The sequence below is a fragment of the Campylobacter geochelonis genome (genome assembly GCF_013201685.1).
Classification (GTDB): Bacteria; Campylobacterota; Campylobacteria; order Campylobacterales; family Campylobacteraceae; genus Campylobacter_B; species Campylobacter_B geochelonis.
Genome location: NZ_CP053844.1, coordinates 1 through 57,671, shown reverse-complemented (window position 1 = coordinate 57,671; position 57,671 = coordinate 1). Strand labels below are relative to the sequence as shown.

Sequence of the window (57,671 nt, the reverse complement as noted above, 5' to 3'; positions counted from 1 at the left end):
TGGAACTTTTATATACTGCTTAAAACTAAGTAAAGCAAAAGAGGATTGCATAATTTTAATATAGCGGTCAAGTTTTACAAATTCATATTCTTCTTTTTTATCTTCTATATATCTTGCTTGGATAATTGTTATTTTATATTTTAGTTCTGGCTTAAGCTTGTTTAAAAGCATATTTAATGCCGCGATGAATGCATTATCCCTTGATGAGTGAGTAATATCAATGATAACTTCATAATCGTTTTGATATGATTTATTATCAAGCTCGTTATGATTTATGGCTTTTGCAATATCATTAAAAAGTTTTTCATAAGCATTTTGGGTGTAGGTGATTTTAGTAAATTTTGGAGGATTTTCTACAAGCTTGGATATGTTGTTAAAATCCTTTTCTTTGCCTATTAAGATAAATTCAGCATCTATTCTTTTTTTTGAATTTACTAAAGCATCTGTTGATGTGTAAAACTTCTCTTTAGTGATAAATTCTTCACATTCACCAATATGATATTGTGATTTCTTATTCTTTGAGTTAGTTTGTAAAAACGATATTATTTTTCTCATTTTAGTCCTTTTTTTATAGTTCGCTTGGGCGTGGTAGGATTTTTGTTTTATGTTTAAAGCTATCAAGTTCCATATATGATCTGTTTTTTAGCTTGTCTTTGTTCGTAAAATCAAGCATAACTTTTAACTCTTTAAGCCTGTCTTCATCCCAAAGCGAAGTGTTTTTAGAGTCTATTTTTTCAAGGATAAATTTCTCAAATTCTTTTTTCAAACAACTCATATCTATGCCACTTTTAACCGGTTGATAAAATCCACCTTTTGTATCAAAAACATTTGCATATCTTTCTTTGATATCAACCAACTTTAAAGTCGTTTTTATATCAATACTGCCAAACCCAAGAGGTTTGCCCATGCCGATTTTATGCTGGCAGTTTTTTGGTAAATTTAACACAAAAAGCAACGCTCCAAGCTCGATATCGCTTAAGTTTTCAAAGCGAATTTTACCTTTAAATTTTGCTCCTTTTGATAGTGGTTTGACTGTTTTTGTAATGCTGCTTTGTGGCGTATTTTCGTATCGATGGTTTTTATGATGATAAAATTTATAACCACGAATTTTGCTTTCGGGGCTATCGTAATGTTTGATTTGAGAAATATTGTTTAAATTTGTATTTTCAAGATATAGATTATACGAAGTTGGTTTTGGGCTTGATAAGATAAGATTTTCCTCTTTTTCAAATTTAGCCTCACTTTTTAGCTTCGCATCTTCAAAAAACACTCTACTTGCTATTATCGTCTCTTTTCCAAAGATAGCTTCACTTAGGTCAAATTTGGTTTTATTTCTAAGTTCTAGCGGGATAGAAGAGGAGATTTTTCTAGAATAAGGGATACGAAAATACGGCGTATGTCCAAAAATCTCTACCTCGTTTTTAATCTCATTTTTTATGTAAAAGCAAGGAACTCCATGTGGGTATTTTTTTGTATATTTTTCTAATTCATCTAATAAATTTATAAAACCACTTCTTTTTCTTTGCGGTTGTTGTTTAAGATTATCTTCTTTGTATAATTTAATAGTTTCATATGGAACAGTAAAAGCTTGTATATTTTTATCTGGTAAATTAAATTCATAATAATGCTTTTTACTTGTATCAATTTTTTTTCCTGACTTTTTGTCTTTTTTAAAACTTTTCATATACCCAGAATAAACTTCATATCCTTTATTTGTATATTCAATTTTCATTTTTGGATATTTGTATGAATCAGTGCCAAATTTATCAATATATAGTCGTTTTTCCATTTTAACTGGGACTATTTGATAATGTCTTGAATCTATCTTTTGTAAAAAACCAGCTTCTGACTTTGGTTCTGTTTTTTTTGTATTGGTTTCTTCTGATATAACTAGTCTAACTAATTTATCTGAATAAATAGATTTAAGACTATTGCCTGATTTTCCAGCCACATCACGAAAGTAAAACCTACTATCATTAAAAGTCATAAATTTAGAGTAGCTAGCAACTTCTACAAGAGTTTTTATGATACCGCGAAGCGAACTTGCCGGAATTTGGTAGTTGTTGTTAATGTTGTAAAACATTGTGCTATTTTTGTTACTATCTCCAACAAAAATCGCAGTTAAAGCCTCTATCTCAAGCTCGATAAATCCACTGTTTGCGCCATCATGAAACTTGCTTAAACCATAAATTTCGCTATCTTCTTTTGACTCTAAATTTTCATCTTTATCAAGCTTTAAATCCAAAATTTTATCAAATTCTACAACCTTATCATTTAATGGAACAAAGTTATATGGTGCATGAGCGTCATAAGTAACTGCTTTTGGTGTTTTATTATTTTGATTTACCATCTTATTCTCCTTTTATCTCTACAAGTCTAAAATCCCCATAAGAAACTTGAGAATTTTCGCTTATAACTAGATAGTTTCTGCGGACGATTTGTACAGTTTTGTACTCTTTATCAAGTGGAAGTATGAAGCTTGAGCCACTCTCTGCTTCTAGCTTATAAAAGCCATCTTTTAGTGGCGTTGGATTTGAGCCAAGCAAGTTGATAGTTTCTTCAAGAAAATCATCTTCTTTCTCTTTATTTTCATCATCCATAAGCCAAGCCTCTAGCTCGCCAAAACGCCTAAAAAGATAAATTTCTTTATCTTTGTTAAAAATTCTAGCTTCTAAAATCTCATCTTCATTTAGCTTAAAATTATCATAAAATTCAGCTCTTTTATGGGCAATCTTAGCAAATTTTATCTCATCTTTTAACCAAAAAATTCCCCAACCATCTTCTATCTCATTTACTAAGCTGTTTTTTAAATTTTCAAAGAAAATCTTGTCTAAATTTACTCTTATTTTATCATTCATTTCGCACCTCCGTTGCTAAACTCGCTTGCAAAAGCGTTTAAGCGCTCATAATCTTTGCTTAAATCTTCGCCATTATGAAGGACTTTTTCTATCTCGCCACTAAATACGCCTCGCCCGATATTTTTATTGCCTCCAACTGCTAAAAAGCCCGTGCAAAGGTCTTTTAACGTAAGCAAGATAAGTCCTAACTCTTGCTTTGAAGCATTAGTGATTTCTAAATTTACAAGCATATCATCACTACCAAAAATAGCTTCACTATCAAACAGTGCGCCATCGATTGTCGCTGCGCTAAAACGATCGATTTTGATACGTTGGTGAAGCTTTCTAACAGCTTTATTTATCTGTGTTTCGCTAACTTTTATGCGCGATTTTTTAGCTTTTTGTTCTTTATCTTCGCTTATATAACCAAAAAGCTCATCAACCAAATCGCCCTTAGCAAAGGTGTTTGCGATTTTTAAAGCTTGATTTCGCAACGCTCCTTTTAGGCTTGTGCCACTTAGTAAAAACTCGCCATTTTCGTTAAGACTCACTACATCTGCGTCGCTTTTTTCATCTGGAGTTGAGCCTATGAGAAGTGAATTTATTATATTTAAGCTAAGTGAAATTTCAGTTGTGTTTGAAAGCTTTTCAGGCTTAAATTTTGGCTCATAGTTATTACTAAATTTAGCATTTATATAGTTTTCAAAGGCATTTTTATCATTTGCGAAGTCAAATTTACAAATTTCAAGCTTTTTGCATTTGATTTTTCCAAGTCCATTTTGTGTCTTTGCGCCTATGCTAAAGCCATTTTTGATAAGACAACAAAGCGTATCAAAAATCTCTAAAATCGCCTTTTCATCGTGCATTTGTCGAAGTGTAAGCTCTGCTTGAAAGTCAAACTCACTCCCAGCTACAACGCACTCAAAGTCGTATAATGCGCCATCTTTAGCGATGTTTGTTTTAGGATCTATTTTCACACCATTTCGCAAATTTATCTCGCCGTTTCCATTTAAACTCGAGTCATTTATACAAATCGCACTTGGTTTATCTCCACTTCCGAAAAACTCATCAAAAGCTGTTTTGTTTGGACTAAATTTATTACACTCACTTCGCAAAACTCCTATAAGCGAACTTGCTGGGATATAAGGTTTATCATTTGCATCTTTAACTACAATACTATCTATAAACTCGCCCTCGCCACTTGATATGCTAAATGCTGTTTTGTTTATAAGCGTGGCTTTTAAGACAAATTTTTTTGTTATTCTTGGATTTTGGCTCATTTTACATCCTTTTTTACGTTTCTGTGGTATCTAATAAGGCTGATTAGAAATCTTTTTTGAAGCTCATATCCACGACTATCTACGAATTCGTTGTATAAATTTTCACTGATTTTATCTTTTACGCTATCAAATTCGGGAATTTTATCAAACCAGTCATTTATCTGTATAAATTTGTTTTTTATCTTTTGATTAAAGGTTGTTAGTTCGTTGGTGTTGTTCTCTTTTTTAGCTTCTAATTTATCTTTTAAATCTTTTTGCTTTGATGATGAAGATACGATTTTCTCAAGCCTAGAGTACTCGCTAGATGTGATGTTTTCGTCTTTGACTGCGATTTCTTTAAATCCGTTCAAACACATCTTCTCATAAAAATACTCCTCTAAAAGTTTAAACAAAAGCTCTTTTTGATTATCAAAAACTTCTTCGATAATGCTTGATTTTTCTTTGTCGTTTAAATTTATAAATTCAAAGTCTTTAAACTCATCATATACTCTAACCTGCCCATAACCAAACTCTACTAATTCTCCAAGCCCTTTTTCAAGCTTTGAGATATCGCATTCTTTTTTAAAATCGATTAAAAACGTACTTGCACTCTCAAAACCTAAGGTCTCTTTTACCTTGCATTTATAGCTTAGCTTATAAGATTGCTGTCTTGAGAAACGAGCTGATGATTTGACAATCTCACAATCGCACTCTAACAAAGAGTCTATATATAGCTTTAAGTTAGCCAAAGTTGGGCTTTGTACGCCAAATTCATCAAGCAAGATAAGTGGGCTTTCACAAACCAAATAAGCTTTTGATTTTAAATTTTGCTCTTTTGCTTTATTAACCACGTTTATAAATGCTTGCGTTTTTGAGTATTGAGCGTTTTTAGATCTTCCAATTTGCAAGGCAAACTCGCTTCCTAAAGCGGTTTTAACTTTTTCTAAAAGAGTGGATTCGCATAAAATTTCAGCGCAAAAGCTTTGATCTCTACAAAGAGATTCATAGGTAAAAATAGCTCCGTTTTCTTTATCGCTACTTTGAGAAATTCTGCTTCTTTGTATATGAAAAAAGCTCTCTTTTTTAGGTTTTATTAATTCTATCGTTTTGCCATCTGCATAGAAAAAACCACCTAGTTTTGAGCATTTTGCTTCAGGTTCTTTTCCGTTTGTTGTGCTAAATTTATCAAGCGCTTCGTTACTGTTTTCGTATTTATACTTTTCAAGTATATTTGGAGTAGGGCGGTAAATTTTGTTATCTTTAAAAAGATAGCCATTTTTTACTATCGCTTTTTCAAACTCATCTGCTAAATCATCTTTTTTTATACTTCTAAGCTTTGCTAAAATCGCACCTTTTAGCGTGGTTGATGGGAGATAGTCGTATGTTTGGATATTAAAATCATCGCCTTTTTTTAAAGTGATTGCGGTTGGTTGAGTTAAATTTATAACTATGCAGCTGTTTTTAAGGTTAAAATTTAGTGATTTTTTACTATCTTTTATCGGCACAAGCTCACACTCAACCGCGCCTAAACCTCTGTTTCTACTACTGCCAAGGCGTTTTAAGTTTTTTATAGCATGATTTAACAACTCTTTAAATTTATCTTTTAAATCTTCCTCAAGCTCGATTTTAGTGCTAAATTTATTACCACTTTTTATGACTCTCATCCTTCTTAGACTTCCAGACTTTGCTACACCATTTTCATCGATAGAAGTTTGGTTAATAACCATAGATTTAAGTGATTTTACACGTTCTTTACCAAAAATGCTAAGCCGTTTAAGAAATTCGCTCTCATCTATGATAGCGTTTTCTATGCTGATTTTGCCTTTTTCTTTAGAAGTTCCAAAGAGCTTGTTTATCTGATTTTTTATCTCATCATCTAGTTTTCCTTGCATCTCTAAAACTTCGGTCGCGCTCTCTTTTAACACTCCTTTTAAACGTTTTGCTGGGATATAAAATCTTCCAAACTCATCACTAATCGAATCAACATCAACCAGCCCATATCCATCGCCATTGCTTATAAGAGCGTTGCTTTTTAGCGTAATTTCTAGTTGTTTTTGCATGATTGCTCTCCTTTATAAAACTCGCCATCAAAAATCGGATAAAATTTCATCAGCTCTATGGCTTCTACGAGCATTTTAAATTCAAGCTTATTATCTTTAATCAATTTGTTATCACAATAAACTTCAAGATATTTTTTAACGCTTTCTTCGCTTTCAAAAGCTAGATCTCTAAGCTTCATAATTTTGTTTTTTGATATATCTTTTAACTCTTGCATAAGTTTGACAAGCCTTGCAAAATCAGCCTCACTATAACCACCATTATAAAGCTCTTTACTATCTTTTGTAAAATATCTCTTTCTAACATCATCAAATTCGCCCAAAATTCCAGAAGATAGGATAAAAAAATCAATGCTCGTTTTTTCATCTTTATTTGTGCTTTCTTTAAGAAGTTTTTTAGCGCTTGTCGTTAGCTCTTCTGCAAAGGTATAGCCTTTAAAAAACGGAGTTTTTGCCTTGACTATAGCGATTCCTCCGCTTGCAAAAAGTGGTTGTTTGAGTTTTTTATCATCGCTTGAAACAAAATTTAAAGGCAGTTTTTTAAGCTCATTTATAAATGTTCTTGCTATAAAAACTCCAAGTCGCCCCTCGCTGATAAAGGTCAAATCATCTCCACTTAAAACAACAGGTCGAAATGGCAAGATAAATTTATCATCATCTGTTTTAAGCTCTAAATTTGCTCCATCAAAAAACTCTCCATCAAACTTTCCATTTTTAAATTTAGAAGCTAGGATTTTAATCGTCTCTTCCATCGCCTTTTTCATATTTGTATCTACGACTTGTGAAAATTCTTTGGCAACGTTAAAACTTTTAAGCTGTTTAACTCTACTTCCAAGCTCGTTTGCATCGATATGAACGATAGCAGCGTAGGAGTTTTCATCGTGGATTATTTTATCGATTTCTAGTGAAAAGCAAAACTTATCATTAAATTTATTAATCAAAACATCATTAAACAATTCATTAAAATTAGCATTTGCCTTTTCGCTCATATTTCGTTTAGCCATAGTTGATTTGCTGTAAAATTTACTCTTTCCACTCTTGCTATTATCTTTGACAATCGCTGGAAAATCACTGTTTGGACAAAGCGATTCTATACCTAAATTTAGTGGTTGAGTGAGTGGAAAATAGCTGTTTTTAAGCTTTTCTAGTTTTTCGTGAGTTTTGTTGATACTTTCTTGATAGTTGTTTTCATCAAATTTAGCGTCGAGTAAAAAATATGGAGTTAAAGATGGAAAAGCCTCAAGCAAATGTTTTGAGTATATTCTGATAAAATCCTTAGCACTTACTTCATCATCAAAAAACAAAAGAGCGTTTCCGCCACCAAAATTTCCATCTGGCTCTTTAAATTTAGGATATTTTTTAACAAAAGTCTTTTCTAAATCTTTGTTTGTGACTTGTCTGATAATCTCACTAGCTCCGACTATATCTTTAAGTTTATTTGAACTAAAGATGTAGTTTTGCTTAGCAGCGATATCGATATATACCGCACAACTCATATTTACTCCTTTTTATATAATTTATTTTAATATTTATCGCCTTTATGTTGCTAAATTTAAGTGATAATGTATAATGTAAATTTATTATCCTTTCAAATTTATATTATAGTTTTAAATTTATATTTTCATAAGCATAAAACAACTATAAGCCTTGTTTAAAACTTCAAAAATAAACATTATAAACTAAAATATTATATCAAAAGCTGATTAAAATCAACAATAAAAATAAAGGTATTTGTAACAAAATATTAAATATTTATTTATATTATCAAGTCAATTCAAGCAAATATGGCTTTATGAAATATATCCGTATTCCCACAAGCATATAAATTTGTTACCATTAGTAATATTTAAAATAAAAATTGTGATAAAAAGTAATGATTAAGTTATTTATAGAGATAAATTTTATATTATATGCAATTAAACTAATACAAAGGAGAAAATATGAGTCAAGAAGTTGAGTCGCAGCTTACAGCGCACACGCCTTTCCCCAAAAGAGGGCTTATCATCATCGTTGTAGCGGCAATTTTGTCTTTTATACTTTATAACATCTTGCCTTATGAACCAAACGTTAAAAAAGGGCTTGTGATGCTGTTTTTTGTCGCTAGTTTATGGCTAACAGAGGCAGTTCATATCACGATAACGGCACTAATGGTCCCAATTATAGGCATTATCATAGGCATCGGCTCTTTTAGTAAGACTGGTGAATTTACAGCTTTAACTATGAAAAAAGCGCTAACAAGTTTTGCCGATCCTACTATCTACTTGTTTTTTGGAGGTTTTGCACTTGCTACTGCTTTACACATCCAAAAGTTAGATAGAAAGATAGCGATGAAAATCATCTCTCTTTCTGGAAACCACTTAGGTATCGCAACTGTCGCTATTTGTGCGGTTACAGCGCTACTTTCTATGTGGGTTTCAAACACAGCAACCGCTGCTATGATGCTTCCACTTGCTCTTGGTATGATTACAAGTTTAGATCAAGAAAAAGATAGAGGAACTTTTGTATTTATCTTGCTTGGTATTGCATACTCAGCCAGTATAGGCGGTCTTGGAACTATCGTTGGTTCACCACCAAATGCTATCGCTTCAGCAGCTTTAGGGTTTTCATTTATAGATTGGATGAAACTTGGCTTGCCGATGATGTTACTTTTCTTCCCACTTATGCTGATTGTTCTTTATTTTGTTTTAAAACCAAATCTTGGACAAAAGATTCAACTAGAAGTTGAGGAAGTTCCATGGACTACAAGCAGGATAGTCACTGCTGTTTTATTTGTCGTAACTGCGCTATTTTGGATATTTTCTAAACAGTTAAGCGAGCTTTTAGGCGTTAAGTTATCAGACGCTTTTATAGCTATTGCCGCTGCGATTCTTATCGTTGTGCTTGGACTTGCTACATGGAAAGATATCGCTAAAAACACAGAGTGGGGCGTGCTTTTGCTCTTTGGTGGTGGGCTTACTTTAAGTGCGATTTTAAAAGACTCTGGCGCGTCTTTGGTTTTAGGTCAAGAGGTTGCTAGAATTTTTGGTGATGCACCGAAATTTCTTATCATATTTGTAGTTGCGATTTTTATTATCGTTCTTACAGAATTTACTAGCAACACCGCTTCTGCGGCGCTTTTAGTTCCTGTTTTTGCAGCGATAGCTCCTCAAGTTGGTCTTCCAACAGAAACACTTACCATAGTTATAGGAATCGGAGCAAGTTGTGCGTTTATGATGCCTGTTGCAACTCCGCCAAATGCGATTGTTTTTGGCACTGGTTTAATTAAACAAAGCGAGATGGTAAAATCTGGCATTATCTTATGTACAGCTTGTGCTGCGGTGCTTTCAGTTTATACATATCTATTCTACGCATAAATAGTTTAAACCCGCTTTTTGCGGGTTTTGCTTTGTGTAAAGCTTTTAAAACTCTTATTGACTCAAATTTTAACAAAAACTTAAACTAAATTTTATATAAAATACATTTGTAGCTTTTTAAATTTGCAAATACAATCGTGTAAAATCTATAATATTTTATAAAATTTAGCATAAATCAAACCATTTATCGCTTGAAATATCATATTTTTTTATGCTCAAATTGCCAGATAAGCTAAAAAAATTTCTTTGATTTTAAATTCTATTTTGTATAAAAATTCGCGTAGTATTTTAATAAATCATTTTTCTATCATTTTGTGGCGCAATCAAATATATCTTGATTTATAAAACGAATTTTTACTAGCAGAAAAATAGCTAATTTTATAGGTATAAAATTTTAGTCTAAATTTAAAAGATATTTTGCAAAGTTATCGTATCAAAAAAGCATAACCGATGATGAAAAGAGTTTTTGCTGACTTATCTAAGATTTGTCAAGTTTTATAAGCATAAATTTAAAAGATATTTTCAAAATTATCGTATCAAAATGCGTGGTTTTGCTAAAATTTTGTTTTAATTTACGCTAAGCCAAAAATAAGTTCAAAAAGCACAAATCCCCACGAGATAACAGTGATGCAAATAGATATAAAAACTGCCGCACTTCCAGCGTCTTTTGCTGCTTTTGCAAGCGGGTGAATCTGCGTCGTAGTCAAGTCCACACATCGCTCAATCGCGCTATTAAGGCACTCAGTTAGCAAAACTAAAAGCAAACTTACTATCAAAATGATATGAAGCGCCACGCTAAGCTTTAAAAACAAAGAGCATACACTTAAAATAGCTATAATAACAAGCTCGATTTTAAACGAGCTTTCGTTTTTAACTATCTCGCAAAGCCCAGAGATGGCGTAGTTTGTGTTTTTAAAAAAGTTATATTTTGGTTGATTTCGCAAAAATATCCTTTAAATTTAGTTTTTTATATGCCTTTTATGCATTGAAAAAATTATGCTGTTGTTATTATCTTTTCTTATAATTTTTAGTTTGTAAATATCATCTTTTCGCTTACAACTAGTACATTTCTTAGCTTTATTTCATTATCGCCGATCTGTTCTACACATGAAAATTGTGGGAAAAAATCTTGCTTAATATTACAATCAGTTATATTTATATCGGCATATTCTTTTGGCATAAATTTCCTATCAACTGTAATTTCTCTTTACTAGTTAGCTATCCCAGCGACTCTTACAAAACGCCTTAACATAATAAATATACAATAAAAATAAGTGTAAAAATTGTGACCACACTCAAAACAAATTTATAATTAAAAATATATTTAAATGCTAAAATTCTACTAGTAAAGATTAAAAATAATAATATTATATATCCAAAGAAATTTTCTTCTTTAAAATTAATATATGCAAAAAATATAGCTAATATATCAAATAAAACTATAAGTAAAAAAGCTAAAAATTTATCTGATAAATACTTCACATCTTTGCAAGATAAACACCAAATGAAAAAAGATAGTGTGTATAAAATAAGGATTGGTAAAAAAGTGTTTTCAAAACCTAGCGAATTTATTAGTAAAAATTCTTTTGCTAAATAATCAAATAATGGCAATAATATCAGGGTTAATAAAAATAAATTTGGGAAAATAAAAAATAAATTCAGTGCTTTACTATTATGTTTACTTATATTATAGAGCATAAATATTTGAAAAAATATATAAATAAACATCAATATCAAGACAAAAAATCCATAAAGCATTAAATTTATAAATACAAAATTATCATAGCTTATAGCCATATTTAAGTCTGAATTTATCTTAGCATAGTATGGAAATACAAAAAATATCGCAGAAACAACCAACAAAATGGTTAAAAAATAGCCATTTTTTAGTTTATCTATAAATTTTAAGAAGGTAAATTCTAGCGAATTTATACTTCTTGATAGCAAATTTACTTTTGAAATTTTCTCAGCGAAGTTAGAATCAGACTCATAAACATCAAATAAATTTTTCTCAGATTTGATAAAATCCTTGTAAAATTCAGTTTTTTCATCACTATCTTTTGAACATATATAATTTTCTATTATATTTTTTTCTTCTTCTAGTAGCTCAATAATTTTTGATTTATTTATATAAAATCGCTCAGGCTTATCTTTTATCCACTCGACATCAAGCAAGGCTTTTCGGTACTCGCTGTGAGTCAAATTTAACTCATTTTTGATCTCTTCTAAATCAAAATCAAGCGGAATTTCATCATTTTCATCATCAAATTTTAGTTTTGAAATTTCTATAATTTCATCTTTAACTTTTTCCAAATTACGACGCTCTATATATTGCCAAAAAAACAAAATCAACTCCTTAAAATATCCAAATTATACCTACTTTAAACCAAATTTATCAAACTCATTCACACTAAAAACCTTAATCCAAATTTTATCTTTTAAATTTAACTAAATTTCTTGCAACTGCAGATAAAATTTATCAAAAACGGCGTCTAAATTTGCATACGATTTGTCTAAAATTTCTTCTTTGCTAAACCTGCTTAAAGATGTGCCCTCAGCCCTAACTAGACTAAATTCGTTAAATCCCATCATCTCACAAAACATCGCTTTTATATAGCTTGAGGCAAAATCAAGCGCTTCATATCTGCTGCTATCTGTATAAAGCGAACCACTAGAAAGAAGCAACAAAACTTTTCTATCATCATTCATAAGTCCCACTGAACCACCACTTTTGTAAGTGAATGTTTTATGTGCGATTAGGATATTATCCATATAATCTTTAAAGCGACTTGTTACATTAAAATTATGAAGTGGCATAACGATAACAACTCGCTTATGGCTTAAAAACTGCTCCATTATCGCATCCATGCGCTTTGATAGCGCGTTTTCTTTTGGATTTTCAAACAAATCCAACATCTCTTTATCAAGGCACGGTATCGCTTCGCCATATAAATTTAGCTGTGTTAGCAACTTTTTATCAAATTTAAGCTCAAATTTTTCTTTGAATTTAGCTTCTAGCATATGCGAAAAGCTAAATTTATCATCAAATTTAGGATGAGCGTTTATAAGCAGTGTTTTCATTTTTACCTTTTATTTAACTTAATCATCAAAGTTTTATAATGCAAATTTATAAAAACTCATAGTTATATTATAAATTACGCCTCTAAAATCGCCCCGTTACTTGCATTTGTTACAAGCTTTTGGTACTGTCTTAGCCATCTGCTGCTAACTTGCTTGCCAGCGTATTTAAACTCAGCTTTTCGTTTTGCTACTTCAGCCTTATCAAGACGAACATTTATCGAGTAAGTATCAACATCTATATCAATTATATCGCCATCTTTTAAAAGCCCTATCATACCGCCTTCAGCCGCTTCTGGGCTTACATGACCGATGCAAAGTCCTCTAGTTGCGCCACTAAAACGTCCATCTGTGATTAGCGCCACATCAGCACCAAGCCCACGACCGATAATTAAGCTTGTTGGAGTTAGCATCTCTTGCATACCAGGACCTCCTTTTGGACCTTCATATCTTAGCACTACCACATCGCCTTTTGTAACTTTACCACCGCTAATGCCCGCTATAGCTTCATCTTGAGAGTTAAAGCAGACCGCGCGACCACTAAATTTACGCTCACCGATAATTCCAGCTGTTTTTATAACACACCCTTGCTCGGCTAAATTTCCAAACAAAATCGCCAAACCACCGACTTTTGAGTAGGCATTTTCGACTTTATGAATCACGCTTTCATCTAAAATTTTCGCATCTTTTATCCTCTCGCCCAAAGTCTCGCCGCTAACAGTTAGATTATCTAAGCTTAAAAGCCCATTATCACGGCGCGAAATCTCACGCATAACAGCGCTCATGCCACCAGCCTTATGCACATCTTCCATATGCACGCTTGGCAAACTTGGCGCGATTTTAGCGATATGAGCGATATTTTTGCTGATCGTATTTAGCTCTTTTATATCTAGTGGGCAACCAGCTTCGCGAGAAATCGCAAGCATATGAAGTATCGTGTTGCTACTTCCACCCATCGCCATATCGATAACCATCGCGTTTTTAACGGCTTTTTCGTTTAGGATATTTCGTATTTTAAAGCGTTCATCAAGGGCGATTTGGCAAATTCTACGAGCTGCTTTTCTCATTAGCTCTTCGCGTTGGGGCGTTAGCGCTAAAATCGTGCCATTTCCCTCAAGCGCGATTCCCATCGCCTCGCACAAAGTATTCATCGAATTTGCTGTAAACATTCCAGAGCAACTTCCCCCACTTGGGCATGCCGCGCATTCGATTTTATAAAGCTCTTTTTCATCAATTTTCTTTGTTTCATACGCGCCAACTGCTTCAAATGCGGAGTTTAGATCAAGCGCGTTGCCATTTTCATCGATTCCAGCTTTCATCGGACCACCACTTACAAAAAGCGTTGGAACATTCACACGAAGCGCGCCCATTATCATACCAGGGACGATTTTATCGCAGTTTGGTATCGCTATCATCGCATCAAGAGCGTGAGCGTTCATCACAGTTTCTATAGAGTTTGCGATGATTTCGCGGCTTGGAAGAGAGTAAAGCATACCGCTATGTCCCATCGCGATGCCATCATCAACGCCTATTGTGTTAAACTCAAATGGAATACAGCCGTTTTTTCTTATCTCATCTTTTATAATTTCAGAGTATTTATTTAGGTAAAAATGTCCTGGAATTATCTCTATGAAACTGTTTGCAACGCCGATAAATGGCTTGTTAAAATCCTCATCTTTAAGCCCAGTTGCTCTTAAAAGTGAGCGGTGTGGGGTGCGAGTGTAGCCTTTTTTGATGATATCGCTTCGCATAAAATCTCCTTGTGCTAAATTTGAATCATTTATTATATCACTTTTGTTTTAAAATAATAAATTCTAAATTTCACTCCAAATTTAGCAGACAATTTAGCTAAGATATAGACTAAATTTATAAAAGATTTACCATAAAATCACTCATAATCTTTTTAGCATTTATAAATTTATCCATCTCAAACATGGGTGGCAAATACTTCCAGATGACGCAAACTAGCGCGTTTAATAAAGACAATACAAAAGCATATTAGCTTTATAAAAAAGCGTGCGAGTTAAAACGTATTGGTGCTTGCGATGAGATGGCTAAATTTTGGAATTTAATTAAAGGCTCAACAATATCAATATTATTCATAGAAATAGTATCTAAACTAACTATTTTTTTTTAAAATTTAAGATGATAAATTTATATAAACACATCTCATAATCAAGACATTAGCGAAAGTTATTTTATCTTAATAAAGCGCTTAAATATCTGATGATATGCAACTTTTCTTACTAAATTTTTAGTTTTACTAATATAAGTTCAAAAATCTATAATTTTAGTAAATAAATCTTAATAGCTTTGAATAACTGATTAAAATTTCACTCGCTCGACTTTCATTGAAATATCAAAATTTAATAAATTTTTTAACTTAAATCATTTTATATTAACAAATTTAACTTTGAAATTTTTCAGCTACTTTAGCAAATTCTTCTTGCAAAATCATACAAGTATCGATAAGCTCGAACTTTTTGCACTCAAAATCTGCCAAAGCTTGTAAATAAGTTGTCATATTTTCTTCATCTATAATAAATGGCGTAATGCCCGCTCTTAAGCACTCTTTAAACATCAAAAGTCGCCCAAGTCTGCCACTATCTTTAAAATATGGTTTAATGCACTGAAATTTATAATAAAACTCTATAATATCATTTAAATTTATATTTTTCTTCGCGTTATATTCAAAAACAAGCTCGTTAAGCAAATCTTTTGTGCTTTCTTGACAAGAGCAAATTTCATCATCAAAATACCTTAGCTTTTTATAAACTTCTTTTATAAATTTAGTATCTAAAATATCAACATTATCTAAGATAAAATCAAAGGCAAGAAAGTGACTTTTGATATCTAAGATATCATTAACTTTGATAATTTGGGCAGAATTTATACCAAAAGAGTTGTTTTCATAAATTTGAGAAGTTTGGACTTGAGATAGTTTGTTGCCGTTTATTTTATTAGAATTATAACTAAAAATTATTTGTATGTAGTGATAAAGTCCGTTTTGGACGCCGTTTTTTCTTTCGTTTAGTAAATTTTCATAGATACTCATAAATTCTCCTATTACCGAAGTTTTTAGTATATAACCTTTGTGTAAATCCTAAACAAACTTAACTTAAATTTTGGTGCGATTTGGCTAAAAATAGAAATCAGCGTTATTTTAAGCTAGCCTCTTGGTTTCTCATTTGTAGTAAATATATGATAAAATGGCTCAGTCAAATTTGGAGTGAGAGATGATAGATTTTGAGCTGATTTTAAGGGAAAAAATCCCAACTTTTTTTGAAAAATATCCTAAATTTATATCAAATTTAGTAGTCAAAATAGTCAAAAAACTGTTTTATCAAGATGAGATTAACGATTTTTTACAAAATCATTCAGCCCTTAAAAATGTCGAATTTATCGATGCTACATTGAAATATTTTAAATTTACTTATAAAATCGACAATGCTAGTTTAGAAAACATTCCACAAAGCGGTCGTGTTATTTTTATCGCTAACCACCCACTTGGCGCACTTGACGCGCTTTCGTTACTAAATTTAATAGGCAAAATCAGAAGCGATGTAAAAATCATCGCAAATGAGTTTTTAATGGAAATAAAGCCGTTAAATCAGATGTTTATACCAGTTGATAACATTTCAAATCACAGCTCAAAAAGCACCTTAAGCGCCATAGATGCTCATCTGAAAAACGAAGGCGCGATTATCATTTTCCCTGCTGGAGAGGTTTCTCGCGCAAGAGGGTTAGCCATAAAAGATGTAAAGTGGAAAAGCGGGTTTTTAAGATTTGCTAAAAAATCTCAAGCGCCGATTGTTCCTATTTTTATTCGTGGTAGAAACTCGCCACTTTTTTACGCCGTTTCTATGATATATAAACCTTTAGCTGGGCTTTTACTAGGGCATGAGTTGTTTAATAAACAAAACAGAAGCATAAGTATAAAAATCGGCGAAATGATACCATACCAAAATCTCATCATGCCAGAAATCACATCTGAAAATAACACTTTAAAACTTATTCAAAAGCACCTTTATAACATAGGAAAAGGCAAAAAAGCCATCTTTAAAACACAACAATGCCTAATCAAAAAAATCAATCCAAACGATGTAAATGATGAAGTTTTAACCGGTCTAAAACTAGGCAAAACAAGAGATAATAAAGCGATTTTTCTATGCCAAACTAAGCCAAATTCACCACTTCTTTTAGAAATTGGAAGGCTTAGAGAGCTTACATTTAGGCGAGTTGGCGAGGGAACTGGCAAGAGTTGCGATATAGATGAGTTTGATTTATACTACAAACATCTTGTACTGTTTGATGAAGTGGAAAAAGAGATAGTTGGAGCTTACAGACTTGGAGAAAGTAGCGCTATAAAGCCGACTTACGATACGCAAAAGCTTTACACTCAAACACTTTTTGAATTTGATAAAAATGCAAAACCACTTTTTGAAAACTCAATCGAACTTGGCAGAAGCTTCGTCCAACCTAAATTCTGGGGAACGCGCGCACTTGATTACTTGTGGTATGGCATAGGCGCGTATGTTAGAAAATTCCCACAAACTAGATATCTTTTTGGTCCAGTTAGCATAAGCGGCGCTTATCCAAAAACGGCGCACGATATGATGGTATTTTTTTATAAAAAATACTTCAGCGCTCCTCAAATAATGGTAACTTCAAAACATCGATACTTCATAGGTCATAATGAATTTAAAGAGTTAAATGAGCTTTTTGTCGGACAAAATTATGAAGAAGATTTTAAAATTTTAAAAGAGAGTTTAGGGCATTATAATCTTTCTGTCCCAACACTTTATAAGCAATACAGCGAGCTTTGCGACGATAATGGGGTTTTGTTTTTAGACTTTGGCACTGACGTGGACTTTGAAAACTGCACCGATGGTTTTATCCTCGTTGATATCACCAAAATCAAAGAGGTAAAAAGAAAAAGATATATCCAAAGCGAGGATTAAATTTGCATTTTTATGGTAGTTATAAATTATAAGTAAAAATGTAATTTAATTATGACAATATTTATTGATTAGTATAATTTATTATACGATATTAAGTTATTTTATTATATTATTACAAGATATTTAACTAAATTTTTATAAATTTAACTTTTAAATAAAGATAAATTTCGTCAAAAAGGAGCTAAAATGGACAAAATATCATCTAATCGTCCCATGCCAAAAGATGTAGAAATACAGATAAATCCAAATAGATACATAGTCTCTAAAACAGATCCAAAAGGCGTTATAACCTACGCAAATGCATATTTTGCTAGCATTTGCGGATATACTCCAGATGAGCTAGTTGGTAAATGCCATAACATCATCAGACATCCAGATATGCCACGACTTGTGTTTAAAATGCTTTGGGATAGAATCGCACAAGATAAAGACATCACGCTTGTTATAAAAAATTTAGCAAAAGATGGCAGCTACTACTGGGTGAGTACTAAATTTGAGTCTGTAAAAGACCCTATAACAAACAAAGTTCTATCATTCACAGCTTACAGACAAGCCGTTCCAAACGAAGTTAAAAAAATTATGAGTGGCATTTATCAAGAGCTTTCTTACGCAGAACAACTTGGCGGAATGGAGTTAAGTAACGAAATATTTGATAAAATTTTAGCTAGATACAAAAAAAGTGACTATGATGAGCTGATAAATGCTATACTAATAAATAGTAAAAATTTTAAAAGATAAGGTATCAACATGGCTGTAAGCTTTAACAAACCAAAACCTCTAAATTTAGAGATAGAACTTGATTCTAAAAGGTATATAGTTTCTAAAACCGACACAAAGGGAGTTATCACCTTTGCCAACCAATACTTTGTAAAAGTCTCAGGCTACGCAGAGTCCGAACTAGTGGGAAAACCTCACAACATCATCAGACATCCCGATATGCCAAAAATCATCTTTAAAATGATGTGGGATAGAATCCAAAACGGACAAAACATCATGGCTGTTGTAAAAAATTTAGCAAAAGATGGCAGATACTACTGGGTTATAACAAATTTCGAGATAGAAAGAGATGAAAAAACCAACGAAATAACAGGATATATAGCCTATAGAAGAGCTGCTTCAAAAACTACAATCGAAAGCCTTAAACCGATGTATAAAGAGCTAGTAGAAGCTGAGAAAACCGGCGGAATGGAAGCGAGCGAAGAGCTTTTGATGAAGATGTTAAAAGATAGAAAAATGAGCTACAACGACTTTGTTAATAACGAGATGGAAAAAAGCAACTTAAAAGGCGTTTTTGGCGGACTTTTAGGCAAGTTGTTTAACAAATAAATTTGTTTATTTAAGTGCAAATTTGGTTTAAGAAAGCGGCGGTGAAGCTTTTTGCTTAAATTTGTACTTGAATTTTAGCATTTTTAGTTTTGTAAATTTGCTTGTAAATTTAGCTTTTAGTCGCTTTGAAAAACTCATTTGACTATTTATAAGCTAATTTTGTCTAAGAATTTATAGTTGTCAGTTTGTAATATGATAATTTTTTTGCAATATTTTTTAGATTTTTATATAAAATCAGCTTTTTTAACTCTTTTTACATACAACCGCTGTCAAATATATGCATGCAAAAATTAAACCATAAAATTACCGTTAAATAAATTTTGTGCGTTTTTGCGCATGATTTTATTGTATCTTGTAATAAGCCATTTTGCTATAAAGATTATTGCGAAATTTGCTATTTTTAAATTTTATGCATATATTTTAGTTTATAATACTATAATTAACTGTTTTGAAAAATCCAATATAACGCTTACAAATCTCTTTTTAGATTTTATTTTTTAAGCGATTATTTTTACACTCTTTTAGCTTAAGAAATTTATACTTTTACCCGCATGGTTATAAAATAATAGCAAACAAAGCGTAGCAATAGTCAGTAAAATGGACAGATGAGTTTTTAAATTTGGTGTTAAAAAGAGATTTTATAAATTTGCTAAATTTGGCTTTTAGTTTTGAAAAATCGATAAAATTGTGGTTTTGAAAAATTTGTCACTATTTTAGATTATTTTTATAAAAATAACTATTTTAATTTATATATTTTATTTTACTTTTACTAACAAATTTAAGTCTTAAAGTAAATTTTTTCTTTTTTAAACACTCTTTTTTAGCACATATCCAGAGCTATAAATGTTTTCTATATCAAGATCGCCAAGCTGTTTTTTTATCCTAATAATCGCAGTTTGAACCGCTTTTTTACTAAATTCCTCATCATCAAAATAAACCCAGTCTTCTATCAAATCATAACTAACAAGTCGCCCTAAGTTATAACACAAAAGCCAGAAAATTTTGTGGTTTTTATAGCTTAAAAACACAGCTTCATCGCCTAAATATATAGTCTCGCTAGCAAAATCAACGCTAACTTCTTTACTTATCGCTACTTTTTGGCTACTTTTTTTAGCAAGTGCGACAACAAGAGCAGTTTTTATCTCCAAAATTTCAAGCGGTTTTCGCAAAAAATTTAGCGCTCCATGTTCCACGCTACTTAGCAAATTTTCATCGCTATCATATGAAGTCATAGCGATAAAATCTTGCTTTGGCTTGATTTGCTGAATCTGTTTTATCATCTCAAAACCATTTAAATTTGGCATATGGAGATCAGATAAAATGATATCAACTCTATGTTTTTTAAAAATTTCAAGCCCCTCAAGCCCATCTTTTGCTTCAAAAAATGCGCTAAAATGCCCTTTTAGCTCCTGTTTTATCACACTTCTTGCCACATCATCATCTTCAACTACAAGAATGGTGAAATTTTTTAACATCTCAAGGGTGGATTTTTTCATGCTAAGCCTTTAAATTTTTTTGTATATTTAAGCTAAATTTAGTCGGATTTTTTAAACTCACTAGTCTTAAATCCCCATTTAAGCGCCTTGAACTCAACATCTTCGCAAAACACAGCCCAAGCCCAAAACCATGCTTTTTGCTACTTTGTTTTGGCTCAAAAATCAGCTCTTTTTTACTCTTTTCAACTCCACTTCCAAAGTCCAAAACACAAATTTCAACCTCATTATCTTTTTGGCTTACTTCGATTAAAATTTCTCTTTTTTTACTATTTTTTTGGCTTAAAATCGCATCTTTTGAGTTTAAAATCAAAACCAAAAGAATTTGATATATAAAATTTTCTATACTTTTTACAGCAATACTTTCATAACTTTTATCAAATTTAAGCGTGATGTTGTGGTGGTTTAGCTCTGTTTTAGTCACTAAAATCACATCTTTTATACACTTGATTATATCAAATTCGCTTATCGCATCATCAAATTTATAAAAATTTCTATATATGTTTATCGTGTTGTTCATCGCCCAAATTTGGCTCTTACAAAGCGCTAAGTTGCTTTGAAAAAGCTCTTTATCTAGCTCATCTTTTTTAAGCGTTTCGCTCATGCTTGAGATGATTAAACTTAGCGAATTTATGGGTTGTTTTAACTGATGATTTATGCCAGAAACTAGCCCGCCGATTTCGTTTAACCTTGATTGGTGTAAAAGTAGCTGCTCGTATTGCTCTTTTTTCGCACTTAGTTTTTTTATAATAAATTCATATATTAAATTTATAAAATACAGCATTATTAAAAAAGACAAAAACGACACAATCGCGTAAATAATAGTCTTTTTCATATTACTTAAAAGAAACTTATGCGTATCAACTCCCACACCCAAATACCACTCAAACCCGTGCAGTTTGGTTAAACTAACCGCGTCATCTCCTACTTGGAGCGAGATATTTTCTTTACGATTTTTCTCTATACAAGTTTGCTCAATGCTGACTAAAAGCTCTTTGTTTTTAAGCTCAGTTAGGGCATTTCCAAAGTTATCAACGATAAAGTAGTAAAAATTTTGCGGAATTTTTATCTCTTTAATCTTATCAAAAAGTGAATCAGTCTTTAAAATACCACAAAAAACGCCAACAAATTTAGCTCCATCTTTTATAGGAGTACAGATATTTATCGTCTGTTCGTGTAAATAATGGTGCTTTTTCATCTCATTTATCGTTGTTTTCTCGCTCTCTTTGGTCTTTATAAACCACGGCTGACTTATCGCTCTGGTGATATTTTTATCCTCATTATATGCGATATTTTTTTCATAATCAATTATCTTTTTTCCATCCATATAAAAGTATTTTTGCGGTATCAACATCTGAACCGCGTTAAAAAATGGGTTTGAGTTTATGAAATTTTGGTTGAATTTAACGATTTTTTCCTCATCATTATAAATTCCATTATTTCCAGCGTAAATCACCGCGCTTTCTAAGCTTTTAACTCTTTGTTCTAGCCATAAAAGCATAGTAAATTCCAAGCTTTTTATCGTTAGCTCTCTGTTTTGCTCGACTTTTTCTTTCATCTCTTTTGTCATTCCGATGAAAATTCCACCTATGATAAATATAAAAATTAGTATTAAAAAAAGGATAGTTTTATAAATTTTATTATTAGCAACACTGTTTATAAGGCTCATTTTAGCTCCTTGCAACCATTTTATATATTTTATCACATTATTAAAAAATATAAATTGATAAATTTAAACTACTCTTTGGCATATTTAAATTTTAAGCTACTATTTAAATAACGTTTAGATTTTAACTATAAATTTGCAGTTATTTTTTAAATAAGGAAAACAAATGAAAAAACTTCTTCTACTCTCAACCTTTCTAGCCACGCAAATTTTTGCAGCAAGTTCAGTCGTGATGTACAAAAGCCCAAGTTGTGGGTGTTGCGATAGTTGGGCACAGCACTTAAAAGACAACGGTTTTAGCGATATAAAGACAGTTAAAACAAACGAAATGCTTGAGGTAAAAAACAAATTCAAAGTTCCATTAGAGCTATCTAGTTGCCATACTGCCGTTATTGATGATTATATTTTTGAAGGGCATGTTCCAGCTGTTGATGTGAAAGAATTTCTTGAGCTAAAACCAACAAACGCTATCGGTCTTACAGTCGCTGGTATGCCTCTTGGAAGTCCAGGAATGGAGCAAGGTGGCATAGTTGAAGACTACGATGTTTTAATGCTTAAAAAAGATGGAACAAGCGAAATCTTTTCAAGCTATATGGATGGAAAACGCTTCAAATAGTTTTAGATAACCTTCTTAAAGCTTTCGTAAAATCCTAGAATGCAATTATAAATCTAGGATTTTTATTATATTTGATTAATTATAACTACATAATAATTTAAATTTATTATAAAATATTTCAAGCTCTAAACCAGAATCAACTAAAAAGTTGATAGTCTAAAATTTAAGCCAAATTTCTACTTTATCTTGCTTTTTATTATATTTTTTGCTTGTTTTGTTATAATAATGATTATTAAAAAGGATTCAATTTGGTAAAAGAGATTTTATACTACCTCGTGGCGGCATTTTTTGAAATTTTGGGTTGTTTTTCTTTTTGGATAGTTATAAAAAATGCTAAAAACCCGCTCTGGCTAGGAGTTGGCGTTATCTCTTTAGTCATTTTTGCCTATATTTTGACAAAAGTTGAGAGCGAATTTGCCAGTAGGGCTTACGCGGCGTATGGTGGAATTTATATCATCTCATCGCTTCTTTGGCTCGTTTTTATAGAAAAACAAGCCATTACAAAATACGACTTTTTAGGAGCTTTTTTATCTATTTTAGGAGCTTCTATCATCATATTTTCAGCGATTAAAAAACTATCCTAAGCCGACAAGATATTTTTGAGCTTGGCTTTTGCTTTCAAAAGGCGAAGCGATAAATTTTTCACCATCAATAGCTACTTCATACTCTAAATTTGGGCTAGTTTTTGCATAAGTTAGAGCAAATTTACACGCTTTTAACTTATCGTTTTTACTTGCATTTTTGCTTATCAATGAATAAGCCCCAACCATATCATCAGGTAGCGCTATATGGCTAAATTTAGGGTTTTGAACGCGTTCTAGCCCCTCGTTGTCTTTCTCATCTCGACCTATTATCACTTTTGCGCCATCATCAAGCCTTAAATGGCGACCAAATTTAAGGATTTGCGTATCTAAGTAGGTATCAAGTCCTTCAAATTTTAAAGCATCTTTCATTTTGCTTGCGAAATTTTGCATCGTTAGCAAACACCCGCCACCTGGACTTTCAAACTCATCAAAGCCAAATTCTTTTGCCATCGCAAGCTGTCTTGTTCGCCCACGTCCGCTGATATCAAGCAGTTTTTCTCGCTCAACCCAGCCCTTAAGTTCAGGCGTTGTAGGCTCTAAATGTTTAGCGCAAAGTGGGCGTAAAATCAGCCCATTTTCATCGCCAGATAGGCTACTTACGTTAAAAAGCGCCTCTTTTCTTTGGCTCATTGGGCGTTGCCCTAAAACCTCGCCAGTTACGATAAAGCTCGCTCCTTCATCTTCAAGCATTAAAAGCGCAGTCTTAAACATAAAACCATGGCAATCCACACACGGGTTAAAGTTCTTTCCATAGCCGTATTTTGGGTGCAAAAGCACATCTTGGAGGTATTTGTTTTTAATATCAATTATCTTAAATTTAGCCCCAGCCAACTCCGCTCTTTTTCTTAAAAGTTCGCTTTTATCGCCTCTTGAGCCAAATCCTATATCCATATGAAGTGCTGTAACTTCGATACCTTGCATCGCCATTAGCCTAATCGCAAGCATGCTATCAAGCCCACCACTAAAAAGCGATAATGCTTTCATTTTGCCCCCTTTAAACGCCTTAAAATCTTCTGAATTTTAACAATTTTATCAATTTTATCTGCGTCACTACTTTTTGCTAACTCTTTTAACAAAGATTGATAATATTTCTCTTTCAACATTTTTATCCCATCATAAAGTTTTTTTTCATTATTTAAAGTATTCACACTATCATCAATCGCTAACTCTCTTAACAAATCAACCTGCTTTTGGCTTTTTTGCGAAGAAAAAACCGCCTCATAAATATCAAAATGCGTAGCGAAAATCTCTTTTTCACACAAATCAAGCCCAGTTTTAAAAGAGTCTTTATCCATAAAACAAGTTTTTAAAATTTCAAGTTCAAGATAGTCTCTTTTTCTAGCCAAATTTGGTGCTTGCGTTTTTTTAACCTCATTTTGAACTCGTTTAAATTTAGATAGAAAAAAGCTGTTTATATCGATATTTAGCGCTCTTGAAACAACTCCTTTATACGCATCAGCGACAACTGGTTTTAGCTCAAAAGTATACTTTTGCACCTCTTCAAGTGCTTTTTGCTTTTGCTGTGGACGAGAAATTTCGTAGTTTGATATAATGCTTTTTATTAGAAATTCTCCAGCCTCAACTCTATTTTCAAGTGCTTTTTCAAGCCCTCTTAAATCCCCTTTTTGAACCAAATCCGCAGGATCAAGCCCATTTGGCAGTATAACAACGCTTGTATCAAGCTCATTTATCGTTAAAAGTCTTGAACTTTTAATCGCCGCATTTATACCAGCCTCATCGCCATCAAAACACAAAACTATCCTTGTATCGCCACGGCGCAAAAGCGGCAAATGCTTATCAGTCAAAGCCGTTCCAAGTACTGCTATAGCGTTAGTAAATCCAGCTTTATGAAGCATTATCGTATCCATATAACCCTCAGTTATAATCAACTCTTTTTTATCATAAGCCGATTTTTTCGCCACGTCATATGCGTAAAGAATCTGCGATTTGTCAAAAACTCGAGATTGTGGGCTGTTAACATACTTTGCTATGTGATTTGTGATGGTTCGACCGCCAAAACCGACGATTTTTCCTGTGTGATTTTTAATCGGAAATGTAATCCGTTCAACAAAACTAGCGTAAAATCCCCTATCATTTTGCTTTACTATGCCAACATCTAATGCCTCATTTGGCTCGATTTTTTCGTTTTCTAAAAGGTGGATTGTGTTTTGCGAAGTTGGAGCATAACCAAGCTCAAATTTAGCTATCAAAGCATCATCAAAACCCCTGCTATAAAGGTATTCTATCGCAGCTGGAGTCTTATAAAGCAAGCTTTGATAATACGCTCCAACCTTCGCTAAGATATGTTTTTCTTCTTTGACTGGCGCACCTTTGGCGCTGTATTCAAGTGTAAAATTTGAAAGAGCTGCTAACTTTTCAATCGCTTCTGGATAGCTTAACTTCTCATAATCCATGATAAATTTTATCGCATTTCCACCAGCTTTACACGAAAAACAGTGAAAAATTCCCAAATTTGAACTAACACTCATGCTCGGATTTTTATCATCATGAAACGGACAAATTCCTACAAAGTTTACGCCTGAGCGCCTAAGTGGAATGTAGTGGCTTACAACATCGACGATATCGACTTGATCTAGTAGTTTTTGGATGCTTTCTTCTTTTATCATAAGCGAGATTATACAAAAAGTTTGTTATAATCAGCCTAAATTTACGCAAAGAGGAAATTTGGAAAACTTTTTTATAGATTATAGAGATCCGATTTTTGGGCTGATTATCCTTATAAGTGCAGCTTTGATTGTAGCGACTGCTAGCTATGTTTGGGGCGTCTTTAGCAAAAGAGATGAAAAAGATAGAATAGAAAGATTTATCCGCAAATTTGACTCATCAAATGGACTTAGCACAAAACACAAAGAACTTTTACGCTCCATCGACATCGGAAGCGAATCTTTAGGGCTTTTAGCAACTGTTTTTAGTAAAAGCGGGGATTTTGAAAAGGCGATAAATGTCTATTTAATCGCGCTTGAAAACGTAAAAGATAAAAAAGATAAAGAATTTATCCTAACAAATTTAGGAAAAGTATACTTTCAAGCTGGATTTTTAAAAAAATCAGAAGAAATTTTTCTTGAAAGCCTAAAACTAGGGCCACGAAATGAGACTTCGCTAAAATATCTAAGCGTGATTTATGAGCGCCTTAAACTTTATCAAAACGAACTTGAAGTCTTAGATGCACTAAAAGAGCAGGGCGTAAGCACTGATGAAAGCTTGGCTTTTGTAAAAAGTCAAATTATCGCAAATGATGCAAATTTAAGCTTTGATAAAAAAATCAAAGAGATTATGACCTTTTCAAAGGATTTTGACTTTGTTTTAAGACTAGTTTTAGAGCTTCATCTAAAACATCAAGAGCCACTCTCAAAGATAAGAAAATTCCCAAATTTAGCAAGTTGTATCGATATAATCTGGCATTTAAAAGAGCCGGTGAATCTGCGAGATAGAGAATTTAAAGCGCTTTTTTATGCAAAGAATTTAAACAACGAGTTTGAAACTAGCAGTTTTTTTGAGATAAATGCGATTTCAGCGATGAGAAAAAGTGGATTTTTTGAGGCGGATTTGAACTTTAAATATGTCTGCAAAGAGTGTAAAAATACCTTGCCAACGCACTTTTATCGCTGTCCGATTTGCTACTCGCTTCAAAGCGTTGAAATACTTCCAAAAATAGTTAGGAAAGATGATGAAATCAATATGCCTTTTTAGCGACGGCTCATGTCTTAAAAACCCCGGAGCTGGTGGCTGGGCGTATATTTTAAAATACAAAGATTTTGTTAAAAAACAAAGTGGAGCTAAAGAACACACAACAAACAACCAAATGGAGCTAAGAGCCGTAATTGAGGGCTTAAAAGCGTTAAAAGAACCGTGTGAAGTGCTACTTTACACAGATAGTAGTTATGTGGCGAATTCGATAAATTCATGGCTTTTTGGCTGGGTTAAAAAAAACTTTAAAAATGTGAAAAATGTAGAGTTGTGGCAAGAATATTTAGAAATTTCAAAACCGCATAAAGTAAAGGCTTCATGGATAAAAGCTCACGCTGGACACCCTGAAAATGAAGAGTGTGATACGATGGCAAGAGATGAAGCTACAAAAATGGAAGAGAGTTTAAAATGCAAAATTTAGCTAATTTAGAAAAAAATTTAGGTTATAAATTTAAAGATGAGCAACTTTTAATCAAAGCACTAACTCATAAAAGCTGTAAAAAGCCTTATAACAACGAAAGGCTCGAGTTTTTAGGCGATGCAGTTATGGACTTGATAGTTGCTGAGTATCTGTGCAAAAAATTTAGAAAAACCGACGAGGGCGATCTTTCAAAACTTAGAGCTGCTTTGGTAAATGAAAAAAGCTTTTCAAATTTGGCAAAGAGTGTAAATTTGGGCGATTTTTTGTTTATTTCAGCTGCTGAGGAGCATAACAAAGGGCGTTTTAAAGCCTCTTTGCTTTCTGATGCTTTTGAGGCGGTTATGGGAGCGATTTATCTTGAAAGCGGGCTTGAGTCTTGCACGAAAATAGCGCTAAATTTGCTTGAAAATGAGTATAAATCCATAAGCTTAGATGCATTAGCAAAAGACTATAAAACCATGCTTCAGGAGATAACTCAAGCTAAATTTGGACTCACTCCAGAGTATAAACTCATCTCAACAAGCGGTCCAGATCACCAAAAAGAGTTTAAAATGGCGGTTTTTTTAGATGAGAAAAAATACGGTGAGGCAGTTGGTAAGAGTAAAAAAGATGCCGAGCAACAAGCCGCTAAGATAACTATCGATGAGATTAAAAAGGTAAAACCATGAATACATTTGGCACAAAACTTCGGCTTACTACCTTTGGCGAGACGCATGGAGTCGCGATTGGTGGGATTCTTGATGGACTTCCGGCTGGAGTTAAAATCAACTTGGAGTTTTTACAAAACGAGCTTGATAAGAGAAAACCGGGAGGTAAATTTGCCACCGCTAGAAAAGAAAGCGATAAAATCGAGCTTTTAAGTGGAGTGTTTGAGGGCATTAGCACGGGAACGCCGATTGGTTTTATAATTTATAACGAAAATCAAAAATCAAAAGATTACGAAAGCGTTAAAAACCTCTTTCGCCCAGGACATGCTGATTTTACCTACTTTTATAAATTTGGGGTGCGAGATTATCGAGGTGGTGGGCGAAGTAGCGCTAGAGAAAGTGCAGTTAGAGTCGCTGGTGGCGCGCTTACTCAGATGTTTTTAGATGAGTTTGGCATTAGTGTTGAGAGTGGAATTTATAGTGTTGGCAAGATAAATCATAGTGCAAATTTAGATGATGAAGTGCTAAATTTAGACTTTGAATTTGCTAAAAACTCTGAAATTTTCTCTTTATACCCCGCTTTAGAAGAGGCATTTAAAGAAGAAATTTTAAAAGCGAAAAACGCCCATGATAGCGTTGGCGCAAGCGTTGTAACACTTATAAAAAATGCTCCGGTTGGACTTGGCGAAGTGCTTTATGATAAATTTGATGCAAGAATCGCTGCTGCTATGATGGGGATAAATGCGGTCAAAGCCGTAGAAATCGGAAGTGGCACAAACTCAAGTGCAAGTTTTGGAAGTCAAAACAACGACTTTATAAACAAATCAGGCTTTTTATCAAACCACGCTGGTGGAATTTTAGGCGGGATTACAAGCGCTCAAGATGTCGTTATAAAGTGCCATTTTAAGCCTACTCCATCGATTTTTTTAAAAGAGCCGACTATCGATATAAGCGGCGATGAAACCATATGCGAACTTCGCGGCAGACACGATCCTTGCGTTGGAGTTAGAGGAAGCGTTGTAACAACTGCGATGGCACGCCTTGTTGTGGCTGATATGATGCTTTTAAATGCAAGTTCAAATTTGGCAAATTTAAAAAGAGTTTATTAGTTTTAAAAAATACAATTTTCTTATCGGACAAAATACGTCTGAGTTTCATCCTATAATGTCATAACAAAAAGGATGAAACATGAAAAATATTATAAAACAAAAGCTTTTAGATATTCAAACCTCTTACAATATCAAAATTTTATATGCTTGCGAAAGTGGTTCTAGGGCGTGGGGTTTTGCTAGTAAAGATAGCGATTATGACGTAAGATTTATCTATGTTAAACCACTAGAGTATTATCTTAGTTTGGGGAAAAAATGCGATGTGCTAGAATGCGAACTAAATGACACATTTGATATTAATGGTTGGGATTTATCTAAATTTTTATATCTTTTGGCACATTCTAATATGAGTGCGTATGAATGGTTGCAAAGCGATATTATCTATCAAAAAACTCAAATTTGGGAAGAAATTCAAGATGAATTCTTACAATTTTTTAATGTAAGTACCGCTATTTATAGCTATCTTGGAATTGCTAAAACTCAAATGAGCAGGCATATACAAAATAAAGAATTAATAAAATATAAAAAATATTTATATGTAATTCGTCCATTGATAGCATGTGAGTATATTTTAAAATACCAAAAACCAGCTTTAATGAATTTTAACAACTTACTTGAAAGCGTTGAGATTAGTAGCGAAGTTGGACGTGAAATTAAAAATTTACTTAAATTTAAACTAGAATCTAGCGAAAAGGACTTTAAGCAAAAATCAGATGTTTTGAATACATTTTGTATTGAAAAGATTGATAAATTTAATAATTTTTTAGCAAGAAAAAAAATACAAAAGCAACCATATATCGCAAAAATAGATGATTTATTTTTGCGAGTATTAAAGGATGAAAGATTATTGGTTTAAATTTAGCAGAAAAAGAGGCGAGATAAATTTGCTGTAAAATCGTAGCGATATGGACTAACTTACGTGTAAAAACTAACAAATTTAGGCTAGTTTTTTGGGCTTGCTAGATAATTTTAAATTTTATAAAACTGTTGCCAGATGTATTTTTCTACACAATAACACATCTAATTATGGTATATAAAAGTATTATTTTATCTATTTGCACTCTTTAATTGTAAAATTTATACACCATTGCTTATGTTATATATTTTTTACATTATAAATTTGTTGTGTAATTTTGTTGATTAAAATTTAAATAACTTCTTTATTTTCAAGGCAAATTTTAAGTAATAAAATTTTACGAAATTTAGAAATCTCATTTCACTATATTTAAAAGTATATTATATAAGTTTAAGTTATATTATTTTGATTTAACTTTATCTGGTTCTCTCAATTTTTTCATAAAATATATAAAACTTCTAGGTTTTAAAACTTCAATATCAAAAAGCCATTGTTTAAACAACCCAAACATCTCAAGTTCGTTTGTAACTTTATATGAAATATAGATATTTCCATCATCATCTGAATTTAAAATTTCCTGAGATGGCATAAATTTTTTAAGCAAAAAATACTTAGCATTTTTCTTTGAAACTTTTATTATACACTCTTTTAGTTTTGATTTATAACCTACAGAATATTTTGCCCAAGTAGTTTGCATATCACTTATAAAATCCAAAATTTCATAGTTTTTAGTAAACGTTTTTGCAGTAACATTCAAATCTTTTATCATGGCAATTCTGCTAATTAGAACATCATTTTTGTTTTGGCTTGCAAGATAGAAATTCTCATGCATAAATACAATCTTATATGGTTTAACTTTAAATTTAGTAATTTTTCCATAATTATCATATATAAAATTTACCTCTTTTTGAAAAATTATAGCATTTTCAAGCGATTTAAATGTATCTTTGTAGGCGTAAATTTCCTCATAAGGTTTTATCTTGAAAAGATATGGGTTATATTCATCATCTTTAATAAGAGTATTGATAAAAGAGTTTTGCATATCTTTAACTAGTTTTAAATTTGAACGTTTACTAAGTTTGATAATATTTTTTAATAAATAGTTTTCGCTTGAACTCAACGTATCTTGAAGTAAAAACTTACTAAAAGCGGTATAATTTTTACCATTTTTAGCCAAAATATCTCCAAAAAGCTCACGGATGAGTTCAAAATCGCGTCGTATACTTCTCTCACTTGTTTCAAACTCTAATGCTAGGTGCTCTGTATTTAGATATTTGCCTTCATTTAAACGCTTTAAAATCTCACATACTCTTTTTGTAGAGCTGTTTTTGCTCATCATCAGCCTTTTGAATTGTATTTAATTTATAAATTATAACATAATTTATAATCGGACAAAATACGACCAAGTTTTATTTTATAATATTTTATCGAAAGAGAATATCTTAAAATTAAAATAAATACACAGCAGGAAAGTTAGCTCAGTAGGTAGAGCATGGGATTGAAAATCCCAGAGCAGGCGTTCAATTCGCCTACTTTCCACCAAGTACAACTATTTTTTACAATCTAAATTTTGCCGTTTATTTAATCAAAAAAATATAAAATGATAAATAAACCTATGCAATTTTTTTGCTATCGGCAATAAAATGAGATAAATTTGATGTTTTAGAGCTTTTTTATTATTTTGTTCTAAATTTAGCTTATTTTAACCTTGTTTTCAAACGAGTTTTGGCTGTGCTGAAGTTTGGTATAATTTTATGATTTTTCCATTCTTTGATGTAAAATATAGCGAAGTTGTGCTAAATTTATATTAATAAATTATATTAAATTGATTTTTAAAGATTAAAAGTAAGAATCTAAAGCCCAAAATGAGCTTTAGATTCAAGTATTTTTTAGCCTAGCAAAAGTTTTAATAAATTCGCAAAGGCTAAATTTTTCTAGTTACTTAGCAGCAGCATCCACATTTGCTGGTTTTTTTAGCCTCTGGATGAACATCATCGATATAAAATTTAATAGATCCAGCTCCCTCTTTTAGCGCCCATTCATAAGCAGATGAAACAAATTCCCAGTTGATATTTTCATAGAATTTCTCTAAGTATGCAGCTCTTGCATTTTTAACATCGATATAGTAAGCATGCTCCCAAACATCAACAACTAAAAGTGGAATTTTTCCCTCAGTTACTGGAGTTGCAGCGTTGCTTGTTTGAACTATTTCAAGTTTTTTGCTATCTGTGTTATAAACCAACCAGCACCAGCCAGAGCCAAAAAGTGTAGTTGAAGCTTTGATAAATTCATCTTTAAAATCACTAAAATCTTTAGCCAAAGCAGCTTTTAACTCATCACTTGGCGCACTTTTTTTAGCGATACAATCCCAGTAAAAATCGTGGTTATAAACTTGAGCGGCATTGTTAAAAAGCCCACCTTTGCTTTTTTTGATGATTTCATAAAGTCCAGCGTCTTTAAAATCGCTATCTTTTACAAGATTATTTAAATTTGTAACATAAGTTGCATGGTGTTTTCCGTAGTGGAAATTACAGGTTTCTTGGCTAACAACAGCGTTTTTACTCGCATCAAATGGTAATTCTCTTAAATTAAACATATTCTATCCTTTTCAAAATATTTTATGAAATTATATAACTTCAAAGTAAGCAGATTGTAAATAAGATAATTTTTGTATTATTTACAACCAAACTTGCTAATTTTCGTAAAACTCCTCACCATCGTCATCATCAAAGTCATAGTCATCATCATCATAACTATACCTATACTCATCATCAAAGCCATCATCTTCAAGGTCTTTAAAGTCATCTATATCGAACTCATCATCAAATTCATCACTCATCTTTATCCTCCTGTTGAACAGTTTTTATAACGTTATCATATTCAATTTTTGGAAATTTTTCAATATATACACTTTGAGATGGGAAAGCAAACGAAGCGCCGTATTTATCGACAATTTCCATTATTTTTATCATCACATCTTCTCTTACTTCTAAGTATTGAGCATAAATTACTGTTTTTGTGTAGCACCTAACATAGATATTTATAGATGAATCGCCAAATTCTTTAAGCGCAACATAAAGAGCGTTTTTATAACCCGCCAAATCATCAACCGAAACCATACTTTGGCGATATTTTGTCATAAATCCACTACTAGAAAGTGCATTATCCTTTGGCTTAGCGATATCATTATGCTCCATTAACATCTGTTTTATCTCGCTTACGCACTCTTTTATCTGCGTTGGAGTCGCATCATAGCTTAACCCAACGTTCATCTCTATCATCCTGCCGATTTTACGGCGACTCCAGTTTTTAATGTTATTATCTATAATCTTTGAATTTGGCACAAAAACAAGAGCGTTATCTGCTGTTCTAATCGCCGTTTTTCTAAGCCCAGTTTCAACCACGGTTCCTTCTATATCGCCAACTACGATTAAATCTCCTTGAGAAAATGAGTTATCAAACAAAAGCATAATTGAAGCGAAGAAATTAGCTATTATATCTTTTGTCGCTAAAGCAACTGCTAAACCACCGATTCCAAGTGAAGCGATGATGGCTGAAACATTAACTCCAATCTTACTTAAAATTAGCAAAATAGCGATGATAACGACAATTATATAAGCGATTTTAACGATTAAATTTAGTATCTCTTTTCTGCCGCTTTTTCTAGCAAATTTACTAATTAACATAATGCCATAACCGTTGATTATCTCAACAAAAAGCCACGCATAAAGCACCACATAAACTATATCAAAAATCGTCGCATACATCAGCGGAACTGGCGATGGATAGTAAAAAATACTAAGACAAATATCAATCCCATAAGCCACCAAAAGCACGCCCATTGGCTTTTTTATCAGATCTACAACTTGAGATTTTATAGCCTCGCCACTCTCTTTGTCTTTGACAAAAAAAGTAAATATAAAAAATATAATACTTGCTAAAGATTTTCTTATAGAAAACAAAACAACAAGGATTAAAATAATAGGTATAATTTTGCCTAAATTTATAACCTCCTCGTTAAATGGCGATATATCGTTGATATAATCAATTATATCTTTTAAATTTAAGCTTGTAAACAAGACATTTCCGGCGAGTAAATTTGTATTTTTAAGCAGATAAGAAAGAATTTCCTCATAGCTTTTTCTGCTGTTTTCCAAATCATCATATTTAATTTTAAGCGAGTCTAAATCGCTTGAGTTGCCGCTAAATTCATCTATAGAGGTTTTTAGTTTTGAGTAATCTTTTATCTGCATATCAACTAGAGATTTTTGCAGAATTTCTTTTAGTTTTGACTCTTTTCCACCATCTATGAAAATCTGCTCAACTTTTAAAAGTGGAGTGTAAAAAAACTCGCCCATCTCCATATTTGCAAGGTCTAAACTCGCATCTAAATAGCGATAAGATGTTGGGTCTTTCTCATATCTTTTTACTATATCTTCTTTAATCTTTTTCTTTTTTAAATACTCTAGCAACGCGTTTTTATCGATAGTTTGGTTTGTTATAGCAGCTGGTATTTCTGAAAGGATTTTATCTTTGCTTCTTTCAATCGAAGCGATTTCTTGTCCGGTTTCGTTTTTATCAGCCGCAACCAAGAGCAAGGTTATCTTATTATTTATATTTTTAATCTCTTCAACTACATCAAAAAGTCTTTTGCTATCATGGCTGTTTTGGTTAGTTTCGTTTGATTCTACTACTTTTTGCGCTATGATATTTGCTAGTTCTTGGCTATCTTTACTCTGGTTTAAATCTGTTTGAGTAGATAGAATTTTAACTATTGCCTCTTTTTGAGCTGTTTTGTTTGCTTCATCTACAGATACATTATCTTTTTTTATAATTTTACTTAAATTTATATCTATAACAGATGAAACTTCGCCAGCTATGGTTTTGTTATCTCCTGCGTTTGCATATAAAAATATACTAATAATCAATAAAAATTTCGTTATAAATTCTCTCATAATCAATTCCCTTATCAAGTAACTTAAAATGGCCATCTTTCATATCATAGCTAAACAAAGAGCCCGTTTCTATGATATAGTGCCAACCATAAATTTTTATCTCACCACTTTTTACCGCATCTTCTACGCCTGGGTAAGTCATGAGATTTTTTATCGAATTTGCGATATTTAGTCTTTCTGTATACCACGCCTTTTTGCTAAAATCTTTTAAATTTAGCTTTTCAACCTCTTCTTTTATCGGTTTTAATAAATTTAGCCAATGCTTGACATTTGGCACTCGCTCAAGCTTGCTTTCATCATAGTAAAGTGCGGCACAACCCCCACAATTGCTATGTCCGCAGATGATGATGCTTTTGATATTTAGCACATAAAGTGCATATTCTATAGCAGAAGTTGTGGCAAAAACTTCATCGCCGATTCTGTATTTTGGGACGATATTTGCTATATTTCGCACGACAAAAAGCTCGCCTGGTTGGGTATTTGTTATCAAATTTGGCACAACCCTAGAATCAGAACAGCCGATAAAAAGCGAATGAGGCGTTTGCTTGTCAGCTAAATCTTGAAAAAGTTCCGCATTTTGCACGAAGTCCTCTTCCATAAATTTAATACCACCTTGAACAATCTTATCCAAAATTCATCTCCCTTATTATAAAAAGATGTGAATTTTATCAAATTTTAGAAAACAAAAAGGTAATCAGACAAAAGCACCAAATTTGTGATAAATTTAAATTTATATTTTATTAACTGATTTTTTGATACACTCACGCTAGAAATAACATAAAAAAGGAGAAAAAATGGGTCTATACGATAGAGACTATATCTCAAAACAAAGCTCACATGAGTTTGAGCAAGAAGCCTATCAAGGAAGAGTAAGTTCGTTTGTAAAAGACACTTACAAACTTATCGGCGCTTCACTTGTAGCAGCCACTGCTGGTGCATATATAGGTATGCAAGTTTTAAGCTTTTATAGTCCGATTTTGTTTTTAATCGTCGAGCTTGCGATTTTATTTGGTATGAATTACGCCGTTAAAAAAGAGCAAAACACAATTGCTTTGATTTTGCTTTTTGTATTTACATTTATAACTGGCTTTACACTTGGTCCTATACTTAATATGTATCTTGGAATGGGTGCGGGACATGTTGTAACTCAAGCGTTTTTGGTAACTGCGATTGCTTTTGGTGGACTTACAGTTTATGCTATGAACACTCAAACTGATTTTAGTTCATGGGGTAAACCGATGTTTTATGCATTAATCGGCATAATTATAGCTAGCCTTTTAAATATGTTTTTATTTAAAAGCACTATGGGTTCGCTTATTATATCAAGCATAACTGCTATTTTATTTTGTGGATATATCCTTTATGATACACAAAATATAATCAAAGGCAGATATGACTCTCCTATAATGGCAGCAGTTAGCATGTATTTAAATATACTAAATTTGTTTATATCGTTGCTAAACATCTTAGGAATCACAAATAGAGAGTAAAATTTACCGCGTAATCGACGCGAATTTAAACAGATACAAAGAGGGTATAAGAGTTGTTGAAGACATACAAAGATATGTCTTTGACAACAAAACCCTCGCTTTAAAGCTTAAAAATCTCCGCCATCTTGGCAACTTAGAAATCCAAAAAGAGGCTATTAAATTTAGAGATTCACTAAAAGACGTTCTTCGCCCAACTATACAAGCTGAGCTAAAAAGAGAGAATTTAGACTCTATAACAACTGCAAATTTAAAAAGAGCTCAAGAAAGTGCTAGAGTTTTAGAAGAGTGTTTTAAACTACTTAGCCCCGAAATTTCAGAGACTTTCAAAAACGCAAGATATGAGCTATATCAGATAGAAAAAGAAATTTAACTGAAATTTATAAACTTTTTTGTATAATGTTTGGTTCAATAAAATAAAGGACTAAATTTTGACAACAATACTACTTATTTTACAATTTGTTTTAACAGCGATTCTAACAGTGGCAGTGCTACTTCAAAAAAGCTCTTCTATAGGACTTGGCGCATATAGTGGAAGCAACGAAAGCCTTTTTGGCGCTAAGGGTGCTTCAGGATTTTTAGCTAAATTTACAGCGATTGTGGCTGTTATTTTTATAATAAACTGTCTTGCTTTAGGCTATAGCTATCAAAAAGATTCAACCAAATCTATCCTTGATAGCGTTGGCTCAAAAACTATAGAAATCCCACAAAGCCAAATTCCAGCAACTCCAGTTGCTCCTCAAGCTCCAGCAACAAAATGATAAAACCATTTATTTAGGGCGTTTTTGCGCCTTAAATAAAAATATAATCTTAAAAATGGTATAATCACCCCAAATTTATTCAAAGGATTATGATGCTAGAAGCTATCTATACAAGTCAAAAAGAAGGTTGCGATAAAGCTATAGATGCCCTAAAAAGGGACTTTACAACATTAAGAACCGGTAAAGTAAACATCAACATACTTGATAACATCTATGTGGATTACTACGGAAACCAAACCCCATTAAATCAAGTTGCAACAGTATTAGCAACAGATGCTACGACTATAACAATCACTCCTTGGGAAAAACCTATGCTAAAGGTTATAGAAAGTGCTATCCAACACGCAAACATCGGCGTAAACCCAAATAATGATGGCGAGTGCATAAAGCTATTTTTCCCTCCGATGACAATCGAGCAAAGAGAAGAAAATGCCAAAAAAGCGCGCGGTATGGGCGAAAAAGCAAAAGTTAGCATTAGAAATGTTAGAAAAGATGCAAACGATAGCGTTAAAAAACTAGAAAAAGAGATTTCTGAAGATGAGATTAAAAAAGCTCATGATGAAGTTCAAAAAATCACAGATAACTACACAGCCAGAGTCGATCAAGTCGTAAAAGACAAAGAGGCTGAACTTCTAAAAGTTTGATTTATGGATATAGAAAAAATTTATAAAGAAAATGGCGCTTATTTAGAGGGTCATTTTTTACTATCAAGTGGCAACCATTCGCAGTTTTATTTACAAAGCGCTAAAGTGTTAGAAAACCCAAATTTAGCAAGTGAACTTGCAGATGAACTAGCTAAAATCATAGCCAAAAATGGCGTTGAGTTTGATACAGTTTGCGCTCCTGCTATTGGCGGAATTTTAGCTGGATATGAGCTAGCAAGGGCTTGCTTTAAACGCTCTATTTTTACCGAGCGAGTAGATGGCAAAATGGCGTTAAGACGTGGTTTTGAGGTTAAAAAAGGCGAAAAATTTATCATCTGCGAAGATATCATCACAACTGGTGGTTCAGCACTTGAGAGCGCAAAACTCATAGAAGAGCTTGGTGGCGAAATCGTAGCCTTTGCAGCCTTAGCAAATCGTGGCTTTTGTGAAGTTGCAAATTTAAAAAATGGTAGAAAAGCAAGTTGTAAGCTTCCGCTTGATAAGCCGCTTTTTTCACTAGGAAATTTTGAATTTGAGATTTACTCACCTGAAAATTGCCCACTTTGCGCAGATGGAAGCAAACCGATAAAACCTGGAAGTAGAAGCAAATGATGTCAAGCAAAAATGGCATAATTTCTAAGCAAAATTTGCTTTCTTGTTCAAGCACAAACAGATAATGTCAAAACAAAAGGCTAGCATTTCACCAGTTTTCTTGCGTGTAAAAGCCTTTGTTTTGGATATGTTTTTAATCGCAATACCACTTTTATACTTCACAACTTATGTCGTGCTTGATGGAAAAGATAACTTCCAGCACAATCAACTTGCTATTTTTGCCGTGTGGCTAGTTTATGGGCTTATCACTTCACTTTTTTTTACTTTTAAAGCCCAAACTCCAGGTTATAAAGCACAAGAAATTTATCTAATTGATTTAAAAACTGGCAAAAAAATCACTTTTATAAAAGCAGTTTTGAGATACGTTATTTTCGTGTTTTTTGGTCCAGTTGGGATTGTATTTTGCCTTTTTAGAAAAGATAGATTAAATTTGCATGATATCTTAACTCAAAGCGCAGCCGTTATAAAAAAATAACTCAAATATAATTAATACTTTATTCATCTTATTTAGTTAAAATTCGTTTAAATTTCATACAAGGAGAGATTATGGCAAGTGTAACAGTTGGCGGTAATGTAGCAAATTTAACAGGAAAAGAGCTAAATGTTGGCGATAAAGCGCCTGTTGTAGAGTTAGTAGCAAAAGATTTATCATCTATAAAAGTTGGTGGAGCAAGTGATAAAATCCAAGTTATAGCAGCAGTTCCTTCACTAGATACTGGCGTTTGCGCTACAGAAACACGTAAATTTAACAAAGACATAGCAGGTCAAGAAGGCGTTTTACTAACAGTAGTTTCTATGGATTTACCTTTTGCAATGGGTAGATTTTGCTCAACTGAAGGTATAGAAAATCTTCAAGTTGGAAGCGACTTTAGAAACAAAGAATTCGCAAATGCTTATGGCGTTTTAATCAAAGATGGCGCACTAGCAGGACTAACTGCAAGAGCTGTATTTGTAGTAGGTAAAGATGGAACAATTATCCATAAAGAAATCGTTGCAGAAGTAACAACTGAACCAAACTATGATGCTATCGTAGCTGCGATAAAATCTCAAAGTGGTTGTGGTTGCCACTCAAGCTGTAGCACAAAATAAATTTAAATTCGTGAGCTTTAAGCTCGCGAATTTTCCACTCTTTTTAATATAAATTTAGTAAAATTATAGATAAATTTTGATATGTTTTTAACTTTTTAAAAGTTATAATTTCTAAAAACATTCAGGTAAATATGTCAAAAATAGCTTTAAACAACCCATTTGCATCTTTTAAACACCCAAATTTCAGGCTCTACTGGATAGGTATGAATGTCTCATTAATCGGCTCATGGATGCAAACTATCGCACTTCCTTGGCTAGCTTTAAGCATTACAAATGATCCATTTAAAGTAAGCATTGTAGCCGTTGCGCAGTTTTTACCTCCGCTTTTTTTGACTCTGTTTTCTGGCGCTTTGATAGATAAATTTGATAAAAAAAAGATGCTTCTTATCGCTCAAATCGGGCTTATGCTCGTGGCGATGATTTTTAGTTTTATGGTTTTTACAAACACTCAAACTTACGAAAAAATCTTGATATTTTCTTTTATGAGTGGAGTTTTTAATAGCATAGACGCGCCAAGTAGACAATCAATCGTGCATGATTTAATTGATGATAAGAAAAACTTGCCAAACGCCATCGCGCTAAATTCTATGTCGTTTAATGTAGCTAGAATTCTAGGTCCATCTTTAGCTGGGCTTGTTATGGCATTATGGGGTGTGGGGTACTGTTTTTTAATAAATTCTATAAGTTTTTTTGCCATTATCGTGTCATTGTTTTTTATCAAATTTAAACCATTTGAAAAAAGCTCCCAGCTAAAAAGTGACACCATTTTATACTCGATAAAAAAGGGCTTATTTTATGTAAAAGATAGAAAAATTTTGCTTGAAGTTCTACTTATAACGCTTGTTGTGGCGACTTTTATACCTAATTATAATGTCACAGTTTCTGCCTTTGTTAAATTTAACCTTGATGGAAGCGAGAAAAGTTTTGGGTATTTGATGTCCTTTTTAGGCGTTGGCTCATTTTTTGGTGCATTTTTTGTAGCATTAGCAGGAAGAATGAAGCTTAAAACTATAAAAATTCTTCCTATCATAACCGCCTTAGCGGTCGCTTTTATGGGCTTTACAACACAATTTTACATCATCGCTTCTTTGCTTATATTAAGCGGTTTTGGCTTTGTCGTAACTGCTGCTAGTATAAACTCCACCTTACAGCTAAATACAGACAACGAATTTCGTGGCAGAGTTATGAGTATTTACACGCTATTTTTTCAAGGAAGCACGCCATTTGGCGCTGTTTATGCTGGGTATTTTACCAACGAATTTGGAGCAAAATGGGGATTTTTTTCATGCGGTATGGCTGTAGTTATACTACTTTTACTTCTTTATACGCTGGAAAAATACAAAACAAACAAAAAAAAGATATAAGCTATACTTAGTCTTTATGTTTAAAATTTGATATAATATCTCAAAAACGAAAGAGCTAAATATGAAATGGCGAGGAAAAAGACAGAGCAGCAACATCGAAGATAAACGTTCGCAACAAACAAGAGCTGGGCTAAATTTAGGAGCAATTATACCGATAATAAGATTTCTTCTAAGCACAAAAATCGGCAGAATCATCTTAGTAGTCGGCGTTGTAGCGTATTTTCTAGGTTTTAACCCGCTTTCACTTTTAAACACTTCATCTGCCGTTTCAACCCAACAAATCGATAAATCAAAAGATGATGAAGCAGCACAGTTTGTGGCTACTGTTTTAGCACAAACCGAAGATGTATGGAACCAAATTTTTACTCAAAATGGCGCAAAATACAAAGAGCCAAATTTAGTACTATTTCGTGGCGCGGTAGATAGTGGTTGTGGATTTGCCTCATCTCAAGTTGGTCCATTTTACTGTCCAGCAGATCAAAAAGTCTACTTAGACTTAAGCTTTTTTGATGAGTTAGCTAAACGCCATGACGCGCCAGGTGATTTTGCACAAGCTTACGTTATCGCCCACGAAATCGGTCATCACGTCCAGCAACTCTTAGGCACACTAAATCAATCAAACCGCGCAAAACAACTCGCCAAAAGCCAAACGGCACAAAACGCTATCCAAGTTAAAATCGAGCTTCAAGCTGATTGTTACTCTGGAATTTGGGCGCATTATCTTGATAAAGATAAAAATTTACTCGAAGATGGCGATATAAATGAGGCTTTAAATGCTGCTAGCATGATAGGCGATGATACTTTGCAGAAAAAATATCAAGGTCATGTTGTGCCTGATTCGTTTACTCATGGAAGCTCACAACAAAGAAAAGCGTGGTTTTACAAAGGCTTTCAAACTGGCAGTTTAAAATCGTGTCAAATTCAAATTTAGTCAAAATAGATGCAAAAAGATAGCTACGCTTTAGGGCTTGTTTATACATTTTTAAGTGCTGCATTTTGGGGCGTTTCTGCAGCGTGCGGGCAGTATCTTTTCATGTATAAAAATATATCGGCTGAGTGGCTTGTAAGCGTTAGATTACTTTGTAGCGGGTTTATACTTTTTGCCATTATTTTTACAAAACAAAAGGGCAAGATGTTTGCTATTTTTAAAGATTTTAAAGCTCTTTTTTGGCTAGGTGTTTACTCTATTATCGGTCTTTTGATGTGCCAATACACTTACTATCTAACCATTCAGATAAGCAACGCAGCAATTGCAACCGTGCTTCAATACACCGCCCCTGCTTTTATCATGATTTACATCGCACTTCGCACTAAAAAAATGCCTAAAAGTAGAGAAATTTTAGCCTTGATTTTAGCTGTGAGTGGTGTTTTTTTATTAGCGACTCATGGGGATTTAACATCGTTAAATTTACCTAAAAAAGCCATTATAATCGGACTTTTATCTGGAGTTTGCGTTGCGATTTATAGCACTTCACCAGTTAAAATCAACAAAAAATATGGCGCACTAACTTGCCTTGCTTTAGGGCTTATTATAGCGGGCGTTATGTCTGCGTTTTATACTAAATTTTGGACTTTAAATGGTGTAAATGATAGCTCTGGATTTTTAGCTTTAGTTGGAGTTATATTTTTTGGGACTATTTTAGCTTTTGGTTTATATATGCTAGGACTTTCGATATTAGGCCCGACAAAAGCTAGTCTAATCGCTTCCGTTGAACCAATCTCGGCTGGATTTTTTATCTATATCTGGCTTGGAAATCGCTTTGTTTTTATGGATTATGTTGGGTTTGCGCTGGTTTTAGCATGTGCGATACTGCTGACAAAAAGGCGCTAGTTTCAAATTTGGCACTAAATTTGGTTATTGGCTATTTTGTTATTGTCAAATTGCTCTAAATATTTTTATTTTATCTGCGCTTTTGTAAAGATTTAACTAAATTTGTTTTTAAAATAAAAGATATAAATTCTAAAATATAAATATATTTTATAAATTTAATCTTCTTAAAGTATTTTAACACTAAACGCTTGATTAAGTCTATTTAAAAATTATAAATTTTGCAAGTTTTAAATTTAGGATTTTATAAGAAGTATTTTACAAATATTTTAGATTAAAAATTTAACCTATACTTATAGTTTTTCACCTTGAATTTAAAACAAGATTTAAATTCAGTTATATTTTAGTCTTGTTTTACAAGATAAATTTAACTTATAAATTTAGTTAAATTTTAACTTATTTGCTCACTTTTTCCAAATTCTTTTATCTAAACTCAAGTAGCTTATCAGCTCAAAAAAGCTCTTAATCTCTTTTATAAACTCATCAGTTTCTAGCGAATTTATGGATTTAAATAAATTTGGTTCAAGGCTGTCTTTTTGGCTATTTACAGCAAGATAAATGTGGTTTGTATCAAACATCACATCAGCTTTTATAGCTCCATTATCTGTTAAAACAAGTAGTTTTTCAAGTAAATTTGGACTTAAAATATACATCGCCTCTATCTCATTTTCACAGTAAATTTCATAACTTTTATTTATAAGCACGTTGTCTGTTTTGAGCATTTTTAGTTTGCCAACATCAAAAAGTCCTGAATTTCTTAAAACTACTTTTGATAAAAAAATCTTATTAAACTCGGCTATAAAAAGCTTACCTTTAAAACCTATCTCAGAAAAATCAAGCCTTCCATCACAAAAGCTAAACCAAACTCCTCCAAACTCACCTCTAATCTCATCATTTGCATTAAAAAAGCCAACTTTTTTAGCAAAAAGTGGCTCAAACTTTTCCATACTAAATTTAGGATTTCGGCTGTATTTTAAAGAGTTAAATTTAGTAGAAATTTGAGAAAAAATCGCTTCATTATAAAAAGCTATAAACGAGTTTGCAACCTTAAATTTAAGCCTATAAAAGATAAATATATAGATAAAAACCAAAAGAACAAGTGGAGCTAAAACTCCAGCCTTTATCATCATAAAAAAGCCAAAAACCACAACTAAAGTTAGCGAAATAAATGGAATTAGAAGCTTAAGAAGTAGCTTTTTTCGTTTTTTTTCAAGCTTATTTATTAATTGCATTTATGATTCTCTTACCTCTTTGGCTACTTTTTTATCTCGTTTTGCCCATAAATTCGCATCAAGGCTAAGCGCATCGATTATAGCAAATATCGCATCAAGCTGCCTTTTTATATGCGAAATCGGATTTTTAGTGATAATGCTTTGATGAATGTCTGGCTCGAAGCTATCGCGATTTGTTTCAATAGCTATAAAAATTTGAGTATCAATAAAACTTATATTTATCGGATATTTTATAACGTTTGAAAGCGAATTTATGCGCTCCATTAAAGCCGGGCTTAGTATATACATCGCATTTTGTATATCATCTGAGTATACTCTAAATTTTGTATTAAAAAGTGGATTATCCATCTTTATAGATTCTAGTCCTCTTTTTATTCTAGGCTCTCTGTTCTGCATAACAAAGGTTTTAGAGGTGATATTTTTGTTAAAATCTGCCATAAAAAACAGACCCTCATAAAGCTTGATATAGTTGTTTTCACCAAAGCCTTTTTTAAATGTGTTTATAAAATTTGCCTTTTTGGCTAGTTTAAAATAGTTCTCATTATAGCTTGATTCCTCTTCTAAATCCTCCAAAATAATATCACTAAAGCTAAAAATCACTCCATTTTTCTCACCTTTAATCTCATCATTTCCCTTTTGTCTAGAAAATGCTGGAAAAAGCCCACTTTTTATCAGATACACGGCATTTACATGAGAGTAGATATAGTAAGAATAGCCTAAATTTTTAATATATTCGCTTAGATATTTTTCTTTAAATTTGTTTCTAAATTCTTCACTTTCTTTTAGTGTAATCTCATCAAGAAATTTGTTATAAGTGATATAAAATATAATCACAAAAACTATTAAAACAACGATTTTAACGGGCGTTGAACCATCATTAAACAGCTCGGTAATAATGTTAAAAATAACAAAAAAATACGCCACCACAACAAAACAAGCAGCGCTAACAAACGCCCAAATTCTATAAAATCCAAATTTAGAAAGGATTGATTTGCGCATTTTTTCAAGCTCTAAAAGCGCCATTTTTTCACTTTGTTTATCTTGCATTTTAATCCACTTTAGCAAAAATTTTTCGGTTTAAATTTAGCTCTTTTACTAAATTTAGTAAATCAAATATCTCATCTTTATATCTTTTTACGATTGAATTCTCGCCGATTAAGCTTTGTTTTATATCAGGCTCGAAGCTGTCTTTGTTAAATTCGATATAAATGTAAATTTTGTTTTCTATAAAAGCTGCATTTATAGGGCAATCAAATATATTTTTAAGTTTTAAAAACTGCTGCATGAAAAGTGGTGTGATGATGTAGCGAGCATTGATCTGATCATCTGTAAAGACATCAAATTCTCTCTCAAACTCGCTATCATCCATATAGGCTTTCTCGCCATGCATTATTGTTTCATTAGATGAGCTAATATATGTGCGGGAGCTAAAATGCTTGTTAAAGTCTGCGATAAAGCAAATTCCTTGAAAAATTCTGCGGTGAACTTTTTTGCTACGCCCATTTCGGTCTGGCACTTGGACTATTTCTTGAGTATTTATATCACTAAATTTAATCTCAATGCCATCTATGTTACCATAAATCAGGTCATTTCCGCGATAAATATCAGGATATTTATACATACTTGGATAACTAAACTCATCATAACTAATATACTTATCTACTATATATTTTAAATCTGGACTTATACTTTTTACAATTTTAGCCATAATTTTGTGCTTAAAATCAAAATTAAAACCAACGCTTATGTATGATTTATACGCTATATATGCCATAAATGCAACTAGTAGCGAAAAAAATATAGAAAAAGGAGATGATTTAAAATTTGTTATTGAGCTTTTGTTGATAAGAAAAAATAAAGTTATGGCGATACCTATAACCAAAAAAAGAGCTATTTTAAGCTTTTTGTTGATACTTAGACGCTCGTTTTCTAGCTTTTTTAGGTATCTATAATCCATAATTTACTATTTTTTAAACAGCTCACTTACGTTTGGCGCTGCTTTTTCACTCTCATCGATAGCGAAAAAATCGTCCTTTGTGAAGTTAAATAAATTTGCGATGATATTGCTTGGAAACATCTCAATAGCGTTGTTGTAAATCATCACACTTGAGTTGTAAGCACGTCTTGCAGCGCTGATTTGCTCTTCAACTTCATTTAAAGTTGATTGCAGGTGCATGACATTTTCATTTGCTTTTAATTCTGGATAGGCTTCTATCGCAACTTGAATACTTCCAAGTAGTTTTGAAAGCTGATTGTTTAGACTAAACGCCTCACTATCACTAGTTGAAGACATAGCTTTGCTTCTAAGCTCGGTTACTTTTGTCAAGGTCTCTTTTTCGTGAGTTAGATACTCTTTGACTGCAGAAACTAAATTTGGTATCAAATCGTATCGCTTTTTAAGCTGAGTATCGACTCCTGCGCGGATGTTTTTGACTTGATTTCTTTTGCCAACTAAAGAGTTATAGGTACTAATAATCGCAAGTGCTATAATGATAATAGCTCCAAGAAATATTATAGCGGCTGTACTCATGTCTTTCCTTTTTTTTTAACAAATTTATTTAATTTTACAGAAATATAACTTGATAATCACTAAAAATAGTTTAAAATATCTTTTTTAGTTTGCAAACTGAAACTAAAATCTTATAAATTGAGTATATAAGATGCAAAATATAAGATAAATATTGCCTAAGTGGCTTTAAGCTTTTTTTCTTTTACGATTTTTAATAACAGAATTTATTTAGTTAAAGCTACTCATCATAGCTCTAAATTTAGCCCATCTCATGGCTAAATAACGAGTAAAATTTAATGAAAACATATAAGTTAAACTAGCCATAATGGCTAGTTTATATAAATTTTATCTATCTTTTTGCGTTTCTTTTTCTCGTTGTTGGATCAAGATATCTCTTTCTAACTCTGATGTTTTTTGGAGTAACTTCGACTAGCTCATCCTCTTCTATCCACTCTAACGCACGCTCTAGTGTTAGTACGCGTGGTGGGACAAGTTTTATCGCATCATCACTTCCGCTTGCTCTAACGTTTGTTAGGTTTTTACCTTTTATCGGATTTACATCAAGGTCATTTGGGCGGCTATGCTCACCGATAATCATACCAGTGTAAACTTTAGCTTGAGGTGCAACAAAAAGCACGCCTCTATCTTGCAGGTTAAATAGCGAGTAAGCAAGCGCTACGCCATCTTCCATACTTATCAAAGCTCCATTCATACGTCTATCAACGCTTCCACTCATCGGACGAAATTCTAAAAAGCTGTGGTTCATAACGCCTTCGCCTCTAGTATCGGTTAAAAACTGACTTCTAAAGCCGATTAGCCCACGAGCTGGGATTTCAAACTCGATTCTTGTTTGTCCATCTCCTGTTGGGTGCATAGCTTTCATCTCGGCTTTTTTTCTGCCTAATTTTTCTATAACTGTTCCTGTGCACTCATCTGGAGCATCGATTACAAGGTGTTCGTAAGGTTCGCATTTTACGCCATTAATCTCTTTGATTATAACTTCTGGTCTTCCAAGACATAGCTCAAAGCCCTCTCTACGCATATTTTCAGCTAAAATTGTTATTTGAAGTTCGCCTCTTCCGCTAACTCTAAATTTACCCTCGCCAACATTTTCATAACGCATTGCTATGTTTGTTTTCATCTCATTTTCAAGGCGCTCTTCGATTTTATTTGAAGTGACTGATTTACCCTCTGTTCCAGCTAATGGTCCATCATTTACACTAAAAATAACGCTAAGTGTCGGCTCTTCGATGTGAAGTGCTTCAAGTGGCATTGGGTTGCTTGGATCAACAACGCTATCGCCAACATCAAGTGCTTCAAACCCTGCTATGGCTACGATATCGCCAGTTCCTGCTTCGTTTATATCCTCTCGCTCAAGTCCTAAAAAGCCGATTAGCTTTGAAATTCTTCCAGTCGTTCTAGTCCCATCAGCTTTGACAAGCATAACATTTTGATTTTTTGAAATATTTCCGTTAAATATACGTGCGATTCCGATTTTACCGACATAGTTATCATAATCAAGTGTAAAAACTTGAAGCTGAAGTGGGTTTTCATCGCTTCCACTTGGCTTTGGAACATGAGATAAAATAACCTCAAAAAGCGGTATCATATTTTCGTTTGGATCGTCTAAATTTATCTTTGCATAACCATCTCTTGCAGCAGCGTAAACTACTGGAAACTCAAGTTGCTCATCAGTTGCATCCAAAGCTACAAAAAGGTCAAAAATTTCATTTATCACGCGGTCTGGATCGGCTGCTGGTTTGTCTATTTTATTTATAACAACAATTGGTCTAAGCCCAAAAGATAGTGCTTTTTTCACGACAAATTTTGTTTGAGGCATAACGCCTTCTTGTGCATCAACCAAAAGCAAAACTCCATCAACCATCTTCAAAACACGCTCAACTTCTCCACCAAAATCAGCATGTCCTGGAGTGTCAATGATGTTGATTTTAGTATCTTTGTATCTGATAGCTGTGTTTTTTGAAAGTATGGTTATACCGCGCTCTTTTTCGATATCATCGCTATCCATCATACGCTCGCCGACTGATTTATGCTCACCAAAGGTACCAGACTGTTTTAATAGTTCATCTACCATTGTGGTTTTTCCATGATCAACGTGTGCGATGACTGCTATGTTTCTTATATCTTTCAAATTTTTCTCCATTTTAAATTAAGGGTTAGATTATACAGAAATTTTACTTATAAAACTCTAGTTTTTAAAAAATTTCTTGTTTTTTGACTATTTTTAAGTTGTTGTAAATATCGTGGTTGCGTTATTTGCTTAACTTTTATAATTTAATTTATTTGTATTTAAATTTACTTAAATTTTAATAAATTTTTTGCAAAATTTAAGGTAAAAATATCTATAAAAAATTTAAATATCTTAAGAATTTACTTTAAAATTTATTAATTTGAATAAATTTTTACCTCATTTACAAAAAACTCATAAACTCTTTGTTGAACTAACGCATCATCTTCATCTTCGCTGCTTATTAACATTCTAAGATGCTCAAAATTTATTTTGCTAGCATATCTTTTATGCACTTTAAGCTCTTTGTCTATATCTTTTAAAAGTGTGTCAAGGCTAAAATTTTTATAAGTCTCTGCCATTTTTACATACTCTTTTACTGTATTTATTAAAATTCCAACTCTTGCGTTATCGTTTTTATATATTTCTTTAGTTATTTTTATTAATTTTTTATAATCATCATTTACTATTTCTTTTTTTGCCAAAAGCATAGCTGCAAAAATTTTAGCTCTAAATTCCAAAGATCTATGATGAAATACAAAAATTCCTCTAAATACAGACAACAGATGTGTTTTTAAACTCATTTATCAACCTTTTTTAAGCAAATCTTAGCTATAATTTCAGTTCGCCTCTTCTTAGACCTGTGCAACGCTTTTTTTAAGCACCGCTTCAGGGTAGGAATACAGCAGAGCACTTGACTTTAGTGTGTGCCGCAGCCATCTGGGAAGGGGTCTTTTATCTCAAACTGATGTTTAAAATCCTTGCAAATTTCGTAAAAATCAACACCATCAACCTTTGGTTTTTCTTTAAAAAATTCCTCTATCGAGCTAAATCCACTAGTTAGTTCCTTACTTTTTACACCATAACTTATAGAAATTCCAGCTTCGAAAAACGCCGCTAGTTTATCACAGTATTTAAGCGCTTTTCCATCAATGGCTCTAAATTTATCTTCATTCACGCTTGATAGGCTACCTTCGTGGAATTTAGGGACTTTTTCGTAGGTTCTGTTTTCAAACTCATCTTTAAAAAATTTATCTTTTTCTTTTCTGATTCCAAGTAGATAACTAAACTCATCTCGTATGTGTTCTGGTACAAATGGCATGATTTTATCATCAATCAAACGCATTTCATACTCATTTATAATCTCACTTAATCCATCAACGCCGTATTTTACAGGACTTATAATATCACGCGTTAAACTCTCTGGCAAGTCATGAAAAAGTGCACAAAAGAAGTTAAACTCGCATCTTTTATCGCACGCTTTTACACTTAATGAGTAAAAATATCCAAGCATCGCCACAACTAGCATATGCCCCAAAACAGAGGTTTCTGGAATTCGTGGAGTTTGAGCCCAACGCTTTTGGAAACGAAGTCTACCACTTAAATCAACTATGCGAGCTAGCTTTTTGTTCATAGCGATTTTTCGCACGCCAATTAACTCATAATAATCCTCTAACTCCTCATCAACCTTGCTTTTAAGCTCATCAATATCACTTAAAAACTGGCTTGTTTGATAAACGATATTAAATTCCCATTTTGTGGCTAGATAAGAGGCTGCTTTTAAGATAAGGCGCTCTTTTTTATGGTTATCTTTTTTAAGGAGATGGTTTTTAAAACGCTCAAAAAACTTGCCATCTTCAATCCCATTGAGTTCATTTTCAAGCTTAGTGATAACCCACTCATTTATCTTTTCATTTTTGTTTTTTTGTATGTGATGAAAAACATCTGGCCTGATATCTGTTACCATAACTCGCGCTAAAAAGTCATATATCCCACCCTCGATAATGTAGTTTATATCAACATCATCTTCAAATTTGGCTATAAAATATGCGATTATAAATTTGTGAGCTTGTTTATCAAGCTCGACTAAATTTACCATTTTTGGGTAGTCATTCCAACGCGAAATTGAAGCTGCTTTAAAAATATGCTCTACTAAACTAGCTTTTATCATCTTTTTTCACTACTTGTGGTTTTCTATCACTAAAATTTGATTTATAAAATGGCTCTTTTTTAACCCTTGGTTTATCATCAAATTTATCATCTCTATCTCGTGGTTTTCTATCGCTATAACCACCAACGCGAGGTTTTTTATCAAAACTTTTACCATCTTTTTTATCAAACTCACGACGTGGCTTTCTATCGCCAAATCCACCCTCTCGTGGTTTTCTATCACTAAAACTTCTTACACCATCGCGAGGTTTTCTATCATTAAAAGACTTTTTGCGCTCTTCTCTTTCAAGTTTTTCTTGCTCTTTTTCTTTTTTAAATTCCTCTTTTATAGCATCGATTATCTCATCGTTGTTAGCGCTTTGTGGCTTTTCTTGGCTATCTTTTGAGGCTAAATTTGAGTCTATTTCTATGACTGTGTGGACATTTCCTCTAGGGTTAAAATCACCTATGATTTTCATCCATTTTGGCTTAAGTTTTGTTTGTAAAACTGAGTAAATTTCGTTTATACTATCTTCGTGGCTAATATTTCTGTTTATAAAACTGTTTATATAAAGTTTTATCGCTTTAAGCTCAACTACAAATTCGCCTGGCATATACTCTAAATAAATCGTCGCAAAGTCTGGATATCCAGAGCGCGGACAAAGACACATAAACTCAGGCAAAGTTATCTTTATAAGATAATCTCTTTCTTGTTTGTTTGGCCAAATTTCTAAATCACTCTCAACATCAAATTCTTTTATTATCTCTTCACCGTATCGCATTTTGTACCTTTAAATTTTCTATATTTTTGGGTTTATCTATATAAAACCCTTGGATATAATCAACTTCACTATGGACTAATTCCTCATATAAAGCCGTTTTATCAACAAATCTCACTATCGTTTTTATACCTAATTTTTTAGCAATCAAATTTAAACCATCAAAAATAGTTCTAATCTTTTTGTTTTTTAAACTTTTATTCATCTGAATATCATAAATCACATAATCAATATCTAAGTATTTAAAATACTCAAAACTAGCGTTATCTGCGCTAAATTGGTTTAAAGCGATTTTAAATCCAAACTCTTTTAAATTTTTAATTATCTCAGAAAATCTAAGAATTTCATCATAACAGCCCTTTTCATAAATTTCAAAAACAATCTTGCTTGGGTCAATTATGCCATTTGTAATGAGTCTATAAATTTCATTGTTAAACTCGCCATTTCTTAAGCTAACTGGAGAAATTTCTATAAAAACTCTGCTGTTAAATTTATCAAATTCAAAATTTTCAGCTATAAATTTGATAACTTGCAAGTCATATTTTATCTCATAATTGTTCTTTGCAGCTATTTCCAAAACCCTATTTTTCGATATTTGCCCAACTTCAAATGATTTTAAAGTTATGCTTAAATTTAAACACTCTTTATCATCTTTTATCGGTTTTATAGTTTGATATTTAAGCTCAAACTCGCTTTTTTCGATAGCGTAACAGACTAATTCATCTAAAACATCTGGTTTTATAACTTTTAACTCATTATCATCATAATCAACACTTATCTTAGAAAAAAGAGCATTTATAATATTTTGCCAGTTTCTATCATAGGTAGTTAAAATGGTTGTAAATTCAAGTTTAACCTCGATGTTATCGACTCCATCTTTTGATACAACTCTTTGAAATGTTTTTAAAATATGCTCTAACTTTGAACTTTTACAATCAATCAAAAAAAGAAAACTACCGCCAGAGTATCTTCCAATAGGTAAATTTTTATACCCATTTTTTTCAAAAAAATTAGAAAATTTAAGTATAAAATTTTTAAGAAGAATATCCCCATTTTTATAACCATATCTTAAATTTATATCTTGAATGTTTGATATATTTAATAAAACTACATTTTTTTCTATATTTTTGTTGATATTTTTTTCTAAAATTTTTATAAAATTTCTTCTTGTAAAAACCTTTGTCACAGGGTCTAAAAAGCTGTTTTTAAAAGCAAAATATATCAAATAAATCGTATAATAAACATAACAGGCTATCAAAATAACAAATAAAATAGCATCTTCCCAGCTATACTCAGCCTTAGAAAACAGCATATATCCAAAAAGAATCAAAACCAAAACAAAGGGAAATGCTATCTTTAAAGATAGCATAAAGCGGTTTTCGCGTTCTTTGTTTTCGCTATAAAGGGTCATTATACATCCAGATGTTTAACATCTTTAGCGTGTTCTTGTATATAATTTCGTCTAGGCTCGACTTCATCACCCATAAATAAGTTAAATGTATCACTAGCACTTATTGCATCATTTATACCAATTTGCAAAAGCCTTCGATTTTCAGGATTCATCGTTGTTTCCCAAAGCTGCTCTGGGTTCATCTCACCAAGACCTTTGTAGCGCTGTATATATGCGCCTTTTTTAGCATTTTTCTCTATATCTTCAAGAATTTCTATAAAGTCTTTTTTGAAATTTAACTCTCTACCTTCGATTTTTTTGTAGACAAAAATTGCCTCTTCAAAGACGTTATTTGTAAATAAATTCTCATTTATAACAAGCTCTTCAAGACCATTTTCTGTTTGAACGTAAATTCTAATCTCGTCTTCATTAACATATGAATTTAATATATTATGTCCATTATCTTCGAGATATTTTTTAATCACTTCATAAATTTCACGATATTCAAGTCCGATTATATCTTGATTTTCTACCATATATCTTATCGCTGAAATAACGGTAAAACGCTTTTTAAGCTCGTTTAATAAATTTCTATAATTTGCCACAAGTTTAAGATAACTTACTAAATCTTGACTTCCTATACCTTCAAACTCAACGCCCTCAATGCCAGTTTCTATAAGAAATTCATTTAATGATTTTTCATCTTTTAGATAAATTTCTTTTTTACCTTTTTTATATCTAAAAAGTGGCGGTTGAGCTAGATAAACATAGCCTTTTTCAACAATTGGGTTTAAAAATCTAAAGAAAAATGTCAAAAGCAGAGTTTGGATATGACTTCCATCGACATCAGCATCGGTCATGATAATGATTTTATGATATCTTAAACGGTTTTCATCAAATTCTTGTCCGATACCACAACCAAAGGCTGTTATCATATTTTTAATCTCTTCTGAACTAAGAATTCTATCAAGGCGCGCTTTTTCAACGTTTAAAATTTTACCACGAAGTGGCAAAATAGCTTGAAACGCTCTATCTCTTCCTTGTTTTGCAGAACCACCAGCACTATCGCCCTCAACTAAATAAATTTCACTAAATTCAGGATCTTTACTTTGACAATCAGCTAATTTTCCAGGCAAAGTCCCAACAGAAAAGCTATCTTTTTTACGAGTTATATCTCTTGCTCTTTTTGCTGCTTCTCTACCACGAGCTGCCATCAAAGCTTTGCCCATTATAGCTTTTGCTTCGATTGGATTTTCTTCAAAATACTTGCACAAAACTTCAAAAGCCATTTTTTGAACGATTGGGCGAACGTAGCTTGAGCCTAGCTTGCCTTTAGTTTGTCCTTCAAACTGTGGTTCTGGAACTTTTACAGAAACAACTGCTATAAGACCTTCTCTAATATCTTCTCCAGTAATCTTTGTATCTTTTTCTCTAGCGTTTGCATTTGCTGCTATGTAGTTTGTAATCGCTCGTGTTAAACCTGCACGAAAACCAGCTTCGTGAGTTCCACCTTCTGGAGTTTTTATGTTATTTACAAAAGAAAGAAGCGTTTCAGAGTAAGTATCGTTATAAAGTAGTGAAAAATCAACTTCGATATCATCAACTTTTTCGTTAAAAGATATAGGTTTAGCAACTACCTCTTTTTTATTTAGATCTGTTACGAAGCTTGTAAGACCACCTTCAAAATGAAAGCTCTCTTTTTTACCATCTCTTTGATCTTTAAAATTTATAGTAATTTTTGAATTTAAATATGCAAGCTCTCTAAATCTTCTAACTAAAGTTTCACTATCAAACTCAGTTACTTCAAAAATTTCATCATCAGGCCAAAACTCAACTGTTGTTCCAGTTCTATTTGTCGTTTTTATAACTTCAAGTTCGCTTGTTGGAATTCCTTTAGCAAACTCTTGTCTATAAACATGACCTTCTCTTTTAATATTAACAATAAGTCTTTTTGAAAGCGCATTTACAACGCTAACTCCAACACCGTGAAGTCCACCACTAACTTTATAACTATCTTTATCAAATTTACCACCAGCGTGAAGTACTGTCAAAACAACAGTCGCAGCTGGAATCTTTTCAGTTGGATGCATATCTACTGGAATTCCACGACCATTATCTGTTATGATAACTGAGCCTTCAGTAGTTATCTCTACATCTATCGTATCACAGTGTCCAGCCATAGCTTCATCTATCGAGTTATCTACAACTTCATAAATCAAGTGGTGAAGTCCGTTTATGTTCGTATCACCGATATACATTCCAGGGCGTTTTCTAACCGCCTCAAGACCTTTTAAAACCTTAATATTACCCGCGCCGTAATCTTTTTCCATATAAATTTATCCTTTTATATATTTGTTGGCATTATGATGTTTAAAAGTTCGTTTGAACTAAGCATAAATGCTAACTCAACATCATTATAATCTAGCCTAAATGTTGTATCTTCAATACTATTTAAAAAGTCAAGCAAATATCTGTTTGTAACTCTTAAAACTATATCATCATCTATCTCATTTACAACTTCAATCTCAGTTTTTGCTTCACTGTTATCTTCGTTTATACTTTCAAAAACAACTGAATTTGGTTTTACTGTGATTTTCATCTTATCACATACCATATTTATCGTTTTAATTCCTTCTAAGACTTTATCTCGTTGTAAAACTACACTCTTTTTAAATTCGCTTGGAATTACTCTTTGGTAATCTGGAAATTTTTTATTTATCAGTTTTGTAAAAAACTCAAAGTTATCACAAACCGCGATTAAAATGTTCTCATCATAATAAATTTCAACCTTATCAAAAAAGAGTTTTTGCATCTCATTTATCGCTTTTTTAGGTATGATTAAAGAGAAATTTGAGTTTTGAGTTTTTGCATCAAGTTTATATAAACCAAGCCTTTTTCCATCTGTTCCAACTAAATTTATATAGTTATCTTTTATATCAATCAAAGCTCCATTAAGCGCATAATTAGGATTGCTTGTATCTATCATAGGAAAAATTTTCTTTAAACTTCTTCCAAAAATAGCTGAGTTTATATCAAATTTATTTTTATTTTCTAAAGTTGGAAACTCTGGAAAGTCTAAAGAGTTATACATAGGAAGTTTATATTTTGAATTTTTTTGTCTTATGAATAAGAAGTTATTCATAGTTTCGATTGTAACATCTTCATCTTTTAAACCTTTTATTATATCAAGGATTTTTTTGCCATTTGCTGTAGCTTTTCCTTCTACTTGAACATTTACATTTTTTATGTTATAAGTCAAGCCTATCTCATGATCAGTTGCTTTTATACTTAAAATGCCATTTTCAGCATTTATGAAGATGTGAGAAGTAATCGAACTAACATCTTTTTTATCTATGTAGGCATTTGTGTTTGTAATGATGCTATCAAGCATAGATTTGTTGATGATAAACTTCATATTTTTTCCTTTTTATTTTTTAAAATTTTAGTAACAATAGTAGGTAGGTTTGTTTTGTGAAAAACTGTATGAAACTCCCAATTATAGCCAAATTTAGTGTGAATCAAAAAAGATTTATTTTCACATTTCATCACTGTTTTTCCTTTTTAAAATTCTATTTTCTAGCTCATCAATTCGAATTTTTATAAATTCATCACTCTCCATAAGCTCTTTGATTTTTTTGATGTTGTGGCTAACTGCGCTGTGATCTTTTAAACCAAAATAACTAGCGATTGATGGCATTGAATTTAGTGTTAAATTCTTTGATAGATATATCCCTATACGGCGCGCTTCAACGATGTTTTTAGCTCTGCTTTTGCTTTTAATATCGCTTGGTTTTATATTTAACTCTTTTGAGATGACATTTATAATCTCTTCAAGGCTTACAGACTCGCGTTTTTCACGAATTTGATCTTGTAATACATTTTTTGTAAATTCAAGCGTTATATCTGTTCTCATAAGCGTTGAAAATGCGTTTATTTTGTTTAATGCACTTTCGATTTCACGGATGTTATCGCCCATGTTTGTAGCGATGTATTCTATGACTTTGTTATCTAAATTTATCTTGTTATCTTGACTTTTTCGCTTTATAATTGCTATTTTTGTCTCAAGTTCAGGCGGTGTTATATCTGTTATAAGTCCACTTTCAAAACGGCTTAAAAGCCTTTCTTCAAAGCCTTTTAAAAATTTTGGTGACTTATCTGAAGTCATAACTATCTGACCATTTTTGCTTTTTAGTTCATTAAATGTGTTGAAAAATTCCTCTTGAATTTTATCAGTCTTACCTAAAAACTGAATATCATCTATAAGCAAAACGTCGCACTGGCGGTATTTGTTTTTAAATTTATCCATACTTAAATTTCTAATGTGAAATGTAAAGTCATTTACAAACTGCTCGCTTGTTACGCAAATTACGATTTTTTTGTTATTTATACAGTAATTTCCGATAGATTGTAAAAGGTGAGTTTTGCCAAGTCCGCTTGGACCATAGATAAAAAGTGGATTATAATCTTTTCCTGGATTTTGCGCTACGAATTTAGAGCAAGTATAAGCAAAACGGTTTGAGTCGCCGACTATGAAGTTATCGAAGTTATATGACTCAATCATAAGTGTGCTTACTGGTTTATTATCTTTTTGGATATCATCTTTTAAAAGTTTATCTACTGGTAAATTTTTAGTTTTTGAAGTGATTATAACTTTTGGTTTAACGCCAGTTTTCTCTTCAAAAATCGCTTCAATTTTTGCTGCGTATTTTGTCTGGATAAATTTAGCCATCAACTCATTTGAGGCGGTATATATCATAAAACTAGGCTTTGATTTTTTATCGTTAAAACTCAAATTTTTAATATATTTGTTAAATTCGTTAGGTAGTATAACTCTCTCAAGCTCTTGAAAAACTTGTTCTTGAATCGATGTCAA

Annotated in this window: 53 protein-coding genes, 1 tRNA gene, 1 other RNA gene and 2 pseudogenes (1 of these 57 running past the window's edge); 24 read left to right on the top strand and 33 right to left on the bottom strand. The window is 32.3% G+C overall.

Features of this window, described 5'->3' with window-relative positions; all coding sequences use genetic code 11:
- The 6 genes in view from CGEO_RS00285 to CGEO_RS00260 are tightly spaced (at most 13 nt apart) and all read right to left on the bottom strand, a layout consistent with a single transcriptional unit that may run on beyond the window.
- Positions 1 to 555: the 5' end (the start) of a hypothetical protein gene (locus tag CGEO_RS00285; RefSeq protein ID WP_075539951.1), read on the bottom strand. It extends 903 nt beyond the left edge of the window; 555 of the gene's 1,458 nt are visible here — the first part of the coding sequence; its start codon is at positions 553 to 555; the stop codon falls past the left edge of the window.
- Between the two features lie 13 nt (positions 556 to 568).
- Positions 569 to 2,350, bottom strand: coding sequence for a TIGR03986 family type III CRISPR-associated RAMP protein (locus CGEO_RS00280; RefSeq protein WP_075539952.1), 1,782 nt, complete (start codon positions 2,348 to 2,350; stop codon positions 569 to 571).
- A gap of 1 nt (position 2,351) precedes the next feature.
- Complete coding sequence (gene csx19, locus CGEO_RS00275) at positions 2,352 to 2,858, bottom strand: type III-D CRISPR-associated protein Csx19 (RefSeq protein WP_075539953.1); 507 nt, start codon at positions 2,856 to 2,858, stop codon at positions 2,352 to 2,354.
- Complete coding sequence (locus tag CGEO_RS00270) at positions 2,855 to 4,117, bottom strand: RAMP superfamily CRISPR-associated protein (RefSeq protein ID WP_075539954.1); 1,263 nt, start codon at positions 4,115 to 4,117, stop codon at positions 2,855 to 2,857. The genes csx19 and CGEO_RS00270 overlap by 4 nt, the downstream gene beginning before the upstream one ends.
- Positions 4,114 to 6,156 (bottom strand): RAMP superfamily CRISPR-associated protein, encoded by a 2,043-nt coding sequence (locus tag CGEO_RS00265; protein WP_075539955.1) that lies wholly within the window; start codon positions 6,154 to 6,156, stop codon positions 4,114 to 4,116. The genes CGEO_RS00270 and CGEO_RS00265 overlap by 4 nt, the downstream gene beginning before the upstream one ends.
- Entirely contained in the window at positions 6,141 to 7,649 is a 1,509-nt protein-coding gene (locus CGEO_RS00260) for a hypothetical protein (RefSeq protein ID WP_075539956.1), read from the bottom strand. Before CGEO_RS00260 ends, CGEO_RS00265 begins: the two co-directional genes overlap by 16 nt.
- Positions 7,650 to 8,093: 444 nt before the next feature.
- Here CGEO_RS00260 and CGEO_RS00255 point away from each other — a divergent pair, with 444 nt between their 5' ends.
- Complete coding sequence (locus tag CGEO_RS00255) at positions 8,094 to 9,506, top strand: SLC13 family permease (protein WP_075531251.1); 1,413 nt, start codon at positions 8,094 to 8,096, stop codon at positions 9,504 to 9,506.
- 572 nt (positions 9,507 to 10,078) lie between these two features.
- Here the strand turns inward: CGEO_RS00255 and CGEO_RS00250 are convergent.
- From CGEO_RS00250 to CGEO_RS00225, 6 genes are all read right to left on the bottom strand, one after another.
- Entirely contained in the window at positions 10,079 to 10,450 is a 372-nt protein-coding gene (locus CGEO_RS00250; RefSeq protein WP_075539957.1) for a diacylglycerol kinase, read from the bottom strand.
- Between the two features lie 83 nt (positions 10,451 to 10,533).
- On the bottom strand, positions 10,534 to 10,686 hold the full coding sequence (locus CGEO_RS00245; protein ID WP_165590146.1) for a hypothetical protein: 153 nt from the start codon (positions 10,684 to 10,686) through the stop codon (positions 10,534 to 10,536).
- 65 nt (positions 10,687 to 10,751) lie between these two features.
- Positions 10,752 to 11,852, bottom strand: coding sequence for a hypothetical protein (locus tag CGEO_RS00240; protein WP_075539958.1), 1,101 nt, complete (start codon positions 11,850 to 11,852; stop codon positions 10,752 to 10,754).
- Positions 11,853 to 11,954: 102 nt separating this feature from the next.
- Complete coding sequence (locus CGEO_RS00235) at positions 11,955 to 12,587, bottom strand: NAD(P)H-dependent oxidoreductase (protein ID WP_075539959.1); 633 nt, start codon at positions 12,585 to 12,587, stop codon at positions 11,955 to 11,957.
- A gap of 74 nt (positions 12,588 to 12,661) precedes the next feature.
- Positions 12,662 to 14,335: a dihydroxy-acid dehydratase gene (gene ilvD, locus CGEO_RS00230; RefSeq protein WP_075539960.1), complete on the bottom strand. Its 1,674-nt coding sequence runs from the start codon at positions 14,333 to 14,335 to the stop codon at positions 12,662 to 12,664.
- Between the two features lie 656 nt (positions 14,336 to 14,991).
- Complete coding sequence (locus CGEO_RS00225; RefSeq protein ID WP_075539961.1) at positions 14,992 to 15,639, bottom strand: Fic family protein; 648 nt, start codon at positions 15,637 to 15,639, stop codon at positions 14,992 to 14,994.
- Positions 15,640 to 15,820: 181 nt separating this feature from the next.
- Here CGEO_RS00225 and olsF point away from each other — a divergent pair, with 181 nt between their 5' ends.
- The 3 genes from olsF to CGEO_RS00210 all read left to right on the top strand — a co-directional run bounded on the left by olsF (position 15,821) and on the right by CGEO_RS00210 (position 18,871).
- Positions 15,821 to 17,545: a bifunctional ornithine lipid synthase OlsF gene (olsF, locus tag CGEO_RS00220; RefSeq protein WP_075539962.1), complete on the top strand. Its 1,725-nt coding sequence runs from the start codon at positions 15,821 to 15,823 to the stop codon at positions 17,543 to 17,545.
- A gap of 186 nt (positions 17,546 to 17,731) precedes the next feature.
- Positions 17,732 to 18,283 carry a PAS domain-containing protein gene (locus tag CGEO_RS00215; protein WP_075494313.1) on the top strand — a complete coding sequence of 184 codons (552 nt, stop codon included), beginning with the start codon at positions 17,732 to 17,734 and terminating at the stop codon, positions 18,281 to 18,283.
- Positions 18,284 to 18,292: 9 nt separating this feature from the next.
- Entirely contained in the window at positions 18,293 to 18,871 is a 579-nt protein-coding gene (locus tag CGEO_RS00210; protein WP_075494314.1) for a PAS domain-containing protein, read from the top strand.
- Positions 18,872 to 19,677: 806 nt separating this feature from the next.
- Here the strand turns inward: CGEO_RS00210 and CGEO_RS00205 are convergent.
- The gene (locus CGEO_RS00205) at positions 19,678 to 20,367 is read right to left on the bottom strand and encodes a response regulator transcription factor (protein ID WP_075494315.1); all 690 of its coding nucleotides are present in this window, start codon (positions 20,365 to 20,367) and stop codon (positions 19,678 to 19,680) included.
- A 1-nt stretch (position 20,368) separates the two neighbouring features.
- Positions 20,369 to 22,033 (bottom strand): sensor histidine kinase, encoded by a 1,665-nt coding sequence (locus CGEO_RS00200; RefSeq protein ID WP_075539963.1) that lies wholly within the window; start codon positions 22,031 to 22,033, stop codon positions 20,369 to 20,371.
- Positions 22,034 to 22,196: 163 nt separating this feature from the next.
- Here CGEO_RS00200 and CGEO_RS00195 point away from each other — a divergent pair, with 163 nt between their 5' ends.
- Both CGEO_RS00195 and CGEO_RS00190 read left to right on the top strand, forming a co-directional pair.
- Positions 22,197 to 22,646 carry a DUF411 domain-containing protein gene (locus CGEO_RS00195; RefSeq protein WP_075494317.1) on the top strand — a complete coding sequence of 150 codons (450 nt, stop codon included), beginning with the start codon at positions 22,197 to 22,199 and terminating at the stop codon, positions 22,644 to 22,646.
- 248 nt (positions 22,647 to 22,894) lie between these two features.
- A complete protein-coding gene (locus tag CGEO_RS00190) occupies positions 22,895 to 23,230 on the top strand; it encodes a YnfA family protein (RefSeq protein WP_075494318.1) in 336 nt (111 codons plus the stop codon).
- On the opposite strand, the gene CGEO_RS00185 is transcribed toward CGEO_RS00190, so the two are convergent.
- Both CGEO_RS00185 and dnaG read right to left on the bottom strand, forming a co-directional pair.
- Positions 23,222 to 24,214 carry an argininosuccinate synthase domain-containing protein gene (locus CGEO_RS00185; protein WP_075494319.1) on the bottom strand — a complete coding sequence of 331 codons (993 nt, stop codon included), beginning with the start codon at positions 24,212 to 24,214 and terminating at the stop codon, positions 23,222 to 23,224. The genes CGEO_RS00190 and CGEO_RS00185 overlap by 9 nt on opposite strands.
- A complete protein-coding gene (gene dnaG, locus CGEO_RS00180; protein ID WP_075539964.1) occupies positions 24,211 to 25,857 on the bottom strand; it encodes a DNA primase in 1,647 nt (548 codons plus the stop codon). The genes CGEO_RS00185 and dnaG overlap by 4 nt, the downstream gene beginning before the upstream one ends.
- Positions 25,858 to 25,915: 58 nt before the next feature.
- Here dnaG and CGEO_RS00175 point away from each other — a divergent pair, with 58 nt between their 5' ends.
- The 5 genes from CGEO_RS00175 (at position 25,916) to CGEO_RS00155 (ending at position 29,971) form a co-directional block, all read left to right on the top strand.
- Complete coding sequence (locus tag CGEO_RS00175; RefSeq protein ID WP_075494362.1) at positions 25,916 to 26,941, top strand: tetratricopeptide repeat protein; 1,026 nt, start codon at positions 25,916 to 25,918, stop codon at positions 26,939 to 26,941.
- On the top strand, positions 26,919 to 27,359 hold the full coding sequence (gene rnhA / locus CGEO_RS00170) for a ribonuclease HI (RefSeq protein WP_075494321.1): 441 nt from the start codon (positions 26,919 to 26,921) through the stop codon (positions 27,357 to 27,359). The genes CGEO_RS00175 and rnhA overlap by 23 nt, the downstream gene beginning before the upstream one ends.
- The gene (rnc, locus tag CGEO_RS00165; protein WP_075494322.1) at positions 27,347 to 28,027 is read left to right on the top strand and encodes a ribonuclease III; all 681 of its coding nucleotides are present in this window, start codon (positions 27,347 to 27,349) and stop codon (positions 28,025 to 28,027) included. Before rnhA ends, rnc begins: the two co-directional genes overlap by 13 nt.
- Positions 28,024 to 29,115: a chorismate synthase gene (gene aroC, locus CGEO_RS00160; protein ID WP_075539965.1), complete on the top strand. Its 1,092-nt coding sequence runs from the start codon at positions 28,024 to 28,026 to the stop codon at positions 29,113 to 29,115. Before rnc ends, aroC begins: the two co-directional genes overlap by 4 nt.
- 79 nt (positions 29,116 to 29,194) lie before the next feature.
- Complete coding sequence (locus CGEO_RS00155; RefSeq protein WP_075539966.1) at positions 29,195 to 29,971, top strand: nucleotidyltransferase domain-containing protein; 777 nt, start codon at positions 29,195 to 29,197, stop codon at positions 29,969 to 29,971.
- Between the two features lie 400 nt (positions 29,972 to 30,371).
- On the opposite strand, the gene CGEO_RS00150 is transcribed toward CGEO_RS00155, so the two are convergent.
- Positions 30,372 to 31,307: a helix-turn-helix transcriptional regulator gene (locus tag CGEO_RS00150; RefSeq protein ID WP_075539967.1), complete on the bottom strand. Its 936-nt coding sequence runs from the start codon at positions 31,305 to 31,307 to the stop codon at positions 30,372 to 30,374.
- Between the two features lie 131 nt (positions 31,308 to 31,438).
- Here CGEO_RS00150 and CGEO_RS00145 point away from each other — a divergent pair.
- Positions 31,439 to 31,513: transfer RNA gene (locus CGEO_RS00145), tRNA-Phe, on the top strand.
- Positions 31,514 to 31,913: 400 nt separating this feature from the next.
- Here the strand turns inward: CGEO_RS00145 and sodB are convergent.
- From sodB to CGEO_RS00125, 4 genes are all read right to left on the bottom strand, one after another.
- Positions 31,914 to 32,567 carry a superoxide dismutase [Fe] gene (gene sodB / locus CGEO_RS00140; RefSeq protein ID WP_075494328.1) on the bottom strand — a complete coding sequence of 218 codons (654 nt, stop codon included), beginning with the start codon at positions 32,565 to 32,567 and terminating at the stop codon, positions 31,914 to 31,916.
- A gap of 96 nt (positions 32,568 to 32,663) precedes the next feature.
- The gene (locus CGEO_RS00135; RefSeq protein ID WP_165589830.1) at positions 32,664 to 32,810 is read right to left on the bottom strand and encodes a hypothetical protein; all 147 of its coding nucleotides are present in this window, start codon (positions 32,808 to 32,810) and stop codon (positions 32,664 to 32,666) included.
- Positions 32,803 to 34,926, bottom strand: a complete 2,124-nt coding sequence (locus CGEO_RS00130) for a mechanosensitive ion channel family protein (RefSeq protein ID WP_075531240.1) — start codon at positions 34,924 to 34,926, stop codon at positions 32,803 to 32,805. The genes CGEO_RS00135 and CGEO_RS00130 overlap by 8 nt, the downstream gene beginning before the upstream one ends.
- Positions 34,889 to 35,557 (bottom strand): carbonic anhydrase, encoded by a 669-nt coding sequence (locus CGEO_RS00125; RefSeq protein ID WP_075494330.1) that lies wholly within the window; start codon positions 35,555 to 35,557, stop codon positions 34,889 to 34,891. The genes CGEO_RS00130 and CGEO_RS00125 overlap by 38 nt, the downstream gene beginning before the upstream one ends.
- A 163-nt stretch (positions 35,558 to 35,720) precedes the next feature.
- Here CGEO_RS00125 and CGEO_RS00120 point away from each other — a divergent pair, with 163 nt between their 5' ends.
- From CGEO_RS00120 to CGEO_RS00075, 10 genes are all read left to right on the top strand, one after another.
- The gene (locus CGEO_RS00120) at positions 35,721 to 36,416 is read left to right on the top strand and encodes a Bax inhibitor-1/YccA family protein (RefSeq protein WP_075494331.1); all 696 of its coding nucleotides are present in this window, start codon (positions 35,721 to 35,723) and stop codon (positions 36,414 to 36,416) included.
- Positions 36,406 to 36,786, top strand: coding sequence for a thiamine-phosphate pyrophosphorylase (locus tag CGEO_RS00115; RefSeq protein WP_082255632.1), 381 nt, complete (start codon positions 36,406 to 36,408; stop codon positions 36,784 to 36,786). Before CGEO_RS00120 ends, CGEO_RS00115 begins: the two co-directional genes overlap by 11 nt.
- A gap of 58 nt (positions 36,787 to 36,844) precedes the next feature.
- Positions 36,845 to 37,174 carry a preprotein translocase subunit SecG gene (secG, locus tag CGEO_RS00110; RefSeq protein WP_075494332.1) on the top strand — a complete coding sequence of 110 codons (330 nt, stop codon included), beginning with the start codon at positions 36,845 to 36,847 and terminating at the stop codon, positions 37,172 to 37,174.
- Between the two features lie 92 nt (positions 37,175 to 37,266).
- Positions 37,267 to 37,818: a ribosome recycling factor gene (gene frr / locus CGEO_RS00105; protein ID WP_075494333.1), complete on the top strand. Its 552-nt coding sequence runs from the start codon at positions 37,267 to 37,269 to the stop codon at positions 37,816 to 37,818.
- A gap of 3 nt (positions 37,819 to 37,821) precedes the next feature.
- Positions 37,822 to 38,430 (top strand): orotate phosphoribosyltransferase, encoded by a 609-nt coding sequence (pyrE, locus tag CGEO_RS00100; protein ID WP_075494334.1) that lies wholly within the window; start codon positions 37,822 to 37,824, stop codon positions 38,428 to 38,430.
- A gap of 64 nt (positions 38,431 to 38,494) precedes the next feature.
- Positions 38,495 to 38,905 (top strand): RDD family protein, encoded by a 411-nt coding sequence (locus CGEO_RS00095; RefSeq protein ID WP_075494335.1) that lies wholly within the window; start codon positions 38,495 to 38,497, stop codon positions 38,903 to 38,905.
- Between the two features lie 71 nt (positions 38,906 to 38,976).
- Positions 38,977 to 39,519 (top strand): thiol peroxidase, encoded by a 543-nt coding sequence (gene tpx / locus CGEO_RS00090; protein ID WP_075494336.1) that lies wholly within the window; start codon positions 38,977 to 38,979, stop codon positions 39,517 to 39,519.
- 131 nt (positions 39,520 to 39,650) lie between these two features.
- Entirely contained in the window at positions 39,651 to 40,883 is a 1,233-nt protein-coding gene (locus CGEO_RS00085; protein ID WP_082258961.1) for an MFS transporter, read from the top strand.
- A 61-nt stretch (positions 40,884 to 40,944) separates the two neighbouring features.
- Positions 40,945 to 41,814, top strand: coding sequence for a KPN_02809 family neutral zinc metallopeptidase (ypfJ, locus tag CGEO_RS00080; RefSeq protein WP_075539968.1), 870 nt, complete (start codon positions 40,945 to 40,947; stop codon positions 41,812 to 41,814).
- Between the two features lie 9 nt (positions 41,815 to 41,823).
- Positions 41,824 to 42,714, top strand: a complete 891-nt coding sequence (locus CGEO_RS00075; protein WP_075494338.1) for a DMT family transporter — start codon at positions 41,824 to 41,826, stop codon at positions 42,712 to 42,714.
- Positions 42,715 to 43,115: 401 nt separating this feature from the next.
- Here CGEO_RS00075 and CGEO_RS00070 read toward each other — a convergent pair whose 3' ends face one another.
- From CGEO_RS00070 to CGEO_RS00060, 3 genes are read right to left on the bottom strand one after another with little or no spacing between them, the layout of a single operon-like run.
- On the bottom strand, positions 43,116 to 43,943 hold the full coding sequence (locus tag CGEO_RS00070) for a DUF3137 domain-containing protein (protein WP_075539969.1): 828 nt from the start codon (positions 43,941 to 43,943) through the stop codon (positions 43,116 to 43,118).
- Positions 43,944 to 44,990, bottom strand: coding sequence for a DUF3137 domain-containing protein (locus CGEO_RS00065; protein ID WP_075494340.1), 1,047 nt, complete (start codon positions 44,988 to 44,990; stop codon positions 43,944 to 43,946).
- Position 44,991: 1 nt separating this feature from the next.
- Positions 44,992 to 45,651, bottom strand: a complete 660-nt coding sequence (locus CGEO_RS00060) for a DUF3137 domain-containing protein (protein WP_165590148.1) — start codon at positions 45,649 to 45,651, stop codon at positions 44,992 to 44,994.
- 37 nt (positions 45,652 to 45,688) lie between these two features.
- Between CGEO_RS00060 and CGEO_RS00055 the strand changes: the two genes are divergently transcribed.
- Complete coding sequence (locus CGEO_RS00055) at positions 45,689 to 45,895, top strand: hypothetical protein (RefSeq protein ID WP_165590149.1); 207 nt, start codon at positions 45,689 to 45,691, stop codon at positions 45,893 to 45,895.
- A gap of 11 nt (positions 45,896 to 45,906) precedes the next feature.
- Here the strand turns inward: CGEO_RS00055 and CGEO_RS00050 are convergent, their stop codons facing one another.
- The 3 genes from CGEO_RS00050 to CGEO_RS00040 form a co-directional block, all read right to left on the bottom strand.
- Positions 45,907 to 46,473 (bottom strand): LemA family protein, encoded by a 567-nt coding sequence (locus CGEO_RS00050; protein ID WP_075494342.1) that lies wholly within the window; start codon positions 46,471 to 46,473, stop codon positions 45,907 to 45,909.
- A 328-nt stretch (positions 46,474 to 46,801) separates the two neighbouring features.
- On the bottom strand, positions 46,802 to 48,604 hold the full coding sequence (typA, locus tag CGEO_RS00045) for a translational GTPase TypA (protein ID WP_075494343.1): 1,803 nt from the start codon (positions 48,602 to 48,604) through the stop codon (positions 46,802 to 46,804).
- Positions 48,605 to 48,858: 254 nt separating this feature from the next.
- Positions 48,859 to 49,284: a hypothetical protein gene (locus CGEO_RS00040; RefSeq protein ID WP_075539971.1), complete on the bottom strand. Its 426-nt coding sequence runs from the start codon at positions 49,282 to 49,284 to the stop codon at positions 48,859 to 48,861.
- Between the two features lie 48 nt (positions 49,285 to 49,332).
- On the opposite strand from CGEO_RS00040, the gene ffs reads away from it, so the two are divergent.
- Positions 49,333 to 49,430, top strand: an RNA gene (gene ffs / locus CGEO_RS00035) — signal recognition particle sRNA small type.
- Between the two features lie 6 nt (positions 49,431 to 49,436).
- On the opposite strand, the pseudogene CGEO_RS00030 reads toward ffs, so the two are convergent.
- From CGEO_RS00030 to dnaA, 6 genes and pseudogenes are all read right to left on the bottom strand, one after another.
- A pseudogene (locus CGEO_RS00030) lies at positions 49,437 to 50,651 on the bottom strand (HD domain-containing protein); the annotation flags it as partial.
- 388 nt (positions 50,652 to 51,039) lie between these two features.
- Positions 51,040 to 51,411: pseudogene (gene queF, locus CGEO_RS10095) on the bottom strand (preQ(1) synthase); the annotation flags it as partial.
- Positions 51,398 to 52,819, bottom strand: coding sequence for a bifunctional diguanylate cyclase/phosphodiesterase (locus CGEO_RS00020; RefSeq protein ID WP_075494346.1), 1,422 nt, complete (start codon positions 52,817 to 52,819; stop codon positions 51,398 to 51,400). The gene CGEO_RS00020 and the pseudogene queF, both read right to left, overlap by 14 nt.
- Complete coding sequence (gene gyrB, locus CGEO_RS00015) at positions 52,819 to 55,128, bottom strand: DNA topoisomerase (ATP-hydrolyzing) subunit B (protein WP_075494347.1); 2,310 nt, start codon at positions 55,126 to 55,128, stop codon at positions 52,819 to 52,821. The genes CGEO_RS00020 and gyrB overlap by 1 nt, the downstream gene beginning before the upstream one ends.
- A 14-nt stretch (positions 55,129 to 55,142) precedes the next feature.
- On the bottom strand, positions 55,143 to 56,213 hold the full coding sequence (gene dnaN, locus CGEO_RS00010; protein ID WP_075494348.1) for a DNA polymerase III subunit beta: 1,071 nt from the start codon (positions 56,211 to 56,213) through the stop codon (positions 55,143 to 55,145).
- 120 nt (positions 56,214 to 56,333) lie between these two features.
- On the bottom strand, positions 56,334 to 57,662 hold the full coding sequence (dnaA, locus tag CGEO_RS00005) for a chromosomal replication initiator protein DnaA (protein ID WP_075494364.1): 1,329 nt from the start codon (positions 57,660 to 57,662) through the stop codon (positions 56,334 to 56,336).
- Positions 57,663 to 57,671 lie beyond the last annotated feature (9 nt).

What these genes read in the sequence shown, in the direction of transcription:
- CGEO_RS00075 (WP_075494338.1), top strand. Translation starts at nt 41,824, where the DNA reads ATGCAAAAAGATAGCTACGCTTTAGGGCTTGTTTATACATTTTTAAGT.
- CGEO_RS00155 (WP_075539966.1), top strand. Translation starts at nt 29,195, where the DNA reads ATGAAAAATATTATAAAACAAAAGCTTTTAGATATTCAAACCTCTTAC.
- ilvD (WP_075539960.1), bottom strand. Translation starts at nt 14,335, where the DNA reads ATGCGAAGCGATATCATCAAAAAAGGCTACACTCGCACCCCACACCGC.
- sodB (WP_075494328.1), bottom strand. Translation starts at nt 32,567, where the DNA reads ATGTTTAATTTAAGAGAATTACCATTTGATGCGAGTAAAAACGCTGTT.
- CGEO_RS00135 (WP_165589830.1), bottom strand. Translation starts at nt 32,810, where the DNA reads ATGAGTGATGAATTTGATGATGAGTTCGATATAGATGACTTTAAAGAC.
- csx19 (WP_075539953.1), bottom strand. Translation starts at nt 2,858, where the DNA reads ATGAATGATAAAATAAGAGTAAATTTAGACAAGATTTTCTTTGAAAAT.
- pyrE (WP_075494334.1), top strand. Translation starts at nt 37,822, where the DNA reads ATGGATATAGAAAAAATTTATAAAGAAAATGGCGCTTATTTAGAGGGT.
- CGEO_RS00260 (WP_075539956.1), bottom strand. Translation starts at nt 7,649, where the DNA reads ATGAGTTGTGCGGTATATATCGATATCGCTGCTAAGCAAAACTACATC.
- CGEO_RS00195 (WP_075494317.1), top strand. Translation starts at nt 22,197, where the DNA reads ATGAAAAAACTTCTTCTACTCTCAACCTTTCTAGCCACGCAAATTTTT.
- CGEO_RS00040 (WP_075539971.1), bottom strand. Translation starts at nt 49,284, where the DNA reads ATGAGTTTAAAAACACATCTGTTGTCTGTATTTAGAGGAATTTTTGTA.
- tpx (WP_075494336.1), top strand. Translation starts at nt 38,977, where the DNA reads ATGGCAAGTGTAACAGTTGGCGGTAATGTAGCAAATTTAACAGGAAAA.
- CGEO_RS00130 (WP_075531240.1), bottom strand. Translation starts at nt 34,926, where the DNA reads ATGAGAGAATTTATAACGAAATTTTTATTGATTATTAGTATATTTTTA.
- CGEO_RS00270 (WP_075539954.1), bottom strand. Translation starts at nt 4,117, where the DNA reads ATGAGCCAAAATCCAAGAATAACAAAAAAATTTGTCTTAAAAGCCACG.
- CGEO_RS00205 (WP_075494315.1), bottom strand. Translation starts at nt 20,367, where the DNA reads ATGAAAAAATCCACCCTTGAGATGTTAAAAAATTTCACCATTCTTGTA.
- rnc (WP_075494322.1), top strand. Translation starts at nt 27,347, where the DNA reads ATGCAAAATTTAGCTAATTTAGAAAAAAATTTAGGTTATAAATTTAAA.
- aroC (WP_075539965.1), top strand. Translation starts at nt 28,024, where the DNA reads ATGAATACATTTGGCACAAAACTTCGGCTTACTACCTTTGGCGAGACG.
- CGEO_RS00185 (WP_075494319.1), bottom strand. Translation starts at nt 24,214, where the DNA reads ATGAAAGCATTATCGCTTTTTAGTGGTGGGCTTGATAGCATGCTTGCG.
- CGEO_RS00020 (WP_075494346.1), bottom strand. Translation starts at nt 52,819, where the DNA reads ATGACCCTTTATAGCGAAAACAAAGAACGCGAAAACCGCTTTATGCTA.
- dnaG (WP_075539964.1), bottom strand. Translation starts at nt 25,857, where the DNA reads ATGATAAAAGAAGAAAGCATCCAAAAACTACTAGATCAAGTCGATATC.
- CGEO_RS00200 (WP_075539963.1), bottom strand. Translation starts at nt 22,033, where the DNA reads ATGAGCCTTATAAACAGTGTTGCTAATAATAAAATTTATAAAACTATC.
- CGEO_RS00210 (WP_075494314.1), top strand. Translation starts at nt 18,293, where the DNA reads ATGGCTGTAAGCTTTAACAAACCAAAACCTCTAAATTTAGAGATAGAA.
- olsF (WP_075539962.1), top strand. Translation starts at nt 15,821, where the DNA reads ATGATAGATTTTGAGCTGATTTTAAGGGAAAAAATCCCAACTTTTTTT.
- CGEO_RS00060 (WP_165590148.1), bottom strand. Translation starts at nt 45,651, where the DNA reads ATGGCTAAAATTGTAAAAAGTATAAGTCCAGATTTAAAATATATAGTA.
- CGEO_RS00070 (WP_075539969.1), bottom strand. Translation starts at nt 43,943, where the DNA reads ATGCAATTAATAAATAAGCTTGAAAAAAAACGAAAAAAGCTACTTCTT.
- CGEO_RS00235 (WP_075539959.1), bottom strand. Translation starts at nt 12,587, where the DNA reads ATGAAAACACTGCTTATAAACGCTCATCCTAAATTTGATGATAAATTT.
- CGEO_RS00215 (WP_075494313.1), top strand. Translation starts at nt 17,732, where the DNA reads ATGGACAAAATATCATCTAATCGTCCCATGCCAAAAGATGTAGAAATA.
- frr (WP_075494333.1), top strand. Translation starts at nt 37,267, where the DNA reads ATGCTAGAAGCTATCTATACAAGTCAAAAAGAAGGTTGCGATAAAGCT.
- CGEO_RS00120 (WP_075494331.1), top strand. Translation starts at nt 35,721, where the DNA reads ATGGGTCTATACGATAGAGACTATATCTCAAAACAAAGCTCACATGAG.
- CGEO_RS00055 (WP_165590149.1), top strand. Translation starts at nt 45,689, where the DNA reads ATGTATGATTTATACGCTATATATGCCATAAATGCAACTAGTAGCGAA.
- CGEO_RS00245 (WP_165590146.1), bottom strand. Translation starts at nt 10,686, where the DNA reads ATGCCAAAAGAATATGCCGATATAAATATAACTGATTGTAATATTAAG.
- gyrB (WP_075494347.1), bottom strand. Translation starts at nt 55,128, where the DNA reads ATGGAAAAAGATTACGGCGCGGGTAATATTAAGGTTTTAAAAGGTCTT.
- CGEO_RS00225 (WP_075539961.1), bottom strand. Translation starts at nt 15,639, where the DNA reads ATGAGTATCTATGAAAATTTACTAAACGAAAGAAAAAACGGCGTCCAA.
- rnhA (WP_075494321.1), top strand. Translation starts at nt 26,919, where the DNA reads ATGAAATCAATATGCCTTTTTAGCGACGGCTCATGTCTTAAAAACCCC.
- CGEO_RS00095 (WP_075494335.1), top strand. Translation starts at nt 38,495, where the DNA reads ATGTCAAAACAAAAGGCTAGCATTTCACCAGTTTTCTTGCGTGTAAAA.
- CGEO_RS00255 (WP_075531251.1), top strand. Translation starts at nt 8,094, where the DNA reads ATGAGTCAAGAAGTTGAGTCGCAGCTTACAGCGCACACGCCTTTCCCC.
- ypfJ (WP_075539968.1), top strand. Translation starts at nt 40,945, where the DNA reads ATGAAATGGCGAGGAAAAAGACAGAGCAGCAACATCGAAGATAAACGT.
- CGEO_RS00050 (WP_075494342.1), bottom strand. Translation starts at nt 46,473, where the DNA reads ATGAGTACAGCCGCTATAATATTTCTTGGAGCTATTATCATTATAGCA.
- CGEO_RS00085 (WP_082258961.1), top strand. Translation starts at nt 39,651, where the DNA reads ATGTCAAAAATAGCTTTAAACAACCCATTTGCATCTTTTAAACACCCA.
- CGEO_RS00065 (WP_075494340.1), bottom strand. Translation starts at nt 44,990, where the DNA reads ATGCAAGATAAACAAAGTGAAAAAATGGCGCTTTTAGAGCTTGAAAAA.
- CGEO_RS00280 (WP_075539952.1), bottom strand. Translation starts at nt 2,350, where the DNA reads ATGGTAAATCAAAATAATAAAACACCAAAAGCAGTTACTTATGACGCT.
- CGEO_RS00265 (WP_075539955.1), bottom strand. Translation starts at nt 6,156, where the DNA reads ATGCAAAAACAACTAGAAATTACGCTAAAAAGCAACGCTCTTATAAGC.
- CGEO_RS00150 (WP_075539967.1), bottom strand. Translation starts at nt 31,307, where the DNA reads ATGAGCAAAAACAGCTCTACAAAAAGAGTATGTGAGATTTTAAAGCGT.
- dnaN (WP_075494348.1), bottom strand. Translation starts at nt 56,213, where the DNA reads ATGAAGTTTATCATCAACAAATCTATGCTTGATAGCATCATTACAAAC.